Genomic DNA, 57,671 nt, shown 5'->3' on the forward strand with positions numbered 1-57,671 from the left:
CAAAAGTCAATGCAATCAAAAAAATAAAAAGTACATTGGCACACTATCGAGTTCTCAAACAACAACCGCACACCCAAACACACCACAAAACACAGTGGCGCATTCAAAGCGACGAAGATTGACACTAACAAAACATTCTCAACAACGCAAACACGCGCCGCATCACAGAACCTATTTCATTATGTCGGCCAGCGGTAGTTTTCCTAACCGCCATCTCACCAACCAACTCTTTACCGAGTCTGTCTGGCGGGGCGTTGTCGGTCTCGCTGACTCACATAAAGTTACACACACACCAACAACAACACAAATTGGCTGGTAGAAGTAGTTTATTGAGAAGGCGCTAACGGATCAGATTGCGTTCCCCTAACGCCTTCTCAAGGAGTTAGAAAAGGACAAAGATCAGAAGCGTGATTAGGAATGCCGCCACGGATTCTATGGTCTGCTGCAGCGTCCAAGTTTTCAGTGTGGTCTTGACGTCCATCCCAAAAAGACGGCCCACAAGCCAGAAGCCGGAGTCGTTCACTAGAGAGCAGCAAACCGAACCGGCCGCACACGCCAATGTAATTGCGACGATCTGAATTTCCGAGTAGCCGCCAGCCAGTACTGCTGGAGCCATCAATCCGGCCGTGGTTGTCAGCGCTACAGTTGCAGATCCCTGCGCAACGCGCATGATCACCGCTACCAAGTACACAGCGAGGATGACTGGAATTCCTAGTCCTTGCATGAGATCCGCGATGGCATCGCCGATACCAGACGCACGAAGAACTCCGCCGTACATGCCACCGGCACCAGTAATGAACACAACGGATGCAATTGGCCCTAACGCCGAATCGACGAGTTTTTCCAGCGCCGAACCCTTCACCCCACGTGAGGTCCCGAGCACTGGAAGCGCGACGAGAACCGAAATCAACAGCGCAATACCGGACTTTCCAAGGAACGTGAACGCCTGCGCCCAGGTTTCGTCACCTGTAATTGCGCCAGATTTCGTCGCAAAGTCGACACCCGTGTTCAGGAATATCAACAGCATCGGGAGCAGCAGAATCGTAATGACAGTGCCTGTTTTCGGCAATGACTTAATATCGCTGTCGTCCGAGTTGAAAACGGCGTTTGCTACTGACGTAAACGGGAACTTCTTTGCGCAATACTTACCCCACAAAAGGCCCGAAACATAAAACGTTGGAACTGCAACAATCAAGCCAAAAACGATCAGCAGACCAAGGTTTGTGTCGAAGAATGTCGAAGCAGCGACTGGTCCTGGATGCGGAGGCACGAAGACGTGCATGACAGAGAATGCAGCAACCGTCGGAATTGCGTAGAGCAAGATTGGTCCACCGATACGAGCGGCAACTGCGAAAATGATCGGCAGCATGACAACGAGGCCGGCGTCGAAAAACATTGGGAAGCCAAGCAAGAGCGAGGCCACACCAAGCGCCATCGGCGCTCGCCGCTCGCCGAACCTATCGATCATCGTGTTGGCGAGGACTCTAGCGCCACCGGAGTACTCAATAAGTTTGCCAAGCATCGCGCCCAAACCGACAAGAATACCGACGTCGCCAAGTGTGGAACGGAAGCCGCCCATCACAACGTCATACAGTTCTCCTGTTGGAATGCCTGCCACGATAGCGGTCAAGACAGACACAAGAATCAGCGTGACGAACGCATGGACCTTGAACTGAATAATGAGCAAAAGAATGAGGGCAATGCCGACCGCAGCGATCCCCATTAAGGGGCCGGCCGACAACGTCTGTTCCCAAGTTTCCATGAGCTATCCTGTCTCTTCTCAAGCGAGGCTTCAAGGCCGTATCGACGCACCGATCTACGGGGCGTCAATACGGAAAACTGGCTATAGCGTTAGAATACACATACTTCAGTGGGCGATCGTGCACTGCATCAATGTCAGGGCGACGCTTTCTTTAGCTACCCCCACTCGTGAAGCATCAAGGAGGGAAGAACATGCATGAAGCAGAGAAGCTACCCCCGGCGCACCTCATCCTTATGGGAGTGTGCGGAAGTGGAAAGACCACCATCGCCGAGATTCTTGCGCAGAGATCCGGCTTTGAACTCGTCGAGGCTGATGAGTTTCATCCGGCGGAAAACGTCGAAAAGATGAGTCAGGGCCAACCTCTCACCGACGAGGACCGCTGGCCGTGGCTTGAGAAACTCTCGAACTGGCTTCAAAAGCAAGACAGTGCTGGAAAGCGAACCGTCGTTACATGTTCAGCGCTGAAACGCATTTATCGCGACAAGCTCCGACTAGCCGACGTACCCCTTATATTTGTGCACCTAGACGGGCCGCGTGAGCTACTGCTGAAACGACTGAGCCACCGTACGGATCACTTCATGCCTGCTTCAATGTTGGATTCCCAGCTAGATACGCTTGAATCGCTCCAACTGGACGAGCTGGGTTTCGCTGTGGATATCGATGACACTCCCGAGGGCATCGCAGCAACCATCATGGAAAGACTTAACGCGGTGGCATAGGCTTCTGCTCTACCACCGCGTTGCTTTCAGATGCTGTCACCTGCGCCTAGCTGCGCTTCACGCCTGCGAATGTCTTCTTACCACGACGCAGCACGAGCCAGGTTCCATGCAGAAAATCATCCACGGATGGAACCCAGTTCTCATCTACTACACGCTCGTTGTTGGCGTAAATGCCGCCTTCCTTCAGCGATCTACGGGCAGCACCCTTCGAGTCGGCCAAGCCGGAGCCGACCAGCATGTCCACGATGCTGACTTCAGCTCCAGCCGCGACCTCGAACACATTCGTCTCGGCAACAGCGCTGGCCAAGGTACACTCATCGAGATCAGTCAGATCTGCTTTACCGAATAGCGCCTGGGACGCTAACTCAACGGCCTCACGAGCTTCGCGGCCATGGACGAGATCTGTCATCTCTTGCGCCAACCGCTTCTGTGCCTCTCGCTTAAATGGTCGCTCTTCGACCTCGACGGCAAGAGCATCCAGCTCTTCCTTATCGAGAAACGTGAACCACCGCAGGTACCGGATCACATCGGCGTCCGCCGCATTAACAAAGTACTGGTACCAGGTGTACGGGCTGGTCATTTCTGGGTCAAGCCACAACGAACCACCGCCGGTGGACTTGCCAAACTTCTTGCCCTCGGAGTCCGTCACAAGCGGAACGGTTAACGCATGCACGCGCTCCGAATCCATGCGTCGGTTCAGATCAACACCAGCAACCAGGTTGCCCCACTGGTCGCCACCACCAACCTGCAGCACACAATTGTGCGTACGACGCAACTGTACAAAGTCATGTGCCTGCAACAGCATGTACGAAAACTCGGTAAAAGAAATCCCGTCGTTTTCCAGGCGACGCTTCACGGTATCACGACTCAGCATTGTGGAGAGCGAAAAATGCTTGCCGACGTCCCGAAGGAACTCGATGACCTTCCAGTCCTTAATCCAATCATTATTATTCAGCAGCAGCGCACCGTTCTCACCGTCAAAATCGACGAACTTTGACAGCTGGCTTCCAATTCGCTCGGCCCAATCTGCCACAGTGTCATCGGAATTCATCGTGCGCTCGCCCACGTCACGCGGGTCGCCTATCTTGCCGGTAGCACCACCTGCTAGCACAATTGGCCGGTGTCCAGCGAGTTGGAACCTGCGCAGCATCAGCAGCGGCACCAGGTGACCTGCATGTAGTGAAGGGCCTGTCGGGTCGAAGCCACAGTACAACGTGATAGGCTTCTGCGTTTCTTCACGCAACGCCTCCAGATCCGTGTGCTGATTGATCAGGCCACGCCACTCGAGTTCGTCGATAATGTTTGCGTTAGTCATGAAATTCCTTTCAGAGAGTCGTCTTCCCAGCGTCGTTACTTGTGGGTGTTTGTATAGGGAACTGCTTCGTCGATTAGCAGGACTGGGATACCATCGTCGATCCGATACGCGACACCAATGCGTTCATTCACCAGCAACTGTTCGTCTTCCTTATACTCAAGCGGCCCTTTGTCTTGCGGGCACACCAGTACGTCGAGAAGTTTGGGATCAAGACTCATGCAGTTGAGCTTACCTCACCCTTGTTAGTCACTTATCGACGCCACCACTACAAAAAGTGGAAACGCCCACCGAAAGGTGGGCGTCGCAAATGCGGTACCGATTTTAACCCCGCACAGGCTTCTCTGCCCACGCTCGATACTTCCTATTTGCCTCCGCTACGCGTACACGCTGTTCTTCTACCCGTGGGCCGGCGGTTCCACCGCGTGTATCGCGCGAGCTCACAGCACCCTCAATCGTGAGCACGTCACGGACACCTGCGTTAAGTCGAGGGTCTACGCTCGCGAGCTCCTCATCTGTCAAGTCAATAAGGTTGACGCCTCGGGACTCCGCGATGCGTACGCATGCTCCGGAAGCTTCGTGCGCCTCTCGGAATGGCACACCCTGGCGAACCATCCACTCTGCCAAATCGGTAGCAAGCGTGAATCCCGCAGGTGCAATCTCACGCATTCGATCACCATGGAACTTGAGAGTCGAGACCAACCCGGTAAACGCTGGCAGAAGAATGTTGAGCTGGTTTACGGAATCGATTACCGGCTCCTTGTCTTCTTGCAAATCGCGGTTATACGCGAGAGGCTGCGCCTTAAGAGTGGCCATCAATCCGGTAAGGTTGCCGATTAACCTACCTGACTTGCCTCGGGCAAGCTCCGCAACGTCTGGGTTCTTTTTTTGCGGCATGATCGAAGAACCAGTCGACCATGCGTCGTCCAACGTGACGTAACCGAACTCTGGCGTCGACCAGGCGATAATCTCTTCCGCAAAGCGGGACACATCCACTGCAATCTGGGCTAGAACGTAGGCCGCTTCGGCTGCGAAATCACGCGAAGCTGTGCCGTCCAGTGAGTTGTCGGTTGCTTCATAGAAGCCAAGTTCTTCCGCAATCGCCTCCGGGTCTAGGTGCAACGAAGAACCCGCCAAAGCGCCAGAGCCGTACGGCGACACAGCCAACCGCTTGTCCGCATCCTGAATCCGCTCCAAGTCACGCAACAGCGGGTGTGCGTGAGCGAGCAACGAGTGTGCGAGCAAAATAGGCTGCGCAGCCTGGAAGTGGGTCTTACCCGGCATGATGATATCGGGATGTGCAGCCGCCTGTGCAACGAGAGCATCGATGAGATCCGTAATGTGCAGAGCAACACCGCGCAGGGCATCACGAACCCACATCCGGAACATCGTTGCCACCTGGTCATTCCGCGAGCGCCCTGCACGCAGGCGCCCTCCTACCTCAGGACCTACTCGGTCGATCAGGCCGCGCTCCATTGCGCCGTGAACATCTTCGTCCGTCGGTTCGGGAACAAACGCACCACTTGCAACGTCTGCGCCGAGTTGCTCAAGCCCCTCGAGCATGGTCTTCAGGTCTTCGTCCGAAAGAAGTCCTGCACGGTGCAAGACTTTTGCGTGAGCTTTCGATGCCAATACATCATAAGGCGCAAGCACCCAATCGAAGTGCGTCGATACGCTCAGCGCGAACATCGCCTCAGAAGGGCCGCCAGAAAACCGACCGCCCCACAGCGCGCCTTCATTCGTCTTATGCTGCTGCATAACTTCCAAAGCTCCCTGCTATTTCGCTTCGCGATCGCGCTTGTTCGCGATCTGCGATGACAAACCATGCAAACGGACGAAGCCCTTAGCGTAGGTCTGGTCGAAAGTGTCGCCTGTGTCGTACGTCGCGAGGTTGAAGTCGTACAGGGAGTGGTTGGAGCGGCGGCCATTGACCACTGCCTTACCTGCATGCATTTCCATGCGGATGTCCCCAGTGACGTGCTCCTGTGTCGACTCGATGAACGCATCCAGGGAGCGCTTGAGCGGACCGAACCAAAGACCGTCGTACACTTCCTCCGACCAGCGCGCGTCGATAAGTCGCTTGTAGCGAGCCAACTCGCGCTCAATCGTAACGTCCTCGAGCGCCTTGTGCGCCGTAATCAGAGCGACCGCACCTGGCGCTTCGTAAATCTCACGGGACTTAATGCCAACCAAGCGGTCTTCGACCATATCCAGACGACCGATGCCCTGCGCACCAGCGCGACGGTTCATCTCTTCGATTGCTTCCAACATCGTTACCGGGCGGCCGTCGATTGCAACCGGCTTGCCTCCCTCGAACGAGATAATGACTTCGTCAGGCGCATTGCCCATCGAAGGGCTTTCCGTGTAAGCGTATAGATCCTTCGTCGGCGCGTTCCAGAGGTCCTCCAAAAAGCCTGTCTCTACCGCGCGCCCCCAAACGTTTTGGTCAATCGAGAATGGCGAAGCTGCCGACTGCTCAATTGGCAGGTCCTTTCCTTCTGCGTACGCAATCGCCTTATCGCGTGTCCACGCAAAATCGCGAGCAGGCGCAACAATTTCCAGATCTGGGTCCTGGTTCAGGAATCCAACCTCAAAACGAACCTGGTCATTGCCTTTACCGGTGCAACCGTGTGATACGTGAGTACCACCGTGCTCCTGTGCGGCCTTCACAAGGTGCTTTACGATCAACGGGCGGGAAATTGCTGACACCAACGGGTACTCACCCATGTACATACCGTTCGCCTTGATGGTTGGCAGGCAGTAGTCCTCAGCAAATTCATCTTTCGCATCGATAACGATGGATTCCACAGCACCGCAATCTAATGCGCGCTGACGTACGGACTCCATATCTTCGCCGCCCTGGCCAAGGTCGAGTGCTACTGCAATGACTTCGCCATTAAGCATTTCGCCGAGGTAGGAAATCGCAACAGAGGTATCGAGCCCGCCTGAGTATGCGAGTACAACACGGTTAGTCATGGATCAAAGCTCCTTGTGTTTCTAGATCATATTCTGCACTGCGGTACATAGTATACCTAGCGCGGGGTTTGTGCTTGCTTCGGCGTCACTTACGCCTTTGTATTGCGTCCAAATACCTGCTGGGCTAGGTCACTGCCCTTAAGCGGATCTCGGGCGAGAACAAAAATCGTATCGTCACCAGCGATACAGCCTACTACCTGCTCCAAACCGACTCTGTCTATATAGCTAGCCAGATATTGTGCAGCTCCAGGTGGAGTTCGCAGTACAGCCATATTCGCAGAATGGTCAACAGAGACGACGAGTTCCTCGATCATTCGACGAAGTTTCTCACGTGGGCCTGTATGCAAGGCATCAAAAGCCTCGGCATCGGAGTTCACCGTGTAATATGCACGGCCTCCGTCGCTTGGCCGCACTTTCTTTGCTCCCAGCTCATCAAGATCACGGGATAGGGTTGCCTGCGTAATCTCGATACCCTCGTCTTGCAAAAGCTCGGAAAGCTGGATCTGAGAAGACACTCGCGTGCTCACAAGTATCTCCAGAATCCGAGCTTGTCGCGCAGTTCTTGAGACAGTTTGGGTCATTATTGGTGCTCCAACAACCAGGTCAACAACGCCTTTTGGGCGTGAAGACGATTTTCAGCTTCATCGAAGACTCGCGACTGCGGCCCATCGATTACTTCTGCGGTCACTTCGTTTTCACGATACGCCGGTAGGCAGTGAAGAAATATCGCATTATTACCGGCCATTTGCATAATTCCACTATTTACTTGGTATGGCAAGAACGGAGTGCGTCGATCTTTTCCATCTCCCTCCATGCCCATTGACACCCAAGTATCCGTGATAACCACGTCTGCTCCAGCTACCGCAGCAACATCGCTGGTAACCGTGACTGTCGCACCTGTCTGGCTTGCACGATCACGCGCACGGTCCACAAACCGCTGCTCCGGATGAAACTCCGGAGGCGCGATGATCGCGATGTCTACCCCCGCAGTTGCGAACCCAATCATGTAGGAGTTGGCCATATTGTTAGCGCCATCTCCCAAATACACAGCTTTCAGGCCGTGGAGTCCCGCCGGCCCCTGCTCAGGACAAAAGGTTTCGACGATTGTTTGCAGATCCGCAAGAATTTGGCACGGGTGCAGGTCATCGGAAAGCGCGTTAACAATCGGAACCTGTGATGTCTCCGCCATCTGGAGCAAATTGTCGTGGGCATACGTCCTCCAAACGATTGCTTCGACGTATCGCGAAAGCACCGCCGCCGTATCTTGGTAGGACTCACCCTTGCCCATTTGTGCATTCTGAGTTTCGACAACAATCGCGTGCCCACCCAGCTGTGCAATCCCTGTATCGAAGGAGAACCGCGTGCGCGTGGAGGTCTTGTCGAAAAGTACCGCAACAGACTTCGGCCCTTCGAGAGGTCGGTGCGCATAAGGGTTCTTTTTCATCTCTGCGGCAAGCGTGAGCACTTGCGCTTGTTCCTCTGGCGTCAAGTCATCGTCTGCGAAAAAGTGCCGAACTGAGTTCACCATGCTGTTTACTTCCTATTTCTGCGTTATGATTGCTGCAAAATATGCGGACGTCTCCCCTATTGTATTTTCAAAGCCTCCTGGACGTTCGCTTTTCGACGCCCACTTTCCCCTTACATAGGCTCCAAAAACGTCCGCACTGTTGCTGTACCGACGCCACGAGTTCCTAGATCCAGCGTAATAGTCACGTGTTCGTCGTAGTCAAGCACCCGGCTTGTCAAGAGCGGAGTGATTCCCTGGCAGAGCTGTGTTCCATTGACGTTGATCTCCAGTGCCTCAGCATCTAGGCACACTTTTGTCTTCCCCGCAATCGCGAGTGCGCGTGGCCAGTCCGGAGCACCACTGAGTAGCGACTCTCGAAAACGTCCGTCACATGCCACGGCTTGTGCTGCGATGCGTGCCTCTTCATCATTTGCAGCGCCAGCCACGGCAAGCGTTAATTTCTTGGTCGCGCTTCCCTGGTTGACCAAAAGCTGCTCCACCAATGCCTCGCAAACCGCAAGCACTGCCTCATCCAACTGAGTTTGGTTGGGGGTGACCTGGCTCGCACCAGATGCGAGCAACAACACCGTATCGTTCGTTAGCGGGGCTGTAGATCGATCAAGCGTATTAAACGTAGTTTCCATAGCCCGTCGCAATGCCTTTTCGAGTGAAAAGGCCGGTACAAGCGCATCTGTGGTGAGGCACCCCAGTACTGTGTCTAGTGTTTCCTGTGAATTTCCAGCCCCCTGGGAAATGCCCCCGACACTCCAAGCTCCACAGCTCACGCCTGCTTGATTGATCGTTCCTTGGGTTGACGCTATTGCGGCCGCAGCCGATTCAGCGTGCGCAGGGGTATCTCCCAGATCCGTGGCGAGTTTGGCTAACCCAGTTTTCACACGCTCCATTGGCAAAGGCACTGCGAACTGTCCCTTCGCGCAGACTGCGACCCGGTCTTCTGGGACTCCAATCTCTTGGGATACGCGCTTCTGAATCTCACGAGTGTCCGCATCCCCCGTTGAACCGTTGAACGCATTAGCGTTGCCTGATGTTAAAACAACTGCGTTCACAGCATGCGAGCGCATAACTTCGCGCGTAGCTCGAACAGGCGAGGCGCAGACCCGACTATCTGGAAACACCGCTGCTGCGTTCCAAGCAGGTCCCTGATTAACAATGAGCGCCAGATCACGCCCCTCGCCTTCGCGTATTCCCGCGTGAAGACCTGCAGCCACAAATCCCTTAGGGGTGAGAACGGTCTGTTGTGGCATGGTTTTATGGCTCCTTTACGGGTGTAGACGCTTGTGGCTACGGAGTCCCATCCTGCCAGACAAATGGCAAGCTCGTGCCGATTCAAGATACATGCATTCCTAAAACCACAGCAGGCAGGACGCCGCTCACTGCGATGTCCTGCCTGTCAGCAGCAAAAGTAACCTACGCCCTCATCGTGGCATTAAATTCCTGTTTCGCTGCCTCAGCCGCAGCTAAACGCCCTTCCGACGCTTCGTCTTCAGTGAGCGTTCGGTCATCCGCACGGAACAAGAGTCCAAATGCGAGCGACTTCTTGCCTTCGCCGAGGGACTCAGAACGATAGACGTCAAACAGCGTTACATTTTCCAATAACGGCCCGGCGTGTTCTGCTACGGTCTTTCGCACGCTTTCGGCCGGTGTCGAGTCGTCCACGACCAATGCAAGGTCCTGGTGAACTGCCGGGTACGCAGACAGCTTCGGAGCGGGCAGGTGAGCACTCTGTGGCAATGCCGAAAGGTCCATCTCCATTGCGCAAACTCGTGCAGGTAAGCCACATTCTTCCAGAATCTGCGGGTGTAGTTCACCTGCGTGACCAACAACTTGGCCGTCGACCAGCAACTCTGCGCAGCGTCCCGGATGCCATGGTAGGTAGTCTGCTGCCCGGACCTCGAGCTCTATCCCGGCTGTCCGCGCCACTATCTGCGCAGATTCAACAGCATCAGCCCACGAGTACATTCGCGAATCGCCCCAAGGCCCCTCTACTTCGGCATCTCCGACGCCAAGAGTTGCAACATGCAGCGGCTGCTTCGGCAATGAGTTCACCACTGCTGCCAGGGTCTCTTCGTCCGGGCGGTGATCAACGCTTGGCATTGGTGTTTCAGCTTCCCCGCCGATAGCTACCTGTGCAACTGAGTAAATCGACACGTCATGCTGACCGCGGGCCGCATTTTTCGCTACTGCCTCGAGCATTGCGGGCAAGAGTGTCGTAGCGAGTACGGCGTAGTCGCTATCCAGAGGATTCTGAACAGACACGGTTGCGCGGCGGGCATCGTCCTTGCTCAGGCCCCAGGCGTCGAAAAGACCCGTGGCCATAAACGGTGTAGGAATAATCTCTGCGTAACCTGAGTACGCAAGAGCATGCGTCACTGCACGACGACGCTTTTGCGTTGCAGTCAGGCCACGTCCCCCCTTCGGCGTCGGAAGAATCGATGGAATAGCGTCAAGCCCTTCGAGCCGAACAATCTCTTCTACAAGCTCTACTGGGACCGTAAGGTCATTCCGCCAGGAAGGTGGCGTCACAATGAAATTGCCACCACTTTCTTCAACGCCGCACCCGACTTCATGTAGCCGCTGAGAAATGGTCTCTTCAGAGTACTTGACGCCGATCAATGCCGAAGGGAACGTTTTCGCCATAGAGATCTCAGTTCGCTGATGCACCTCACCCACCAACGTACGACCTGCTGCAACCTTGCCCCCGGCAAAGCTCGTCAGCAGCTCACAAGCTACATCCAACGCTACCTCCACCAGTGCCGGATCGACTCCACGCTCAAATCGACGGGAGGCTTCTGAGCTCAGTTTGTGGTGACGAGCAGTACGCGCAACCGTAAGTTCATCCCAAGTTGCTGCTTCGAAGTAAACATTCTTCGTGGTTTCCGAAATTTCTGAGGTCGTGCCACCCATGACACCAGCCAGAGACTGAATTCCAGAGTCATCAGAAATGACTACATCGGAAGCGCGAAGGGTTCGCATTGTATGATCCAGTGTTTCGAATTCAGTGCCCTCTTCCGCATTATGGATGCGAAGCGCGCCAGAGATTGTATCTGCGTCAAAGGCGTGCATCGGCTGACCGAGCAGCAACATTACGAAGTTCGTAACATCGGTTGCGCCGTTCACTGGACGGATGCCGCTGAGCATGAGCTCGCGCTGCATCCAAAACGGCGACGCCGCTTCGGGGTCGATGCCTTCCACCTTTCGCAGCCCGAAGCGCTTCGTAGCGGTGTCCGGCTCTACGGTGACGTCGAGAAGGGAACCTGCTGGCGCAGGAACTGCAGAAATATCGATGCCGACGATGTCAGGCTGCTGAGCTGGGTCGACAAAAGCGATGTCGAATGCCGACGCAAGCTCTCGCATTAGGCCACGCGCCGACAAAGCGTAACCACGATCCGGAGTGACGTTCACTTCGAAGATAGTGTCGTCGAGATCCAGAACTTCCCGCGCATCAGTGCCAGGGGCGCTGATTTCATCGCTAAGAGTGATGATGCCAGCACTCTTCGCGGTCAGACCGAGCTCCGCCGCTGACGCCATCATCCCGTTAGAGATATGCCCGTAAGTCTTTCTCGCAGAAATAGCGAAACTACCCGGAAGAACGCACCCCGGAAGCGCGACAACTACCGTGTCTCCAACAGTAAAGTTACGTGCACCGCAAATAATGCCCTGCGGCTCACCCGTGCCATTCGCCTGTCCCACGTCAACCTGGCAGTAACGAATCGGCTTCTTGAACTCGGTGAGCTCTTCAATTTCAAGGACCTTGCCGAGCACTAGGGGACCCTCGGTTTTTTCAATCGGGGCGTAGCCTTCAGTCTCAAAACCGACGCGAACGAAGCCTGCGTCCATCTCTTCGTCAGTGACAGACCAACCAGTATTGCCCGCCTGTTGCAGAAGGGTGGTGAGGAAATTTTTTGAAATCAGCATGTCATTAACTCCTTTAAGCCTGCACACCAAATGGGACGGTGAAACGGATATCGCCTTCGACCATGTCACGCATGTCTGACAAGCCGTTACGGAACTGGAGAGTACGTTCAAGGCCCATCCCGAACGCAAAGCCTGAGTACTCATCCGGATCAATGCCTACTGCGCGAAGCACGTTCGGGTTCACCATGCCGCAGCCACCCCACTCGATCCAGCCAGCACCACCCTTTTTATTTGGGAACCAAACGTCTACCTCAGCAGATGGCTCGGTGAAGGGGAAGTAATTGGTACGCATACGCGTCTTCGTCTCTGGCCCGAACAGCGTCTTCGCAAGGTGGTCGAGTGTGCCACGCAAATGAGCCATAGTCAGGCCTTTATCGACGGCAAGACCCTCAATCTGGTGGAAAACTGGGGTGTGCGTTGCGTCAAGTTCATCGGTGCGGAATACCCTGCCAGGGCAAGCAATGTACACAGGCACATCACGGTCAAGCATCGTTCGAACCTGGACAGGCGAAGTATGCGTGCGCATCACCTGGCGGGAACCAGGTTTACCAACGTAAAAGGTGTCCTGCAGCGTCCTCGCCGGGTGATCCGGAATGAAGTTCAGTGCATCAAAATTAAAGTATTCGGCTTCGATTTCTGGCCCTTCGGCGATCTCCCACCCCATGCCGATAAAGATATCTGCGATCTGCTCACTCAACGTTGTGATGGGGTGCATCGCGCCCAGCTGAGAACGACGTGTCGGTAGAGTTACGTCGACAGCCTCTGCTTTCAATTGAGCCTCGCGGTACTCGGCTTCACGCACCGCGTGAAGTTTGGCATACGCCTTCTCTACACGGCCTCGGGCCACATTCACTGCCCTACCAGCGTCTTTACGGTCTTGCTTTGGCAACGAACCGAGTGCACGCCGAGCCTGAGGGATGTAGGCTTGGTCGCCCAAGTGCTGCTTGTGAGCCTCTTCTAACGCCTGCAGGTCTGCAGCTGCTTCAAAATCCGAAATTGCAGCTTCTGCTGCCGCATTGAGTTTCTCTTCTGACAATTCGATTCCACTATTTTCCGACACACTCGGTCCTTCCGATTACGCTTTGTAGTAAAGGTTGTAAAGCCGTTAAAACGAAACTAAGCATACCTGTCGCTTCAGACACGACACATATAACTAAAGCTCTTGTTGCGCCATCTTTGCTTTGGCAGTTTCCCAAAGACACATTGCTGACGCTGTTGCAAGGTTCAGCGACTCTGCAGATCCCTGAATCGGGATTGATACCCGTACATCAGCACGATCTGCAATAGCTGTTGGCAATCCGTGTGCTTCGTTTCCGAACAGCCAAGCAATCGGGGCAGAAAGCAGATCACTTGTTTTCTCAAGGGATACCTCGCCGTCAATAGTCGTCGCTACTGTCTGAAGCCCTGCTGCTTTTAACTGGCCAAGGACGTCCTGGGTATTGCGCTCGCGTGCCACAGGTAAGTGAAACAACGAACCTGCTGAGGCCCGCACAGCCTTGCCCGACTCAGGATCGACGCAGTCGCCGGCAAATATGACAGCATCCGCCCCGCACACGTCAGCAATGCGAATCATCGTGCCTGCGTTACCCGGATCGTTAGTATCAATCCCGACCACAACAAAAGAAGGCTTACCGCGAAGAGCTGCCCCGACTGACCACAACACTGGCTTGCAAACAGCAAAAATACCAGTGGTGTTTACAGTGTCGCTCAAGTGCTTCGCTGCGATATCTGTAATGGCATGAACATATACATCCATATATTCTGCGGTAGTCACAACGTCAGCAAAGGCTTGTGACGCATGTTCTGTCACGAAGAGGTCAGTAGCCGCGCCCGTAGCTACGGCAGCCTCGACGCTGTTCACCCCTTCCACCAGAAAGCGGTTTGCTTTCTTGCGTCCTTTTGCGCGGAGCAGCTTCGCTGCATTCACGACTCGCGGGGTTCGTTCGGTGAAGGGCTGTGAAAAGTCAAGGGCCACGAAATTTCCTACTCCTGAATGTAAAAACCCGCCGCCAAGCGTTCACGCTTGCCGACGGGCTCCGTCCTAGTTCAACGTTCTAGGCAACTTATGCTGCATCAACTGGCGCATTTACGTCAGCTGGCAAGGCCTTCTTAGCGATCTCGCAGATAGCGGAGAAGGCTGCAAAGTCGTTCACTGCGAGCTCCGCGAGGATCTTGCGGTCAACCTCGACCTCTGCGAGCTTCAAGCCGTGAATGAGACGGTTGTAAGTGATGTCGTTCATACGGGCCGCGGCGTTGATACGCTGAATCCACAGCTTACGGAACTCACCCTTGCGCTTACGACGATCGCGGTAAGCGTAGGTCTGGGAGTGCAGCCACTGTTCTTTTGCCTTACGGTACAGGCGGGAGCGTTGGCCACGGTAGCCCTTTGCGGACTTCAGAATCGCGCGACGCTTCTTCTTGGCATTAACTGAACGCTTGACACGTGCCATGAGTCAATACTTCCTTTTCTTTCGTTCACCGGTTGTTTTAACTTGGGCAGTGCTTAGGACATGCCGAGGAGGCGCTTCATGCGCTTCACGTCGTTCTTAGCTACGTCGGTGGTACCCGAGAGCTTGCGACGACGCTTCGAAGACAGCTTCTCGTTCAGGTGGCGCTTACCAGCCTGCTCACGACGCAGCTTGCCCTTGCCGTTAACCTTGATGCGCTTTGCGGTGCCCTTGTGGGTCTTCTGCTTCATGTTGAAAGCCCTTCAGAGTTGAAAACTTGATCTACTTTTTGCCCTTGCGAGCAGGTCCGAATACCATCGTCATGTTTCGCCCGTCCTGCTTCGGACGGGACTCCACGACACCAACCTCTTGAATGTCGTCTGCAAGACGCTCGAGGAGGCGGTAGCCGAGTTCTGGGCGCGATTGCTCGCGGCCACGGAACATGATGGTGACTTTGACCTTGTTGCCCTTCTCTAGGAAGCGCTCCACATTGTTTTTCTTCGTCTGGTAGTCGTGCTCATCGATCTTAGGACGGAACTTCTGTTCCTTCACTACGGTCTGCTGCTGGTTCTTGCGAGCCTCGCGAGCCTTCTGATCCTGCTCATACTTGTATTTGCCGTAATCCATGATCTTCGCCACGGGCGGCTTCGCCTTTGGCGCAACTTCGACGAGGTCAAGATCGGCCTCGTAAGCCAGTTTCCGAGCATCGTCGGTACGGACGATCCCTACCTGCTCGCCGGACGGGCCGACCAAGCGGACTTCCGGGACGCGGATACGATCGTTAATCCGAGCTTCAGCGCTGATGAGAACTCCTAAAACATAGAAACCAATGTGTGATCGCTACCAGACCACCAGTGATTCTGCGCAAAAGCACAAAACCCGCGCTATTAGCAATAACGCGGGAGCTTTCCGTAGGCAACCAAAAAATGCTTTGGCTACCTTGACCCGTATCCTGATCACTATCGACCGGCATGGGGTGGGATTCACTCCACTTGTGGCCCAGGCACCTTTGTAAAGAATGCTCTGGGCGGTAGTGGTGAGAACTTTAATACATGAAGTTTATTCAAGCAAATCATGTATTCAAGCTGGATCTATTGCAATATCTCCTTCAAGAAAGCACCTGTATGAGACTTGCCATTACGTGCTACGTCTTCTGGCGTTCCCTGCGCGACCACCGTTCCACCGCCTGATCCCCCCTCAGGCCCCATGTCAATCACCCAGTCCGCCGACTTGATAACGTCCAGGTTGTGTTCGATCACCAACACAGTGTTGCCCTTTTCCACCAGGCCATTCAGCACAAGCATGAGCTTACGAATGTCTTCGAAGTGCAGCCCCGTAGTGGGCTCGTCGAGGATGTAAATTGTTCGGCCGTTAGTTCGCTTCTGCAATTCTGCCGCCAGCTTCACCCGCTGTGCCTCACCACCGGATAGCGTTGTCGCAGCCTGCCCAAGACGTACATAGCCCAGGCCGACGTCTACAAGCGTGTTGAGGTATCGATGGATTGACTGAATTGGCTCGAAGAACTCAGCTGCTTCAGAAATCGGCATATCGAGAACTTCGGCAATGTTCTTACCCTTATAGCGCACTTCGAGGGTTTCACGGTTGTATCGTGCTCCCTGGCACACCTCACACGGGACGTATACATCCGGTAGGAAGTTCATCTCAATCTTGATAGTGCCATCACCACGGCACGCTTCACAGCGCCCGCCTTTGACATTGAACGAGAATCGGCCAGCCTTGTAGCCGCGAACCTTTGACTCTTGTGTTTCCGCGAATAGGTTGCGGATCTTGTCAAACACCCCTGTATATGTCGCGGGGTTTGATCGTGGTGTACGTCCGATGGGACTCTGGTCGACTTGGACAAGTTTATCGAGATGGTCAAGGCCACTGACTTTCTTTACCCGTCCCGGGACTTGTCGAGCTCCATTGAGCTCATTCTGGAGAGTCTTAGCCAGAATCTGGTTTACCAGCGTAGACTTGCCAGACCCAGATACCCCAGTAACAGCTACCAACACTCCCAGTGGAATATCCACTGATACGTTCTTGAGGTTGTTCTCTCGCGCGCCCTCAACTCTCAGCTTGCGGTCTGCGTCTACCGGTCGACGCTGATCCGGGACCTCAATCTTTTTCCTGCCCGCAAGGTAGTCTCCGGTAATGGAGTTCTCTACTTCACGGATACCGTCGGGTTCTCCCTGGTAGACCACTTCCCCGCCGTATTCTCCGGCGAGCGGCCCGATGTCTACCAACCAATCAGCCTCACGGATCGTTTCCTCATCGTGTTCAACCACAACCAGCGTGTTCCCAAGGTCGCGAAGTTTCTTCAGAGTCTTAATCAGCCTCTGGTTATCCCGTTGATGCAAACCGATTGACGGCTCATCAAGCACGTACAGTACACCGGCAAGGCCAGACCCAATTTGCGTGGCCAGACGGATGCGCTGCGCTTCACCGCCCGACAGGGTGCCGGCTGACCGAGCGAGCGAGAGGTAACTCAGTCCTACGTCCAAGAGAAAGTGCAGCCGAGCTTGGATCTCTCGAAGTACCGCACCCGCGATCATTTCCTCACGGTAACCAAGTACCAAATTATCAAGGTATTCGGACGCATCCTCAATGCTCAGTTCCGTAAGCCCGGCGATGGAGCGTTCACCATGCGTTGTTGAGTCGAGGCGAACGGCGAGAATCTCGGGCTTCAACCTAGCGCCCTTGCACGAAGGACACGGTACCTCTCGCGTATAAGCAAGCAGTCGGTCTTTCTGGGTATCGCTTTCGGCCTGCTCGAGCTTACGCTCCAGGTACCCAATGACGCCTTCATAAGCTGCGCTGAATGACCGCTGCCTGCCGTAGCGGTTCTTGTACCGCACGCTGATCTTGGTTTTGGAACCATTTACCAAATGCTTCTGCTGCGTTTTCGTCAGCGAGCTGAACGGAGCGTGAGCATCAAAGCCCTCCTCTTTTGCTAACGCTTCAATCAACTTGACGAAGTATCGCTTGTTCGGGCTGGAGTTCCATGGCTGGAAAGCATCAATTGCTGGTGCGTCTGGATCTGGAATAACGAGTTCTTCGTCAATCTTCTTCTGCGTCCCGAGACCATCACACGTTGGACAGGCACCAAACGGTGAGTTAAACGAGAACGCGCGCGGCTCGTACTCCTCAACGTTAAGTTTGTGCCCGTTCGGGCACGCCATCTTTTCAGAGAAGATCTGGGTCCGATCAGGGTTGCCCTCATCGAAGTCAACGAATTCGAAGCCAACGAGGCCGTCGGCAAGTTTGAGTGCTGTCTCCACTGAGTCGGTGAGACGCTGCTTTTGGCTTTGCTTCACTTGAAGGCGGTCCACTACCACCGAAATCGTGTGTTTGACCTGCTTCTCAAGCTTCGGTGGATCGCTGAGCTGGTACAACTCGCCGTCCACGCTCACTCGAGAGTAACCCTGAGCGGCGAGATCCTTAAACAAGTCAACGAACTCGCCTTTACGCTTTCGTACTACCGGGGCAAGGACTTGGAACTTGAGGCGCTCCTCCATCCCCAGCACGCGGTCCACAATTTGTTGCGGCGTCTGCCGTTCAATCACAGCGTCGCACTCTGGACAATGAGGAGTGCCAGCCCGCGAATAGAGCAGGCGAAGGTAATCGTAGATTTCGGTGATGGTACCTACAGTCGAACGGGGGTTACGGTTCGTCGATTTTTGGTCGATTGATACCGCGGGCGATAGTCCGTCAATGTAATCGACATCGGGCTTATCCATCTGTCCTAAGAACATCCGAGCATACGACGAAAGGGACTCAACGTATCGACGCTGTCCCTCCGCAAAGATCGTATCGAATGCCAGCGAGGACTTACCCGATCCAGACAGGCCTGTAAATACGGCCATCTTGTCCCTCGGCAGAGACACATCGACGCCCTTCAGGTTGTGTTCTCTTGCTCCACGTACAACAAGACGGTCAGCCACCTAGATACCTCTTCCAGAAGATCGGTTCATTTTGTTCCGAACATACCAGCGTATACCACTTCGGTAATCACTGTTCTGGCGAAGAAAGAATTGACTAGGGTAGGCACCATGAATTCAGGATCAACTCCACTGCCCCAAATAACACTGCACCAAGTTTCCGTCGGCTCGATGGACAACAACTGCTATCTCCTCTGCGCAGATGGCCAGGGCCTGCTAATCGACGCCGCTGACGACGCGCCGGCTATCCTCGCCATGGCCGAACAGGCCGGAGTCAAGATCACGGATGTATTAACGACGCATCGCCACCACGACCACGTGCGCGCATTGGCTACAGTCCTGGAAGCAACGGGCGCTACACACTGGGCACCGTTCCTCGAGGTACCTGCCCTGCCTGCTCCTGTCGACCGCGAACTCCACGACGGCGACTCGATTTCGTTCGCAGGCCACGAGCTCCCAGTGGTAATTCTGCGTGGACATACCCCAGGTGGCGCAGCCGTGCGCGCCGACCTCAAGGGGGTGCCTAACCTCTTTGTCGGTGATTCCCTTTTCCCTGGTGGGCTTGGGAAAACCAATTCCGAAGGCGACTTCGTGCGACTCTTCCGCGATGTCAAAGAAAAACTCTTCGACGCATACCCGGATGAGACAATTGTGTGGCCGGGCCATGGTAAATCCACTACGCTTGGTGCAGAGCGTCCAGATTTAGATGTTTGGTGGAACCGTCGCTGGTAAAAGCGTAATCCGAATGTCGGACGTCACATAGAACGTATATACAGCGACCGGTACGTTGCGAAAAGAAAAGAGGAATGCATTTATGATTCGAAAACTCGCAAGGCCAATGCTCGCGTCCGTCTACATCGTTGACGGTGTTCAGACGCTGCGTGACCCAAATGCCAATAAAGAAAGCACGAAGGCGCTTTTAGATAAGGTCCGCGGTGCCGTTCCGAGCGAGTACCGTGGTCTGATCCCGAGCGACCCGAAGACGGCCGCTCAGGTCGTTGGTGGCATTAAAGCAGGTGCAGGCAGCCTCTTCGCCATTGGCAAGCTGCCACGCACTTCCGCTGCACTGCTCGCTGCGACTGCAATCCCCTCGATTATCGGCCGTAATGCCTTCTGGGAGGCTGACGAGGCGAATGAGAAGCAGCGTCGTCAGACTGGCGCGCTGACCGATGTCGCTCTCGCCGGTGGTGTGCTCCTCGCGACTGTGGACACTGCTGGCAAGCCAGGGCTGCAGTGGCGCGCCCAGCAGGCTGCCCGCACCGCGAAGAAGAACGTACAGCAGGCACTGCCTACCCAGTCTGAGACCGAAAAGGCTCTGGGTAAAGCAAGTAACTGGCTGTCCGATACTGCAGATCAAGTGGTCGACTACGTCGATAACAACAAGGATGACTGGAAGAAGCAGGCCTCTAAGTTTGCGGACCAGGCATCTGACGCAGCTGAGGGCTTCTGGCAGGATGCGCGCAAGCAAACCTCCTCGTTCCTCTCTGATGCGGGTGACTGGATGGAGGATGTTTCCGATAGCGCTCAAGACACCTACAAGGACTTGAAGCCAAGCAAACTCCAGCAGTTCAAGGCAAAGCGCAAGGTCAACAGCGTTGTTGGGGATCTCCAGGACAAGCTGGAGAGCCTCGAGCCAAGCAAGTTGGACCAGTTCAAGGCAAAGCGCAAGGTAAAGAAGAGCACCGCGAAGCTGCAGGACCGTGCCCAGAGCGCGGTTGACTCCCTGCAGGATGCCTTCGACAACTTGGATGTTGCGCCGTCAAAGTGCAAGCAGTGGAAGTGGAAGCGTAAGGCTAAGAAGGCCGAAAAGCGCGCGAACAAGCTGGTAAAGAAGGTTCAGAAGAAGCTCAGCTAATCTGACTTTCTGTAGTACACCCCGTGGCCGCATAGTTGTGGTTGCGGGGTGGCTTTTACTTTGAAGGAGATTATGTTCACCGTGTCAGAGCAAGAGGTTGCTCGCGAACAGCACTACGTCGACGGTCTATTTTCTCGTCTTGACGATGAAGTATCGAAAGCCCAAGCCAAACTGGAAGCGGTGCAACGAGATGTCGACCCTGACAACCCAGATTCTGATGCGCTCGTCCGGCGCGAAACCGAATATCATGGGCTGAATGCAAAACTCGATGCACTCAACCTGGCAGAAGTTGGCTTAGTTTTTGGCCGAATTGATGTGGAGGACGAGTCACCGGAGAATCTAGTCCCTAACAGCGACAATCTTGACCGACGCTATATAGGCCGGATGGGCATCGACGCCCCCGAAGACAAGTACCGGACGCTCCTCATCGATTGGCGTGCACCCATGGCACGGTCGTTTTACCTCGCAACGACGGCGCACCCTTCAGGCGTGCAAACCCGGCGAAACATCCGTATGAGGGGCCGCACGGTGGAAGCTATTGACGACGAGGTCCTCTCCGGCACAGGTACGGGCGTTGAAGCCTCGGGTGTCGGATCCGAGGCTGCGCTGCGACGCGCCATGAATCGGCCACGCACTGCGCACATGCAATCCATCGTTGAGACAATCCAGCGTGAACAGGATGCCGTCATTCGTGACGCTACGCGTGGAGTGATGGTTGTCGAGGGTGGTCCAGGTACTGGCAAGACTGCAGTCGCTCTTCATCGTGTTGCGTATCTGCTCTATACTTGGCGAGCGCAGCTGGCGAAGACCGGCGTCTTGGTTCTTGGCCCCAATACCGTCTTTTTGGACTACATCTCGCGAGTTCTTCCGGAGCTCGGCGAGACCGGCGTAGTGCTTTCCACCATCTCAGACTTAATCCCCGGTTTTACCCCGGAAGGTAGCGAGTCGCTTGCTGCACGGGAAGTCAAAGGCTCGATTGAGATGGTCACGATTCTCAAGCGGGCTGTGCAGTCATATGAGACGGTTCCGGAGCGCGCGGTAACCCTTTCAATTGAGAACGTTCCCGTCGCTGCGACGCCGGCCATGGTTAAGGCAGCCAGAACCAAAGCACGACGGTCACGTCGTCCTCATAATGAAGCACGAGCCGTGTTTGCGGAACATCTTTGCGAACTTCTTGCGCAAGCACTTGCCAACACCATTGGTGCGGACCCTCTAGGCGGTGAGAATCTGTTATCTGCTGCGGACGTCGATCAGCTCCACGATGACCTGGCTGAAGAATCCCAGGTCCGAGAGTTTATTGACGCCCACTTCCCTACTCTGTCGCCTGCAGAAGTACTACGCAATCTGCTTGAAGACCGCGACGCAATCGCGGCTGTCGCGTATGACTACGACGACTACACACAAGATGCCCTCTTTCGGGAGCCTGGTGCGGCAACGGCCCCGTCGGATGCTGCGTTACTCGACGAGCTGTCGATTCTTATTGGTAGTAGCCCAGCGGAGGGTATTCGTGACTCCGATGACGATGCGTGGCAACAGCAGGTGGCCGAGGCAGAGGACGCGTTGGACGTCTTGGCTTCATCCGAGTCCACTGACAACGATGACGACCAGTTCGAGGCTGAGATCCTTTCTGCATCAGACGTCATTGATGCGGAAACGCTCGCGCAGCGCCAGGCGAGCACCGATATCCGTTCGACCGCAGAGCGCGCACGCGCAGATCGCACATGGGCCTATGGGCATGTGATCGTGGATGAGGCACAAGAGCTCTCACCGATGGAATGGCGGATGGTGTTTCGGCGCTGCCCATCAAAGTGGATGACATTAGTTGGAGACACCGCGCAGACTTCTTCGCCTGCGGGTTCAGACGACTGGTCAGCAACGCTGGAACCGTTTGTTGGCTCGCGTTTCCGCACGCATACCTTGAGTGTGAACTACCGGACTCCGTCGGAGATTATGGAGTACGCCGCGAAAGTTCTTCACGCGATCGACTCAGAGGCAGCGGTCCCTGAGAGTATTCGAAGCACTGGGCAACCCGTCGAGTTTTGGCCTTCCGGCACCACCCCAGAAACTGTCGCAACATACGAGGATGGGCGCACGACAGCGATCATCGACAAGTCAAATGTCGATGCGATGAAGGGACTCGAATTTGACCATGTAGTACTAATAGAACCCCAAGAAATTATCGACGCCTCTCCGCAAGGTTGGCAAGACCTCTACGTGGCGATGACCCGAGCAACTCAAAGCCTCGCCGTCATCGGTGAGATGCCATAGAACAACCTCCGGCCATGCAGTTGGCCGGAGGTTGTTACATGAAGACGTTAGCTGACGGTATGTACGATCATGACGTCGCAGTCCGATTGGCGAGCAACGTCTGCTGGGACAGACCCCAGCAGGCGACCGGTCAGAGAGTTGATACCGCGGTTACCGACCACCAGCAGTTCCGCATTGTTGTCACGAACAATCGCCATCAGAGCCTCTACTGGAGTACCCGGACGGGTCGCAGTCTGCACGTCTTTTGCTCCGTGCTGTCGCGCATGTTCTGCTGCCGCTTCAAGATTTGCCAACGCGTCCTTGTCACCGAGGATGGTGACCGAATCTTGTCGCAGGCTCTTCGTCGCGTCCGCTTCCGTTTCGTAATACGCGGTACCGATCACTAGCGTGGCACCAAATGCACTCGCCATTTTTGCAGCACGCTCAACGGCGAGCAGTGAAGACTTGGACCCGTCGGACCCTACGACGATGGTCTTGTAGTAATTGGCCATAGCTGTATTCTTGAGACCTTTCCTGATTCAGCTGTCGCTCGCTGGATAACGGTGGCGCCAACAAGCACGGTCAAATTTATAGTACCTGGTTCTAGCGCGGATGAAGGCTAGTCGTGGCCTTCAGCTCGGGTGTCAACGAGCATGACATCAACCGGCGCCTTCTTTGCCACGCTACCTGGGATGTTGCCGAAGACTCGACCGGCGAGGGACCGCATTCCTTTGTTTCCAACCACGAGGAGATCTACGCTGTATTCCTTTACTGATTCCAGCAGTACATTCGCAGGCTGGCCGCCACTGGAGACCAAGTTAATCTCTGGTGCCTGTTCTTCGACTGCGATCGCCTTCGCACGCCTCAAGATATCCTCGGCGCCCGATTCCGTCACGATATCGATCTTGCTCAGCTCCGCGTTGGTTGCGTTCAGCATCGAGCCCGACGCTGTGTAGTGAGCACAGATGACTGTGAGCTTCGCGTCATACACGCGGGCCAGGCTCGCAGCAGCACGAACCGCAACAAGCGAAGTTGGTGAACCGTCAGTACCGACAGCAATCGACTTATAGGTATGCATAGATTCCTCGAACCTTTCTTAGTTTCCTGTATCTTTCATACCACGAAGTTCCTTTCGGAGATCAGCAATTTCATCACGCAGTCTGCCGGCGAGCTCAAACTTCAACTCGCGAGCTGCTGCACCCATTTGCTTCGTAAGGTCGTCGATCAATGCTTGTACCTGATCAGAGGCCATCTCGGACACGTCTGGCTTCGATACAACTGCGGTATCCGAGGCAACGCCATTTTCAGCTTCACCGTCAGTGTTCTCATATACCTGATCCAAAATGTCGGCAATCTTCTTGCGCAGCGGCTGCGGATCGATCCCATGTTCTTTGTTGTACGCCAACTGAATTTCGCGACGCCGCTCTGTCTCACTGATTGCTTCCTTCATCGACTCAGTGACCTGGTCGGCGTACATGATGACCTCTCCAGATACGTTACGAGCTGCGCGCCCGATAGTCTGAATCAGCGACTTGGTCGAACGCAGGAACCCTTCCTTGTCGGCGTCGAGAATTGCAACAAGTGAAACTTCCGGCAAGTCGAGACCCTCTCGCAGCAGGTTGATGCCAACGAGGACGTCAAACTCTCCAAGCCTCAGCTGGCGGAGCAGCTCAACGCGCTGCAACGTATCAATGTCAGAGTGCAGGTAGCGCACCTTTACCCCGTTATCCAGGAGATAATCAGTCAAGTCCTCAGCCATGCGCTTCGTCAAGGTAGTGACCAGCACGCGCTCGTTCTTCTCCACCCGGACGCGAATCTCGTCAATCAGGTCGTCGATTTGTCCCTTCGTCGGTTTCACCGTGACCTTTGGATCGACGAGGCCTGTTGGGCGAATAACCTGCTCAACAAACTCGCCGTGTGCTGCTTCGAGCTCGTAATCGCCCGGTGTCGCGGACATGTACACCGTCTGCCCCACGCGCGATTCAAACTCATCGAAGGTCAACGGACGGTTGTCGACGGCACTCGGCAGCCGGAATCCGAATTCCACGAGGTTGCGCTTCCTCGACATATCGCCTTCAAACATTCCTCCAATTTGCGGGACGGTCACGTGGGACTCGTCGATAATTGTGAGGAAGTCTTCCGGGAAGTAGTCGATGAGCGTCGCCGGCGCCGATCCTGCCTCGCGCCCGTCCATGTGACGAGAATAGTTCTCAATGCCTGAGCAGAAGCCAACCTGCTGAATCATCTCGAGGTCATACTCGGTGCGCATCCGAAGTCGCTGAGCCTCAAGTAGTTTTCCGCGGTTCTCAAGGTCCTCTAAACGGTCTGCAAGCTCTTCTTTGATGGATTCGATCGCCTTTTCCATTCGCTCTTCAGTGGCCACGTAGTGGGTAGCAGGAAAGATCCGAAGCTCATCTTCTTGGCTCAGCACGTCTCCCGTGAGCGGATGAATGTAATACAAGCTGTCAATCTCGTCTCCGAAGAACTCAACCCGAACCGCGACTTCCTCATACGCAGGAATGATATCGACGACGTCGCCCTTTACTCGGAACGTACCGCGTTTGAAGTCAATATCGTTGCGCTCGTACTGGATATCAACGAGTAATCGAAGGAAGCGGTCACGCTCAACCTCTTCCCCCACGCGCAGCACCACAGAGCGATCAAGGTAGGACTGCGGCGTACCAAGGCCGTAGATACAAGAGACTGACGACACCACCACTACGTCACGACGCGACAGCAATGCGGAGGTAGCTGAGTGACGCAGGCGTTCCACATCATCATTAATGGAGGAATCTTTTTCGATGTATGTATCCGTCTGAGCGATATATGCCTCTGGTTGGTAATAGTCGTAGTACGAGACGAAGTACTCAACCGCGTTATTTGGGAGGAGCTGCCGAAGCTCATTTGCTAGCTGCGCGGCGAGCGTCTTGTTCGGAGCCATCACGAGCGTTGGGCGCTGCTGCTTTTCAATCAGCCACGCTGCCGTCGCCGACTTGCCGGTGCCGGTGGCACCCATGAGGACGACGTCTTCTTCTCCCCGGTTGAGACGTTCATCTAGCTCTGCGATCGCTTTAGGCTGATCACCCGATGGCTCAAACTCCGAGACGACTTCAAAGGGCTTTTCTCGACGCTCGATCTCGCCTACTGGTCGAAACTCCGAATGTGCCAGGACCGGATGCTCTGCTGCAAATGCCATGCAGCTCAGTCTAATGACTCAACCAGATTCCTCAACGTTGATGCTGCAACAATTCTCGCTCGACATAGTCGACCAAAGCATCCACCTGCGGAGCGAGCTCAGACAACGGACCGTTATTGTCAATCACGTAGTCAGCGGCCGCGAGTCGATCGTCGTCATCAATCTGCCGTGCTATACGGGAACGGGCGTCTGCCTCCGATAGACCGCGCGATTGAACCAGTCGCCTCACTCGCTCTTCCTCATTCACGTCGACTACAACAGTGAAGTCCATCTGACGGTGCAGCCCAAGCTCTACAAGCAGTGGCATATCGTACACAGCAACCCGGGCTCCTTCAGCTTCAGCGGCGTCGAACTGCCGTGATGACTCCTTACGAATCGCAGGATGCGTAATCGAATTCAGCTTCTGCGTCTGTTCCTCCGAGGCAAACGCCCGCTGCGCCAGCAACTTGCGGTTCAAAGCGCCGGAAGCGTCCACCAGGTCATCGCCGAATGCAGCAGCCACCTCTTTTAGCGCATCGTTTCCTGGTTGCAGAACATCGCGCGCGATACGGTCAGCATCGACTACGACGAAGCCACGCTCGCGTAACAACGCGGCAACGGACGACTTTCCGCTTCCGATTCCTCCGGTAAGCCCAATTTTCAACATGCGTCACATAATAGGCGAAAACCCCTTCCTGAAATCCAGGAAGGGGTCGTCGATTAGCTAGTAAAGACTAGTTGCCAGCGAGCTTGTCGCGAAGTGCTGCGAGCTGCTCGTCAGATGCGAGCGACCCACCTGCGCTAGCGGTCTCATCCGCTGCCGGAGCTGCAGCGTTGGACTGCGAGGAGTAGTTCGCCTGGTCACCCGCCTGCTCTGCCGCCTCGGCAGCAGCAGCGCGATGACGCTCGATCTGTGCAGTGTGCGCCTGGAAGCGGCGCTCAGCCTCTGCGTAGCGAGCCTCCCACTGCTGACGAGCTTCGTCGAAGCCCTCCATCCACTCGTTGGTCTCCGGATCGAAGCCCTCTGGGAAGATGTAGTTGCCCTGCTCATCGTAGGAATCAGCCATGCCGTAGCGGGACGGATCGAACTCTTCGTTGTAGTCCTCGTCCGCCTGCTTCAGCGACAGCGAGATACGACGACGGTCGAGATCGATGTCGATGACCTTGACCATGACCTCTTCGCCAACGTTGACAACCTGGTCCGGTACCTCGACGTGGCGCTGTGCCAGCTCGGAGATGTGAACCAGACCCTCGATGCCCTCTTCGACGCGAACGAACGCACCGAATGGAACAAGCTTGGTGACCTTGCCCGGCACGATCTGGCCGACAGCGTGGGTGCGTGCGAACACGCGCCATGGGTCCTCCTGGGTCGCCTTCAGCGACAGGGAAACACGCTCACGGTCGAGGTCGACGTCGAGAACCTCAACGGTAACCTCATCGCCGACGGTGACAACCTCAGATGGGTGGTCGATGTGCTTCCAGGACAGCTCGGAAACGTGAACCAGACCGTCTACGCCGCCAAGGTCCACGAAAGCACCGAAGTTGACGATGGAAGAAACAACACCCTTGCGTACCTGACCCTTCTGCAGCTGGTGCAGGAAGTCGGAACGAACAGCGGACTGCGTCTCTTCGAGGTATGCACGGCGGGACAGAACCACGTTGTTGCGGTGCTTGTCCAGCTCGATAATCTTTGCCTCGAGCTCCTGGCCAATGTATGGATCCAGATCACGGACGCGACGCATCTCAACGAGCGACGCAGGCAAGAAGCCACGAAGACCGATGTCGAGGATGAGGCCACCCTTGACAACCTCGATGACCGTACCAGTAACTGGCTGGTCGTTCTTCTGCAGCTCCTCGATGGTGCCCCATGCACGCTCGTACTGAGCACGCTTCTTGGAGAGCAGGAGGCGACCTTCCTTGTCCTCCTTGGTCAGGACCAGGGCGTCGATCTCGTCGCCGACCTGGACAACTTCGTCCGGGTCAACGTCATGCTTGATCGACAGCTCACGGGTAGGGATAACACCCTCAGTCTTGTAGCCGATGTCAAGGAGAACCTCATCGTGGTCAACCTTAACTACGGTGCCGGAGACGATGTCACCATCATTGAAGTACTTGATGGTTGCGTCTACAGCGGCGAGAAATTCCTCAGGTCCGCCGATATCGTTGATTGCGACCTGTGGTGCGTTGGAAGTGCGCATAAGTTAAATGTGCTCCGAAATTGAAATAGGAGATCGTATTTGGACAGGGGCATATCATCTCTTACCAGTGCGGAAAGATCCCGCAATATGAGCCGGTGATGCCCTCCTATTACGACACCACGAGACCTATTGCCCAGATATGCTCGTGCAAGAATATCGCCTTTGCCCAGCTCGCGCAAATATCAACACTCGGATAAATCCCCATCAGGTCGACCGTTAAGGCAAACAACACGCCCTTCACCGAACTCGCCAACTGAGAACACCGTAAGTCCGCCGCACCGCCAATAAGACGCAAACTCGCAGATCAACGCAATACACTCGCCATCCTCCACCCCCTTAATTGGTCAATATTTTGTTTAATGTAGTCCATTTTTGGCCAATTCTCTTACGCTCCCCACAGACGTCTGTTAGTGTTTTCATTGCCACGATCAAGGCGCAGCAGCGATAGATAAGGCCGATCTAGAGCTGTGAAACCTCGCGAGGTGAACCGTGGCACCGCTTCTCGGGGGAACTCGGGGGAGGAAGCGGTTGATGGGGGAAGGCAGTCCCAGACGGATTGAGAAGGAGGCTCTGGGACCGTCTCGGGGCTATAGAGCGGAATAATGGGGGGCCGCTCTATAGCCCCACACTTCCCGCCCTAATGGCCAGCATCTTGCCAGTTCTCTCCGTATCCGGTAGAAACCTCGAGCGGCACGTTGAGCTCAATAGCGCGATCCATCTCCCGCTCAACAATCTCACGCACTTCATCGAGCTCACCCGGAGCGACTTCAACAACCAACTCGTCATGCACTTGCAACAGCACACGGGACTCGTAGTCAGCCAACGCTCGGTCAACGTGAATCATCGCTACTTTAATGATGTCTGCGGCAGTACCTTGGATAGGAGCATTCAGGGCCGCCCGCTCAGCATTTTCTCGGGCGACTCGGTTGTCACTGTTGAGCTCAGGCAGGTAGCGTCGGCGCCCAAACACAGTTGCGGTGTATCCATCCTTTCTGGCTTTCTCAACGACCGAGTCCAGATAGTGCTTCACCCCACCGAAACGGTGGAAGTAACTCTCCATGATTTCCTTGGCTTCACCTGGCGAGATCGAGAGCTGCGCGGCGAGGCCATACGCAGAGAGTCCATAGACCAAACCATATGACATTGCCTTGACCCGACGGCGTAGCTCGGGCGTCACGGCGTCGATAGCTACGTCAAATACCTGGGAACCGACGTAGTTGTGCAGGTCTTCGCCATCCTTGTACGCGGAGATGAGCCCCTTGTCCCCGGACAGGTGCGCCATCACTCGCATCTCAATCTGTGAGTAATCAGCGGTCAGAAGATACTCATACCCCTTACCAACGGTGAATGCTGCTCGAATCTTTTGACCTGTCTCTGTACGGACGGGAATATTCTGCAGGTTTGGATCAGTCGAACTCAGTCGGCCCGTTGAAGTCACGGTTTGGTTGAAGGTTGTGTGAATTCGGCCATCACTGTGTACCGCCTTGATAAGCCCCTCGATTGTGGACTTCATCTTCTGATATTCACGATGTGCCAACAGATGATCAAGGAACGGATGCGGATTCTTTTCTGCAAGCGCCTCGATCTCCTTGGCTGCCGTCGAATACCCAGTCTTTGTTTTCTTGGTTTTAGGCAAGTCAAGTTTGTCGAAAAGAACGACAGAAAGCTGCTTCGGACTCGAAAGGTTGAGAGCTGGCTCGTCGACAAGCGTGCGGGCCTCTCCTTCTACCTGGGCAACCTTGTCAGTAAACTCCTTGCGAAGATTTTCAAGAGCTTCGACGTCAACAGCCACACCGACGTCCTCCATCCTGGCAAGAATGGGTACAAGCGGCAGCTCAAGGTCGGCATACAGCGCGTAAGAGTCGATTTCACGAAGTTCTTGAGCAAGATGTTGCGCCAGTTCCAGCACAGCAACGGCGGCATCAACCTGTGAAGTTTGATCCAACAGACTGAGTTGCTCTTGCCCTACGTCCAACTGTCGCTGCAAGTGACGCTGGTATACATCAGCCAGCGCATAGGTGCGCTGCCCCGGGCGAAGCAGGTAGGCAGCAATCGCTGTGTCATGCGCAATCCCGCTGAGTGTGATACCTCTGCCCCGCAGCATGTGATACATAGCTTTACCGTTGTGGAGGTACTTGGGGTCATCTGACTCCAACCAGTCCTTCAGCGCAGCATCCTCTTCAGGGGTAAGCTCCGCTGTTTCGCGTTGGATGCCGTGCCGCTCCTTATCGACGATCCCAATCGCAGTAGCATCGCCGTTTGCCGGCACCGGACTACCGTCCACATACAGTGCTAATCCTTGCTCCCTATGGGAAGCGATCCATTCGTCCAACGGCCCTTCGTCGATCACAACTTCTGGAAGCTCCACAGGCAAATGCTCTTCGGCGTCCCCTTCCGTAGGAAGCGCGGATAGCACACGTTCGCGAAGATTCGTGCCGAACTCCAAAGAATCAAATCGCTTCGCAATAGCACCGATGTCTACGGCCTTTAGCTCCAAGTCATTTGGCGTAACAGGGAGCTCCACGTCGGTGACCATCTGCGTGAGTTCACGATTGAGCTGCACTTGCTCGATACGGTCTCGGAAGTTTTGACCTGCGACTCCCTTGATTTCATCCGCGTGGTTAACGAGTTCTGCAAGCGAACCGTATTGCGTGATCCACTTTGTCGCCGTCTTCTCCCCGACCTTCGGAACCGAGGGGAGGTTATCAGACGGGTCTCCCCGAAGCGCCGCAAAATCCGGATACTGTGCCGGAGTCAGCCCGCACTTCTCCTCGACCTTGTCCGGAGTGAAACGTGTCATCGTCGAAACCCCGCGCATCGGGTACAACAGCGTCGTTGAATCGTCTACCAGTTGTAGGTAGTCGCGGTCCCCTGAAACCAAGACAATTTCGAAATCCTGATCAACGCGAGCCTGGTGCACCAGCGTCGCCACGATATCGTCAGCTTCAAAATTCTCCTTCGACAAGCTGATGATTCCGAGGTCCTCAAGACACTCCTGAATCAGCGGAACCTGCCCCTTAAACTCTGGCGGAGTGGATTCGCGCTGAGCTTTGTACTCCGGAAAACGTTCCGTTCGAAACGTCTTGCGCCCCACATCGAACGCCACACCAATATGCGTCGGTGCTTCTTGCGCCACAACGTTGGCGAACATCGACAAGAAGCCATACACCGCATTCGTTGTTTGGCCACCGGTCGTCGAAAAGTTTTCAGCAGGCAGAGCGTAGAACGCTCGAAATGCCATGGAGTGTCCGTCAATGAGCAATAACCGTTTCTTCACGGCCCCTAGTGTAGACGTACGTCCCGACATGACGACTCAAACAAGAAAACCCGGCTCGTGGCCGGGTGTTGTGCCCCAGGTGAGACTCGAACTCACACTGGACGGGTTTTGAATCCGTTGCCTCTGCCAATTGGGCTACTGGGGCGACGTCGCAAAGTATATAGCAGGCAGGCGCTCCGGCGTGAATCGCAGCTCGAAATCAGCTAAATCGCCAGTTCACTACGGGTATCTAGAATTTGTCAGGTAGGGTGATGAGCGCCGTATAGTGAGTAGAGCGCAGGAGGGCACAGTGACACCAGTTCTGATCGGGATTTTCCTGGCCATTTTTGCCGGTGCAGCGCTCCAACGAATTTCAGGAATGGGGCTCGGACTAATTGCGGCCCCCGCACTCTCTGTCTTACTCGGTCCGGTATCCGGCGTGCTCATGGTCAACGTATTAGCCACCGCCAACGCGATTGCCAACACCTATTCCATGCGCGAGCGCGTTGATTGGAAACGCTTTGCCCCAATTGCTGGAACCCTTGTTTTGGGTGCGGTACCCGGCGCATTCCTCATACGGGCAGTTTCAGCTAGCTTGCTTCTAATCATCGTTGGCGTTCTATTGTTGATCGCGCTCGGCACAGTGACGTTGGGAAAACGCTACATACCGAATATTGAAGGCACCGTACCTTCTGTTATCGCAGGTTCACTTGGTGGTTTCATGAACACGTTGGCAGGCGTAGCTGGCCCATCAATCACCGTGTACGCACACGCAGCCCGCTGGCCCAAGGAGATCTACGCGGCAACACTCCAGCCAATCTTCCTGGTCAGCGGCGCACTCTCTTTCGCTATTAAGGAAATCACTGGTGCAGCAAACCTTTCAGCGGTAACGCCCGAAACGTGGGTGGTTGGCATTTTTGCGATGGTGCTGGGCATCGTCGTTGGCACCCGCATGGCACCACGGGTACCAGTGCAACTGGGATATCGAATAGCACTCGCCCTGGCGATCTTCGGCGGGTTCACCGCACTTGTGCGCGGTCTACTTGGTACCGGAGCATAATCCACTGACCAAGACTACTTTTAAACTGAGCCCCAAACCACAACAGCACCGGTTCCTTTCCAGTATCCGGTTGTAGAGCCATAAACACGCGCTTGGCGCGCGACACGGTATCTAATTAGCCTCAGATAATGGACAATTCATTCCAGAACGAATAGTATGTAAGCCATGGGTAGACCACGAGAGTTCGATGAAGACGAAGTCATCCGCAGGGCCATAAAGCTTTTCGGTGAACGCGGGTATACAGCACAGTCCGTTGACGCAACTCTTACCTACCTTGAGATAAATCGTTCGAGCTTCTATAAAATCTTCGGTTCCAAACATGGCCTGCTGAGAACGGCGCTGGAAGCAGTATGCCGAAGCGCTAAGACAGGTGAAGTGACACTAGAAGCCAAGAGTCTTGTTGCAGTCACTCTCGTGGAAGTCGCGCCCGTAAGCCAAGAGCTACGCCCCTTGATTCTCGAAGCAAATTCCCTTTGCTTTGCTGGAGGCCCAGCAGCACTAGGCAAGCACTTACTCGACCGCGCAAGCGGCACTTCCGAAGGAGAGGCACAATGAGCAACAACAATCTCAAATTCACCGAGGCTACTCTGGTTGTTGAGCCACTCGGCTTAGATAAGATTTGGTCGTTCAAAGGATCCATCGAGGTTCCCTGGGAACATGTACGCGGAGCTACACATGACCCGGGTATGAAGAACGAGCCGAAGGGTTTTCGCTGCCCAGGACTAAGGATGGGAGAAAAGCTTGCGGAAACGTTCCACTCAGATGGTGAAAAGCTGTTTTGGAACGTCAGCGGATTCGAGAATACGGTCGTAATCGAGTTAGCTGATGAGAACTTCGCCCGCCTCGTCCTCACAGTTGATGACCCAGTCACAACTGTTGAACGCATCAACGAGTTGGCATCAGCCTGATAGCTAAGTTTCGTACAAAAGGAGCCTGGTCGAGGGAATCCTCGACCAGGCTCCTTGTGCCCCAGGTGAGACTCGAACTCACACTGGACGGGTTTTGAATCCGTTGCCTCTGCCAATTGGGCTACTGGGGCGTGCCTGCTCAATATAGCGCACGGCGCGAGCAGAACAACAATCGGACGCCGTTAAGGTCAGCGCACAGTAGAGCCGGGTTGGTTTGGTAGCAGATCAAACTCATCGATTGCCTCGAACGAGGCCTGCGCGTCATCTTCCGAAATGACGTCCATTGCGAATCCATTCTGGATGAGCACCCACTGCCCCACCTCAACTTCTGGAAGATATGCGAAGCAGCATGGCCGCTCCTCACCCTTCATATCGATGGCCCCCATCGGCATGGGGCTGGACAGGTCGCCAGTGCTGAGCACTTTCGCTGGAACTCCAAGACACATCGCTACATCATTTCCTTTCAATGTTGATGTTCATGGCGCCTTCCGGTGCCGAGGTGCACGGCAGGCAAGGATCCGCGCTACGGATCGCATACTCCATCTCTGCAGGAGTCGATGCCTCTGTGAGCATCCGAGCAAGCCATCCCTCATTTTGCGCGGTAGGGCTCAAAATCTGGCAATCGATCAGATTGCCGTCTTCCACAGTGTAGCGGTGCACCAACAAGCCTCGAGGACCGTCAACGATTCCCGTTACGGTGCCATCGCGCAGTGAATTATCGACGACGACCGGCTCAGCCAACAGCTCAGGAACCTGCAAAAGCTTTTCGATATCGTCGAGTACCGAGCGCACAAGCGCAAACTGGGCGTCGCGCGCGCTCAGATGGGGGAATCGCGCAACTGGGCCTACCCGGTAGTCGCGCCAGTGGCCGTCGATAAGTACCTGGGGCCGCGGGGTGATAGCACCGGGGTGCTGCTCTCGAACGTGCTCATAGAAATCATGCGCTGGGAACAAATGCAGCTCACCTTCGAAACGCGCGGCGATGCGCTCTCCTAGTGGATCTGCTGCGCCGTCGGCATCACACGCGAAAAGGTCGGCAAGCTTTGGTGGATGCTGTTCCACAGGCTCAACCGGTTGGGAAGGCAAGAGACTACGGATCGTCGAGACGCCTTCAGCTGCGCGCTTGACTGCATCAGCATCCGCATGAGCGCGAACTCCCCCAGGAATCGCAACATCGGGGAAGTGACCCGGACAACCGGCGGCACGCAGCACCAGCTTCGCAAATTTGCGGATCTCTAATCCGTGGTCAGGCAGCAGGCGCGGTGCGAGCGTGTCAAGAACCGAACCTGCATGAAGAAGGCGGCGGAGCTGCACGGCCTGCTCGCTCATCGAATCGCTCGACCCAACAAGTTGGTCAAGTGCTCGCATCCCCGCCAAGTGGTGCGTTACCGGGCACAGCCCACAGAGTCGCGTCACGATAGTCGGAACTTCGCTCGCGCGCTTGCCCACTAACAGCTTGTCTACGCGCGGCACGCCGGCGATGTCGAAGCGTGCCGTGCGTTCATTTCCCTCACCTTCGACAATGACTGTCGCTGCAAGCGGATCGATGACGGCGTCAAGAAATAATTTCTCTGACATTTTCCATGCTCCTTACTCGCGTTGCCTACCCCAATTGAACATAATGGGGGTATGCATGAATTGAGTCTACTTCGCGGGGTAATCGATGCGGTCAATGAGTCAGTGCCCGGCCGAAACGTCCTGGCGGTCGGCATGAAAGTAGGCACGCGCTCCGGAGTTGATGTGTATGCGCTTCGCCAAGCATGGGACCTTGCACGCGTCGATACCACCTGTGCTCACGCCCGGCTCGACTTGGACATTATCCCCGCGGCAGTCTGGTGTCCTCAATGTGAAGATACCGTCGAGATTGACGAATACTTCGCGCTGCGATGCCCTAAATGTGACACCCCCACTGCAGATCTGCGTGGGGGTGACGAGTTCCAAGTTACTTGGGTTGATGTTGAGTAGCTTCGGCTGTCCACTCCTTTAGCAGCTGCCGGGCCCGCTGCACTGCTTCTGGAATTGCAGCACTGATCTCCTCACTCAGCGATGTACGGAATTCGACGTCGCGCGCCGTGATACCCACAACCGCCACGTTGTCGGGTTCTTGACCTGTGAGGCGCGCGGCGCTCAACAGGTCCAGCAGTCCCACCTGGTGAGGCGATAGCTGCTGTTGCAATAGGCGCGGAATTTGATCACCGACGAGCACAGCCACATCACCTGGCTGGCCCTGTTTGAGCCCATCGAGCACCAGCAGGTAGTCGGCGTCCTGCACCATGGGTAGGATCTCCATGCCAGACGTTCCTCCATAGATGAAGTTCACGCCCTGGATCGGGTCCGCCTCAAGCTCGCGGAGGATGGCCAGCCCAACTGCGTCATCCGCCATGATCTCGTTTCCAATGCCAATGACGTTGATAGTGACGCCATCAAGCGTCACCAGCTCAGGCGATGGCACCGGGACATCTGGCGCGGGACGAAGCTTCCTCGTGACCGTCATACTCTACTCAACCTCAGGGCCGTCAACCGGCTTCGTGCCCTTCGGCAACCAAACACCGCCGTTGATCATTGCAGACAGGCCACCGTGGCGCTCCGTCGCATCGGCACGGAACACAAGGTAGACGTGCAGAATGACGAAAGCCCAAATAATGAACATGATCAATGCATGCACCAAACGGAAGTATGGGATGCCGATCCATTCCACAGGTGCAGCCATGAGCCGCCAGAACCAGCTATCCTGCTTGGGCAAACCGAAAAGCGCAAGACCAGAGTAAATCTGCACCATACACATAGCGTAAATGCCCGTGTACGCCGTCTGCTGGAGACCATTGTGGCCAACACGTGGTGGCGGTTCGTTCGTAAGGAGCAGGTAGTACTTCGTCTGCTCCCACATCAACTTCAGATCATCTTGGCTTCGCACTGGCCACAGTGCCCGCCACTTCATCTGTCGTGTTTGAGCGAACACCATAATGGCTAGGCGCCAGATAGACAGTGCGATCCACGCGAAGGCTGCAATGAAGTGGATGAGACGGTTCCAGCCCATGAGCATTCCGGCATCGTGAGCATTCGAAGGACCGAAGAATGGATCCATGATGTAGTAACCAGTGATCGTCATCATGATGATCAAAATCATGTTGATCCAGTGCTGCCAACGCAGTGCAACCGGCCACATCTCGATGCGGGTGTAGCCGCCCTTGGATACAGGACGCGGACGGACATGGTCGCCGATGCCGAATGCAATATAGCCTTTGAGTACAAATTCACCGGTCTTGTCGCCATCTACAGGTGCAACGGCGACGCCCATGCATCGATTGCCGAACTTCGAAACTGTGTCGACGTTCTGCATCATCGTCTTCATCTCATGCTTATCCCATGCAGATGCTTGAACTACCGATGCAAGGTCTCCACGCATGACCGCTACGTCCCGGCGCTCGCCGAGCAACTTTGCGTTACGCACGACCGAAAGCGAGTACTTTCGGCTTGGCGTCGCGGGGCTGAAGCTCTCCACGGTGCCGTAGACGTAGTCGGGATCAACAGCACGCAGCAGCGCCTGATCAACAGGATCTGGCGAGTTTGCCGGCTGCGACGATGCCAGGCGCAACAGTGTTTCCGCACCGATATCGTCTATCGGCCGTGATTCTGTGACGCTCAACACCAGATTTTTATCTGGAGCGATCTTGCGAGTCTCAGGCACGCCACCCGAGCTCGAAGAAGCACGGTTTAGCTGGGTGCTCATTGCGTGATCACCTTCACAAGTTCATTGCCTTCCGTGTCCAGCAGGTGCACAGCACAGGACATGCATGGATCAAACGAGTGGATGGTGCGAAGTACCTCTAGCGGTTCCTCTGGGTTGGCCAGCGGGTGCTTGCCATTCGCCAGAGATTCCTCGTATGGGCCCATCTTGCCCTCAGGATCACGACCACCGGCCAGCCAGGTGGTCGGCACGACGGCCTGGTAGCGCTCCGTCTTACCATCCTTGATCTTGGTCCAGTGACTGAGAGAGCCACGGGCGACTTCCATCATGCAGAAGCCTTCTGATTCCTTCGGCCAGGAAGAAGGTTCCCACTTGCTGGAGTCGAAGACGTCGTAGTCACGCTTGCGCAATCCTTCGATGAACTCGGGCAGCAACACATTGGTCATGGCCTCAGAAGTCGTTACAGCTTCCAGAGCACGAGCCAGCGTACGGCCACCGGTCGAATTCAGCTGTTCGAGCTTAATGCCGAGCTTCTTCAGCGCATCATCAACGAGGCGCTTCGTGCTTGGCTCGTTCTGAGCATATGCAAGCAGGATACGGGCAACTGGGCCAACCTGAACGACGCGGCCGTCGTAACGCGGCGCCTTAGACCAGGTGTACTCCTCGTTATCGCCGAGCCATTTATACGGCAATTTAGGACCGGTGTAGTCGGCGATAGTGTCGCCCTCAAATGGGTGTTTGCCTTCGTTCTTGTCATCCTGTGCGAACCATGCCGAGGAAACGTATTCCTTGAACAGGTCCGGATTGAGCTCATGGACCTTGGAGTAGTCACCGTTGAGCAGTACACCCGGAGTGATGTCCGTATGCGTGTACCCCATGGTTCGCTCCATGTGATCACCACGAACTGTTGCGCCAGCCATACCAACCGCGAGGAAGTTCGGGGCAGCCGCACCAATATCAAAGTAATCCTTGTACACGCCCATAATCGCCATTGCGTCAGGCAGGTACACACCGTTGATGAACTCATGGATCTCTGCGACCCAGTTCTTGATTTGGTCAATCGAAACCTGGTTGACCGTCTCTGACTTATCCTGGTCGATCGTGCAGGCCATACCCCCGACGAGGAAGTTCGGGTGCGGATTCTTACCGCCAAACACCGTATTGATGCGGATAATCGAGCGCTGGAACTGCAACGCATCGAGGTAGTGCGAAACCGCCATCAAGTTTGCTTCTGGTGGCAGACGGTAGTCCTCGTGGTCCCAGTAACCACCGGTGAAGATAGAAAGCTGACCGGAATCAAGAACCGAGTTCAAGGTGTCTTTCACCTGCTGGAACTTGTCGACGGAGTTGAGCTTCCAGTTCGAACCTATCGATTTCGCAAACTCGACTGCCTTCTCTGGGTCAGCCTTTGCTGCGGAGACAACGTTCACCCAGTCAAGGGCGTGCAGGTGGTAGAAGTGCACAACATGGTCGTGGATTTCCTGGCTTGTCAGGACGAGGTCACGAATAAGCTGCGCTTGCTTTGGGATGTGGCTTCCAATTGCGTCTTCGACGGCAACAACACTTGCGAGGGAGTGAACACCAGTGCAAACGCCACAGATACGGCCAACAAACGCCCAGACGTCGCGAGGATCTCGACCTTCTACAATCTTCTCAATGCCGCGAAACATCGTGGTCTCGCTCCAAGCGTTGGTGATGGTGCCGTCTTCGACTTCCATCTCCATGCGGAGGTGACCCTCGATACGCGTCAACGGGTCTACAACAACTCTTTCAGCCATTTTTAGTTGCTTTTCCTTTCAATCGTCGTGAACGCCGCTTACGCGGATGGGTTGGGTCGGTGGTGTCCATCAGTATCGGTGGTGGTCGCGAACGCCTGATCACCCTCTGCCATAAGTGCCGAGATATCCTCGGGACCGTCTTCTTCGCCAAAGGCCGCAAGAGGCTGAACTTCGCCACTCTTGCGACGGATGCCAACCTCCTTGACTACGCTGAGTGCGCCATGGACTGCGGTACCAGCGGCGGCGACACCAATGAGGCCGAGGCCAATCTTGCCAGCGGAAGCTTCTTGACCGAATGCACGAACATTCGGCAGTTCCTCGTAGAACGGAGTAAACCGGTCAAAGAAGTCCTTTTCCGTACAACCGATGCACGGGTGACCAGCGCCGATCGGCCAGCCGGACTTGAGGTTCCATTGGATGATCGGGCATGGCGAGAAGGTCGATGGGCCCTTGCAACCAACTTCATAGAGGCACCAGCCATTACGAGCGCCTTCGTCATCAAACGTGCGCACGAACTGGCCCGCATCGAAGTGTGGACGCTTCGGACAGGAATCGTGAATGCGCTGATCGTACGCAAAGAGTGGACGACCCTCTGCATCCACCTTTGGTGGCTCACCGTGGGTCAGCAGGTAGGTGATTGTTGCGGTGATAACTTCACCGATAGGCGGGCAACCAGCCACGTTGATGACTGGCTTATCCTTGATAATTTCGTCAACACCCACTGCCCCGGTCGGGTTTGGACGAGCAGCCTGTACTGAGCCATACACTGCACATGCACCTACGGAAAGGATTACGGTTGCGTTCTCTGCGGCTTCGCGGAGAACTTGCTCGGCGCTCTTGCCGCCGATCTGGCAGTATGCGCCACCTGCACCAGTTGGAACAGAGCCGTTGACCACCAGAATGTGCGGTTCCTTGTTCATCTCTTCCAGTGCCTGCTCGGCTGCGTGCCCTGATGCAGCCATCACGAGCTCGTTGTAGTTCATCGACAGCTGGTTCAAGACGAGGTCCTCAACTGTGGAGGAACCGGAACGAAGCACCGACTCCATACAGCCGGTGCACTCCTGTAGCTGAAGCCAAGCAACCATTGGCTTCTTTACATCACCGAGCGCCTCGGCAATTACCTCAGTCTCTTCAGCGTTGGCGCGTGAGGCAAGCGGCGCACCCACTGCAAACACTGCAGCCATAGAGCTGCACATTTTAAGGAAGTCTCGACGCTTCACCCCCTTCTTCGACAGGTTTTCCCAAAGCGTTCCACTCTGCCAAGTGTCTTGTAGAAGCATCGATTTTCCCTCTCATGCGAGAGCCATGTGCCGGCACATACTCCGGCCCATACCCCTCAAATGAACGTGTACAGATTCCATCAGCGGTCAAGCTGCATGCTTAACGCATCTATAGGGCCAGGGTATCAAGACATGAAAGTAATTCCGGTGTCGTGAAGTCGGCAGGGCTAGAAATCTACCCCCGATTGGGACATAAGCCACTCATTCCACTCGTCTAATCCTTCCCCCGTTGTAGCTGAGGTAAGGATTACCTTCACTCCAGGATTCACCTTCTCAAGATTTTCCTTGAACAGATCGAGATCGAAATTCAGGTAAGGCAGCAGGTCAACCTTGTTTACGACGACCACTTCGACACTCCGGAACATGACCGGGTACTTCAGCGGCTTATCCTCTCCCTCGGTAACTGAGGCAACCATTACCTTATGATGCTCTCCAACTTCAAATTCAGCCGGACACACTAGGTTGCCAACATTTTCAATCAGCACCATATCGACATCATCGAGGTTGAGCCCCTTTAAAGCATGCGCAACCATCGGAGCATCGAGGTGGCACTCGCCCCCAAACCCGTTCCCGGTATTGAGCAGACTTACCTGTGCGCCGAGGTTTTCCAAGCGCTCTGCGTCTAACGCAGTTTCGATGTCACCTTCTACAATCCCGAAACGGATTTTGTCCGCGAGCGCTTCCAAGGTTTTACGCAGCAGCGTCGTCTTTCCTGCTCCCGGGGAGCTCATCACGTTGATGCAAACCACGCCGTGCTCTTCAAACGCGGAACGGTTTGCGGCCGCTTTTACATCGTTTTCCGTGAAAATATCCTCAAGCACCGCGATGCGTTCACGTCCAGTGTCATACCCAGTGTGGTCTCCGTGCTCAGAGTGCTCCGCATCTACTCCCACGTGGAGGTGATCGTGTTCGTGGTGGTGCGTGTGATCATGCGAATGATCGTGGCTGTGAACAGTCCCGTCGTCGTGGCGGTGGAAACGTCCCATGCTTCTTTTCTCCTTCTTAACGGTCAGATGTCACATCAATGTCTACGACAGCGAATTCCTCGCCCGTAATCACACTCGTGGGAGCGTTGCATTCCTGGCATCGGACGTCGAGATACTCATTGGGGTCGAGTATTCTTCGATGCCCGTTGCTGCACTCGATCTCGGCTGGAACCCAGTCGATCCGCAGCTCCGACTTTTCCATGGGGCTCCCCTTTGTGACGAACCCCCAGGCATACTCGAGTGATTCCGGCACGACTTGTCGCAGCGCACCGATTCGGAGGTGCACCGACAGCACCGTTCGTCCGCGCGCTGCGCGCTGAACTGCTGACGCTAACTGATGACTTAATGCAACTTCATGCACAGCACCTAGCCTAGGCGATTATTCAAGAAGTTTGTAGAGTATGCAGCATGGGAGCACAGAGCAGAGTCCGCGTCTTTCTCGAAGGCATTGTCCAGGGGGTGGGAATGCGTCCGCACGTCGCGCGAATCGCACAACGCTTCGGCCTTACTGGACTTGTCGGCAACAACGAGCGCGGAGTCTTTATCGAGTTTCAGGGCGACGCAACAGCACTCCACAATGCGCAGAAGACGCTTATCGACGAGCTCCCGCCTCTCGCCCACATTTTGGATAGCCAAACGTCTCCACTCCCACTCGTATACGGCGAAACGGGGTTTCGGATTGTCGAGTCAGAACATGTCGAGGGAGAAAAGACACTCATCTCCCCTGACATGACAACGTGTGAAGCCTGCCTAGCCGATATTGATGACCAAGACAACCGGCGCTACCACTACCCATTCACCACTTGCACACACTGCGGGCCACGTCTCTCCATCATTATTTCGCTCCCCTACGACCGCGCGACTACCACCATGCGTGAATTCCCTATGTGCACACAATGCGAGGAAGAATACACGAACCCAGACGACCGGCGGTTTCACGCGCAACCAATAAGCTGCCCACATTGCGGCCCTACTTTGTGGTGTACGGATGCCAACGGTGCCGTCCTCGCCGAAACGCGAACGGATGCGCTTGCATTGGACCCCGGCAAATTCGACGAGCTCGTGCTCAAGGTTCAAAACGCCTGGGAATCTGGTGCGGTCGTCGCGGTCAAAGGGATTGGTGGCTTTCACCTGATGTGCGCGGCGGAAAACGAAGAGGCCGTCGAAAAGCTGAGGGAGCGCAAGCGCCGACCCGACAAGCCTCTCGCGGTGATGGTGCCAAATCTCGACGCCGCCAAATCCATTGCAACACTCAGTAAAGAAGCGGAGGATCTTTTGGCATCGCCGTCACATCCGATCGTGTCTGTTCCGCTTCACGAAGGAGCACTCTGCGAAGGTATTGCGCCTGGTTTGAGGGAAGTAGGCCTCATGCTTCCATATTCGCCACTGCACCATCTGTTGGTTGACCGACCTGTGGTAGCTACCTCGGGCAATCTCAGCGACGAGCCTTTATGCGTCACTAATGAAGAGGCACTTCGGAAACTTACGCACCTCGCGGACATGTTTGTGCTCCACGATCGTGAGATTTATGTGCCCGTGGAAGACTCGGTCTACGTCGATACGACGCTTGTTCGGAGGTCTCGCGGACTGGCGCCGATTCCAATGCTGCTCGACACTGAGCGAAAGCCCACTGTCCTAGCGGTAGGGGGCGAACTCAAGAACACGGCGACTCTAGCCGTTGGGCGGTACGCACACGTCTCCTCGCATGTAGGCGATATGGGGTCATGGGATGCTCAGCGGCACTTCGAGAAAATGGTAAAACAGCTCTGCTCAATACAAGGCGCACAACCCGACGTTGTTGTGTGCGACATGCACCCTGGTTACCAAACTTCGATGTGGGCGCAGCGTTACGCTGACCAGCGTGACGTCGAGCTCATTGAGGTCCAGCATCACCACGCACATGCACTGTCACTGTTGGCTGAGCATCAGCGACTATCGACGCCCGCCGTCGTCGCAGCTCTCGACGGCACCGGCTACGGAACGGACGGCACCATTTGGGGTGGCGAAATACTTCATGTAACCGACGATGGCAACGCCGAGAGGCTCTGGCACCTACCACCATTTTCCCTCGTCGGTGGCGACAAAGCGGTGCGAAATCCGTGGCGGATTGCGCGCGGTCTCGCATATAGCTGGCAGCTCGAAGGCCTCAGCGTGCCTCCTGAAGTTGATCTAGACGAGTTGCGATTAGTCGACTCTCAGCTCAGCAGCGGGTTCGGCACCACTGCAACAACTTCGATGGGACGGCTCTTCGACGCGTTCGCATCGATACTTCAGGTCCAACAATCGGTGAGCTACGAAGCGCAAGCAGCGATGGAGCTTGAGGCTCTCGCAGGCAAGTCTCGCCTTTCGTCGGCAGAAGCGCTTGACGCAATCGAAGATATTCGATCGTTCCCGCATCTTGCACAATGGGTGATCAGCGCGACTCAAGATGGGACACGCCTCTTCGAAGACATTGCCCGGATTGCACACGCAGGCATAGCGACACTCGTTGCTCGCTCGCTTATTGACGCCGCCCAAGAAGAAGCTACCGAGGTCATTGGCATCACGGGGGGCTGCGCCGTCAACCGCATTTTGATGACCGACATCTTGCAAGTATTCCGGCACCAACGCCCATCATCGACGGTGTTAACGCATAAAAAAGTGCCCGCCACTGATGGCGGGCTCAGCCTCGGCCAGGCGGCCGCAGGAAGGCTCTGGTCGCGGTAGCGAACCCATGCAGCCTCAGGAACTTAACAGATTCGTGGCAACGGATCGCCAACCAGTTTGTCGACCATACGGGTACCACCAAAGCCGGTGACCAACACCACCGCTGCAGCTGGTTCCTCGACGATCTTTCCAACCACCGCCGCCCCTTCAGCGCCTGCTGCATGCAGCGCCGCGAGTGCTTGGTCGGTCTGGTCTTCCGGCACCACCGCCGTAAACGTTCCTTCGTTCGCGACGTAGAGCGGATCAATGCCCAGCATGTCGCAAGCGGCGCGCGTCATCGGCTGCACAGGGATCTTCTCGTCGTGCAGTGCAACGCCGTAGCCAGTTGATTCTGCAAGTTCGTTCATGACTGTCGCTAGACCACCACGTGTGGCGTCACGCATCCAACGAGTCTCGGGGGCATCGGCGAGCATCGCCCGCACCAAACTTGCGACCTCGCGCGAGTCGGACTCGATCGGTGCTTCGATTGCGAGGTCTCCGCGGGCCATCATGACCGCCATACCGTGGTCTGCGATCGGGCCAGAAACGATAATCCGGTCACCAGGCTTGACCTTTGCAAAACCGAGTTCCCGTCCAGCAGGTACTACGCCGATGCCTGCTGTATTGATATAAATCTTGTCCCCAGCACCCTTCGGAACTACTTTTGTGTCGCCTGTCGCAATCTGTACTCCGGCGCGTTCCGCTGCGGTGCGGAGATTCTGCGCGATCCGGCGAAGCGTCTCTACTTCAAGCCCTTCTTCCAGAATGAAGCCCACCGAAATATACTTCGGCTCCGCACCACCCACGGCAAGATCGTTGACGGTACCGTTTACCGCGAGATCCGCGATGGATCCACCCGGGAACTCTATCGGGTTGACCACATAGCTGTCGGTTGTAAACGCCAGCGTCCCGCCGTTCAAATCGAGGTCCAACAGCGTCGAGTCTTCCCCCTGTGAGAGCAGGTCGTTGCCGTATTCGTCGAAAAATACTTGCTCTAGCAGTGTCGCGCTCGCCTTTCCGCCCGCCCCGTGTGCGAGCGTGACATATTCATCCTTCAAGCGTCCGCCGCGACGACGCACTCGAGCAATGTTGTCATTGACCTTGGACTCATCAACATTGAGGCGGTTTTTAGGCTGCACAGCACTTTCCTTTTCTCATTTTCGCAACTAGCCACCGTGTGGAATTGCTACGAATAGTTCCGTGTGTGAATTCTACCGCCGGTACCGCGTTTTGGGTTTTCGGGGCTTGAAGGTTGTGGGTGACGCGCATAGTTGGCTTGCTGGGTACTTTTAGAAATGCACAAATCATGGGCAATAATGTAAAACGGAATAAGCACGAAAAAGTGTGAAAATAATGCAATCGATGGAAGGCTCTGCTTTATGTGTCTGGGAGTACCAGCGCAGGTTGTCGAAATTAAGGATCCCACCCGCGCAACAGTCAGCATCTCGGGAGTAACCCGTGCAATCTCCACTGATCTTCTTGTTGAAGAAGGACTCGAGGTCGGCGAATGGGTGCTGGTACACGTAGGATTTGCGCTGTCAAAAATTGACGAGGATGAAGCCGCGACAACCCTGCAACAGATTCAACAACTCGGCGCAAATACGTTTGAGGACGAGCTCGATTCGTTTACAACCTCAAGAATCGACTAAGCCACCGTCCCCTACGTTCCTAAGAAAGGACCCCACATGAAATTCGTCGATGAGTTTCGTGACCCAGCCGCAGCTCGCCAACTGATTGCAACCATTGAGGAACAGGCGAAGCAACTCGACCGCCCGATTAAGCTCATGGAAATCTGCGGTGGGCATACCCATACGATCTACCGCTACGGCCTGGAAAATCTTCTCCCCGACTCCATCGACCTCGTTCACGGACCTGGTTGCCCAGTCTGCGTCATTCCAATGGGCAGGGTCGATGACGCACTCTGGCTTGCAAACCAGCCTGACGTTATCTTGACCACGTTCGGCGACATGATGCGTGTTCCAGGCTCCGAGGAGTCACTGTTGCAGGCTCGTGCACGTGGTTGCGACGTTCGCTTTGTCTACTCTCCACTGGACTCTCTCAAGATCGCGGAGGAGAACCCGGATAAGCACGTTATCTTCTTCGCAATTGGCTTTGAGACGACGACGCCATCCACCGCTGTGACGCTAACCGCCGCCAAGCAACGCGATATCCCAAACTTCTCAGTCTTTTCTAACCATGTGACCATCGAGCCACCACTGCGTGCAATCGCCAACGGGGGTGTCACGGAGGTTGACGGCTTTATCGGGCCCGGCCACGTAGCAACTGTGGTCGGCACAAAGGCTTTCGATTTCCTGGCTGAAGAATTTAACCGGCCAGTCTCCGTTTGCGGCTTCGAACCTTTGGATATTCTTCAGGGCGTTGCCCAGTTGCTGGAGCAGTTTACGTCGGGCGACATTGCCGCGGGCAAGGCACGCGTCCAAAACCAGTACGCCCGCGTCGTGCGCCCAGAGGGCAACCCTTCAGCGCAAGCACTCTTGGATAGGGTCTTCGATATACGGGACGAGTTCGAGTGGCGTGGCCTTGGAACCCTTCCCCACTCCGGAATGGCCATCTCTGAAGAGTTCGCCAAGTGGGATGCGGAGCGCATTTTCGATGTGCCCGGCAACCGAGTTGAAGACCCCGCAGCGTGTGAGTGCGGGTCTGTCCTGACCGGCCACATCAAGCCGTGGCAGTGCAAAGTCTTCGGTACTGCTTGTACGCCGGACACCCCAATTGGTACCTGCATGGTTTCCCCAGAAGGAGCCTGTGCCGCATATTACAACTTCGGAAGAATAGATAAAATCACCACTTCTTCCCTCTCTTAGATTAGTAAACCCCCAGGTCAGAACTGCCTGGGGGTAAAATCTTTCGATTTGTTAGCGCAAAACTGTCCGAGTGGGTATTATTCACTCATGCGCAAACGTATCACGGCCGCGGTCACCGCGGCTTCTCTCATTGCAACGGCTTCGGTGGTCAGCCCTTCCGCACTTGCGGAAATCCCAGCCCCCGAAGCACCTGCTACAAGTTCGATAGACTCTGATAAAGACGCCGGTGAAGCTTCTAGCGCGTCGGAGGGCGAAAAGAAGAGCTCCCTGGATCAAGACCCAGAGAACGACCCTCTCTACATTCCGCCCGAGAAGAACCCAGTGCAGAAAATCTCCAGCTCTGATCTATTCCTCAAGTGGACTGATGACATGCCAGAAGGCGAGGGCAAGGACTTTGTTCAGGGATGGGCGAAGGGGTCGTCGATACCAAGCACCGCAAACCCGCTCGAATGGACTAAAGCTGAGGTACAGGGATCTTCGAATATGGTCCGTGGATTGTTCACTGGTAATTTTGCTCAAAGTTCTCAGGGCTCAAGCCAAGCGACAGCACCAGTGCTTCTCGCAATGTTGAGTGTGTTTCTGGTTGGACAAACGGTAGAGCTCATCATGCGTGGGCTGCGATCGCTTCCAACCCCACGCTAGAAACAATCCCAAACAAGGTCGAAAACAATGAACCAAAACAAACGCTTTGGCAAGGCGACGAGGGTCCTCAGCGCGTTCACGTTGATGATGGGCGTTGGTCTTCTCAGTGGCTGCGTAACCAACGTGGAAGGTGGCAACCCAGATGGCTGGGAGCCTATTGAGCCTGCTACCGTTCCTGAGATTGCGGCGATGGTGCCCGAGAATGTCTCGAGAGACGGCAAATTCTCAATTGGCGCCAACCCACCATTCGCCCCCTTCGAGTTCAAAGACTCACAAGGTAATTTGATCGGGCTGGAGCTTGACCTCGGGCGCGCGCTTGCCTCAATCATGGGTCTCGAATTCGATCCACAGGAGATGGATTTTTCTATGATCCTACCTGCGGTTCAGGCAGGCAGCCTTGACGCTGGCATGTCTGGATTTACTGATAACGAAGAGCGCCGCAAAAGCTTTGAGTTCGTTAATTTCCTCTTCGCAGGAATCCAGTGGGCTCAACTCACCGGTACGCACGTGAACCCAGAGGATGCTTGTGGTCTCACAGTTGCGGTTCAGCGCACAACCGTTTCCGAGACCGATGACGTGCGTCCGAAGAATGATGCTTGTATTGAAGCAGGAAAACCACCCATCACCATCCTGTCGTTCGACACCTCTGACAACGCGGCGCTCGCGGCACTGGTTGGCCGTGCAGATGCCTTTAGTGCTGACTCCCCTGTCACGTCTTGGGCGGTCGAACGCTCCGACGGGAAGCTCGAGCTCGTGGGTGACATGTTCGACGCAGCACCATACGGAATCGCGGTGCCAAAAGACTCAGGTCTGAGCATTGCGCTTGCCCACGCAATGCAGCACCTCATCGACACTGGCGATTACGAGCGCATTTTGGCGCAGTGGAACGTACGAACTGGCCTGCTCGATACCGCGCTTATTAACGAACAGCCCCTTACAGAATGGAAGTAACAGACCATGACCACACCATCTACTAGCCAAAGCCGGCCTGCCAGAATTGAAGCGAAACCGTTACGGCACCCAGGACGGTGGGCGCTCGCGGTCCTGCTCGGCGTCCTCGTTGTCTGGTTTATTATTGGCGCAGCCAAGAATGAAGCGTATGGGTGGGACACATACGCGCAGTACCTCTTCGATACTCGAATCGCGGTAGCTGCTCTACACACCATTGCGATTACGGTCCTCGCGATGCTTATTGGCGTGGTCGGCGGTGTGCTCCTTGCCGTGATGCGAATGAGTCCCAACCCGGTGTTTCGCACCGTAAGCTGGGTTTTCCTCTGGATTTTCCGCGGTACCCCCGTGTACGTTCAGTTGATGTTCTGGGGCCTGATCGGTGCGATCTACGACTCCATCAATCTCGGGTTTACGCAAATCTCCCTCGAGCCGTTCACCTCTTCCGCATTTGCTCTCGCCGTCGTTGGTCTTGGCCTCAATGAGGCCGCCTACATGGCGGAAATTGTCCGCTCGGGTGTCTCCGCTGTTCCAGAAGGACAGATTGAAGCCTCGAAGTCGCTAGGCATGAGCTGGTCCCAGACCATGACTAGGACAGTTCTTCCCCAAGCGATGCGCATTATCATTCCGCCGACAGGAAATGAATTTATCTCCTTGCTGAAGACGTCTTCGTTGGTTGTTGCGGTTCCTTACTCCCTGGAGCTGTACGGCCGCTCGATGGATATCGCTGCAGCGCTGTTCCAACCGGTTCCGTTGCTGCTTGTGGCAGCAACGTGGTACTTGGTAATTACCTCCTTGCTGATGGTCGCGCAGCACTACCTGGAGCGCTACTTCGACCGGGGCGCAACCCGCCAGCTCACTGCCCGGCAGCTCGCTAGCTTGGCCGACGCCGAAGGCACAATTCCAAACAACGTCGAGATCATTGAAGCTCCAGAAAGGAACCAACGGTAACCATGGCTTCTCCTACATCTTCTTCCCCCGCCCAAACGCCAATGATCCAAGCGGTTGACGTATGGAAGTCCTTCGGCAGCTTGGAAGTACTCAAGGGCATCAACCTCGAAGTAGCTCCGGGTTCTGTTACCTGTTTGATCGGTCCTTCCGGCTCCGGCAAGTCCACATTCCTTCGCTGCGTTAACCATCTTGAGAAGGTCACTGCTGGTCGCCTGTACGTTGATGGTGATCTGATCGGGTACCGCGAAAAGAACGGCACGCTCTATGAGATGAGCGAGAAGGATGCCGCAGTCCAGCGCCGGGACATCGGGATGGTCTTTCAGAGCTTTAACTTGTTCGGGCACCGCACCGTGCTCGACAACATCATTGAAGCTCCAGTCCATGTCAAGGGCGAGTCGCCGGAGAAGGCAAAGGTCCGTGCGATGGAGCTTCTGCGCATGGTCGGACTCGAGTCGAAGGCGGACGCCTACCCGATCCAGCTTTCAGGTGGTCAGCAGCAGCGAGTTGCTATTGCTCGTTCGGTCGCGATGGATCCAAAGCTCATGCTTTTCGACGAGCCCACGTCCGCACTTGACCCGGAGCTTGTTGGTGAAGTGTTGCGGGTGATGAAGCAACTTGCGCAGGACGGCATGACGATGTTGGTGGTCACGCACGAGATGGCATTCGCGCGCGAGGTCGCAGATCACGTTGCATTCATGTCCGACGGTCAGATCGTCGAGTACGGCACCCCTGAACAGGTGCTCGACAACCCTCAAAAGGAACGCACGAAGGCCTTCCTTTCTACAATTTTCTAGCTTGAGCGCCCAATCGGAGCCCGGTAGATCTGCTTGGCTGATCTTCCGGGTTTTTACTTTGCTTCGCGCAGGCGTTCGTTCATCGCCTGCATGACCGCCGGAGGTACCAGTCCCCCGATATCGCCTCCGAAGCGGGCGACTTCCTTGCATAGCGAGGACGAAATGTAGCCGTACTTCTCGTCAGTGAGCAAGAAGAACGTCTCAACACCGGTGAGTCGGCGGTTCATCTGCGCCATTGGCAGCTCATACTCATAGTCAAGTGACGATCGCAAGCCTTTCACCAGGGCAGTAATGCCGTGTGCGCTGGTGTAGTCGACCAACAACCCACCCCAGCTGTCTACTTTCACTTCCGGCATGTCGGCGACGGCGGACTGGATCAAGGCGACTCGTTCCGCCACTGTAAACATTCCAGTTTTCTTGGTTGGGTTCCCAGTTACCAGAACGACTACTTCGTCGAAGTGGCGTCGAGCACGGTCTACGATATCCAGGTGCCCGTTCGTGAAGGGGTCGAACGACCCGGGGCACACCGCAACGTTACGAGCCGAAGCTAACGATTGGGCCATAACTCACTCCTCCTGAGCGTCTGAGGGGGCTGTATACACTGCCATATCGAACCTTGCAATCCCGTACAAGCGCTTCTTGAGTTTCTGTCCCGTAGGGGTGAACGCGGGCGGCCATGCGGTCTCGGGGCTTTCGCGGTGGCGTTCGATGACGACCACAGCGCCGTCGACAAGTAGCTCCTGCAACGCAGTGACCATTTCAGCGACGGCTTCATCGGCAAGGTCGTAGGGTGGATCAGCGAGCACCATTGAAAAGTGCTGCTTGGGAGCACGCGCCACATACGTGGAGACTTTCACGGGCTCGACACGGGTGTTCGGGTGCCCGACAACGCCCGCATTGTGCTCAATCACCGCGACCGCTTTCGGGTCGTCTTCCACAAGCACCACTTCCTCAGCGCCACGCGAGGCTGCCTCCAGCCCTAGTGCGCCGGATCCGGCAAAGAGGTCAAGGACGTGCTGCCCAGGGAACCCAAAGCGGACCTGCAGAGAGGAAAAGAGGCCCTCTCGCGCGCGGTCCGACGTTGGCCGTGTCCCCTCCGGCGGAACTTTAATCTTGCGCCCACGGGCTTCACCAGAAATGATGCGATTCATGGTACTCACTCTAGCTTTAGCTCTTTTCTAGGTACACAAAGTCCTCATCTTGGAGGTGTGCACTGAGCGCCCGTGCCTTCTCAAGGTCTTCTTCGACAAAGCGGGCCGCATCGCGGTACGCACTGGTAACGATCTCGTAGTCCTCAATCAAGTCGATCAATTTAAACGTGCGACGGATACCTGACTGCTCTGTTCCGAGCACGTCACCCTCACGGCGGTGGCGCAAGTCTAGATCGGCGAGAGCAAAGCCATCGCGCGTCTGAGCAACCTCCCAGACCCGCTGAAAGGCATCACTGCCTTCTTCTGCCTGTGTATGGAAAAGACACAGAGATTGATTGCCGCCTCGCCCGACTCGGCCTCGCAGCTGGTGTAGCTGTGAAACGCCAAAGCTTTCTGATTCCCGTACCATCATGACAGTCGCGTTCGGCACGTCTACGCCAACTTCGATGACGGTCGTAGCTACCAAGATGTCAATGCCACCCGCTGCAAAATCGGACATCACAGCGTCTTTTTCCTCAGCACGCATCTTGCCGTGCAGTACGGCTACTTGCAGGTTTGGGAACTCGGTAGCGCGCAACCACTCGGCGGTCTCAAGGACACCACCCTCACCGTCAATGCGCGGGCACACAATGTAAACCTGGTGGCCAGCCGCGACATCTTCCCGCATCTTCTCCCAAGCACGTGCAATCCACGTCGGCTTGAACTCCGGAACAACTGAGGATTGAATAGGCTTCCTTCCGCCTGGCAGCTCGTTGAGCACCGAGACCTCGAGATCACCAAAGACGGTCATTGCGATTGTGCGCGGGATCGGCGTCGCTGTCATGACGAGTAAGTGCGGAGTCTGCGCCCTTGACTTTGCGCGAAGTCGGTCGCGCTGCTCCACGCCAAAACGATGCTGCTCGTCGACAATGACGAAGCCAAGGTTAAAGAACTCCACGCTGTCTTGAATCAGCGCGTGGGTGCCCACGACTATGTCCGCCTCACCCGAGACAATCTTGAGGAGGGCATCTTGCTTCAGTGCCGTCGGCATGGAGCCTGTGAGTGGCACCACGGTCGTGTGCAGCCCGGCGCGTATGAGCGTCTCTGTAAGCGATCGTGCGTGTTGCTGCGCGAGCACCTCGGTAGGTGCGAGCAGGGCTGCTTGAGCGCCGTTATCAACCGCTTGGAGCATGCTGATCAGTGCGACGATAGTTTTGCCGGAGCCGACCTCTCCTTGGAGGAGGCGGCTCATTGGGTGGGCGTGAGTCAGGTCGGTGGAGATTTCCTGGATGACGCGTTGTTGCCCGCCAGTGAGTGGGAATGGGAGTTGTGTAATGAGTCGGGATTGTTCGCCGTTTGGTTGTTTGGGAAGGGCTGGAGCGTTGTGGTTGTTTGCGTCGGTGCGTCGCACGCTCATGGCGAGTGCGACGGTCATGGCTTCGTCGTATTTGAGGCGTCGGCGGGCGGGTTCGGGTCCTTCGGTGTCAGGTTGGTGAATGGTGCGGATGGCGCTGTCGCGGGCGATGTATCCGTCAGGGCTTGCGCCGAGTGGTTCGGGGACTGTGGGGAGGCTTTGCAGGATGGTGTGGACGGCTCCCATGATGGTCCAGGTGCTGACCTGTTTTGTTGCCGGGTAGATTGGGAGCCATTCGCGTCCGGAGAGGATTGCTTCGAGGTCGCCGAAGTGTTGGAGTTGTCGTAGTGCTCCGGTGGCTTGGGTGGGGCCGTCGAGTAGTACGAAGTCTGGGTGTTGGAACTGGATTTCGTTGCGGTACGTGCTGATTTTGCCGGTCATCATGACGCGGGTGTGTTCTTTGAGCACTCGCATGGCGTAGTTGGAGCCGAAGAATGTTGCGGTGAAGGTGTTGGTGCCGTCGTAGACGTGGGTTCGGTAGATGGGTCGGTTGGGGTGTTTTCTGTTGGGGATGCGTTGGGTAGCGGTGATTTCGCCGACGATGCTGAGTGTATCGCCTTCATTGATGGTGGCAAGGTCGGTCGCGGTGCCGTAGTGGAGGTATCGGCGTGGGTAGTGCTCGAGGAGCTCGCCGCAGGTGCTGTATCCAAGGTGTTTGGTGATTGCCTTGGCTTGTTTCAGGGGGATGACGAGGTTGAGCGGCCTGGGGTCGATGTTTCCTAGCACTTCCTATTCGACTCCGATCTCGGCGACGGCACCGAGCCCGTCTGCGGGGAAAACGATGACGTCGACGTCGAGTTTGTCGTCGAGTGCCGCGAGGTCTTCGGCGCGCAGTGATGCGGTATCGAAGAGTACGGTGACTTGTTCCCCACCGGGCTCGAGGAGGCGCTTGCAGGTCTTTTCGACGGCGGCTATCGCGTCGTCAGCGATCAGGAGTGTTTCGCCGTGTGCCATGGCGATGATGTCGCCCTTCGAGACTGCCCCTCCTTGCACGAGCCCGGCTTTAGGGGCGCGCTGGAGGACAGCGGTTCGCATTTCTCCGGCGGCCTCCGACATGGTGAAAGCTGCCGTCGCGAGTGGTTGGGCTGGGTCATGAACGGCGAGCGCCGCGATACCGGAAACAAGCCGCACGGTAGGAAGCAGGGTGATGCTTTGTTCGAAGGCGTGGGTTGCTTTCTCCACTGCGGCGAGGCTTCGCTGATCAAGCAGTCCGTTCGGCAGCAAAATAACTTCGCGAGCTTCGGTTTTGTGGACGGCGGCGAGGATGTCCGCGACAATATTCTCGCCCGGCGCGACTGTTACCGCACCTGCCTGCGCGTAGAGATCAGTAAGTGATCCGGGAGGCGTCACTGCGACAACCAGTCTTGTGGGAGTTTGCGTGACAGGTTCGTCCGGGAGCACTTCGAGATGCAGTTGTGTCACGGTACCGCGGGCGAACGCGCGCTCAATCACTGCGCCGGCCTCGGTGGAGTGAATGTGGACTTTGCCGCTGTGCTCGTTATTGCGAGCGATCACAAGACAGTCGCCCATGGTGCTCAGTTCGCCCTCAAGGACATCCATGTCGCCTTCGAAGAAGAACATGACTTCCAGGTTTGCCTTGCCACTTGCGTGTGAGATCACGTGAGAGGTTCCGTGTGTGGCAGGCTGCGCTACCTCGTAGGGTTGGCCGTCGAGTTCGTATACAAGTGATTCCAGGAGGATAACGAGGCCGGTGCCTCCTGCGTCGACGACGCCCGCTTCCCGTAACGCTTCCAGCTGTGACGGGGTACGTGCAAGTGCAGTTTCCGCAGCGTCGGCGGCAGCCTGTGCGATGCTCAACGCGGGTGCTTCTCCCCCTGTTTCCTGCAGCGCTTGCGATGCCGCAGTCGACGCCGCCCGCAGCACCGTGATCACGGTGCCCTCTACCGGCTCGGCAATTGCGCGGTCAACAAACTGCACTGCTTGGGCAAGCGCGTTCGCGATGAACTGCCCGCTTCGAGTATCTTCATCGGCGGTTTGCGCGACGCCTCGGATGACCTGGGACAGCACAACACCCGAGTTGCCACGCGCGCCGCGAATGGCGCCAACGGCAAGCGCTTCGGCTACTTCCTGCATCGACTGAGCATCAGATCTTTTCGACGCCTCTTCGACAGCCGCCGCCATCGTCTGCGCCATGTTGGAACCAGTGTCCGCGTCCGGGACGGGAAACACATTGAGCTGGTTGATCTCGTGTCGGCGACGTTCGAGTTCTGCCGCAGCCCGACGAGCCCAGGACAGGAGCCGTGGTCCATCGAGTGCAGTTGCTGTTTCCATGGTCAGACAGTCTACAGTGCCCAGTCGACAGGTGAGGCACCCTGTGCAATGAGCGCCTGATTTGCCCGACTGAATGGCCGCGACCCGAAAAATCCCCGGCGCGCCGACAGCGGCGACGGATGTGGGGACTCAATCGTTGGCGTACTCCCGAGGAACTGTTTCGCCGTTTGTGCGTCTCTGCCCCACAGGATCGCAACCAACGGAGTATTACGCTGAGCGAGCTTTGCGATTGCGTGTGCGGTCACTGCTTCCCAGCCCTTCCCGCGGTGTGACGCCGGCGCGCCGGGCCGGACTGTGAGTACTCTGTTGAGCAGCATGACTCCGTTTCGCTGCCAGGAGGTCAAGTCCCCGTCGGCTCGTGGGGGGATACCGAGGTCATCGTTGAGCTCCTGGTAGATGTTTACCAACGATCGGGGCGGTTTCACGCCTGGCTGCGTCGAGAATGAGAGACCCATGGGGTGGCCGGGCGTCGGGTACGGATCTTGACCCAAGATGAGCACACGGACATCTTCAAATGGGGTCGAAAACGCACGGAGAATGTCTTTTCCGGCAGGCAGGTACGCGGGTTCACCGCGGAGAAAGTCTCCCATCGCGTGGATGGCAGGTTCTACTTCCGCCAGCGGTTCCTGCCAGGAAGGGTGGACGGGTAAGTTCATGAAAAAGGCTCCCATTCATGGCGCGCGGTGTGTGCGACGCCGTCGATTTCCACGCCGACTTTGCGTGTGACCGTACCGATCGAACGATACCCCACGGGTGCGTCCCCATCGATCGTGCCCAGCAATGTGTGGTCTTCTCCCCCGTTGAGTACCCAGTCCCATGGGTCGACGCCTAGGAACTCACCGGCTTCTCGCAGCTGATCACTTGGGGCTACAGCGGCGCGCGAGATGTTAATCCCCACGTTCGAGGCCCGGGCTATCACGCCCAGATCGTGCAGTAGCCCGTCGGAGTTGTCTGTCATGGCTGTAGCCCCTGCTGCTCGTGCAACAACCCCGCGCCCAGGAGTCAGTTGCGGGCAACGGTGCGCATGTACGATATCCGCAAGCCGTTCCGGGATTTCCCGTCCGGACTCCAGTAGTGCAAAGCCAGCAGCAGAATAGCCGATTTTCCCGTGCGCTATCACTCGCTGTCCTGGACGCGCTTGGCTCAAGCGCAGTGGCGGCAAACTACCTCCTAACGAACCAATCGCGGTAATCGCGATCGTCAGTTGGTTCCCACTCGTAATGTCCCCGCCGACGAGCTCGCTCGAGTATCGCTCCAATTCGAGATGGATCCCTCGTGCAAGCTCACTCACGACGGCAAGCGGGGTGTCCGGAGGCGCCGAGAGCGCGAGTAGCGCGGCAACGGGGCGAGCACCCATCGCCTCGATGTCGGCGAAGTTTTGCACGATGGCTTTGCGCCCCAACAAAGCAGGGGTGGTCGTCGAAAAGCGAAAGTGCTGTCCCTCGACGAGCATGTCCGTTGTTACGACCGCGCGGCTATTCGGCGTGTGCGATTCGAGCACTGCTGCGTCATCACCGTTGAGCGGCGATGGCGATGCACCAACGATGGCGTCAATCGTTGCTTGTTCTCCCACCTCCCGGAGCGTCGGGCCGTGCGTGGGAAAGCCGACGTTACTCACCAAAGTGCGCCTTTCAGTAGACTTGTACGCCATGAAAGATTCCACTGGCGCGTTGCATGATTCACAGATTAACCGTACAGCGGTCTACATCAGTTTGGGCCTCGCAGTGGCGCTTGTTCTGGGCGTCATTGTGGGTGCTCGGTATTTTTTCCAGCAGGTGGCACTGCAGCCTGTGGCGATGACTGAGCTGCCTTCCCCCGAGGCTGATTCACCCGAGTGCGCTGCGCTCGTGGACAGCCTTCCTGAAAAGGTGCTTGGGCACAAGCGTGCGGAGCTCGCCGCCCCGGCTCCGGCAGGTGCTGCCGCGTGGCAGTCCTCTTCAACTCGACGCGTCACGCTGCGCTGCGGCGTGGAAATGCCCCTGCAGTACACCGAGTACACCCCGGTGTCCTCCCACAATGGTGCAGAGTGGATCAGAATTGACGACGCCACCCCAGGCTCAAGCATGGTCACGTGGTTTAGCGCGGACCGTTGGCCGGTAGTCGCCGTGACTACCGACGCGGAGGGACTCGGCAGGGCAGATACGCCAGTGGACGAGATTAACGTGAGTGCGCTGCCGCAGCGCGATCTTCCCCGCAACCCGGCGCCGCTCTCTGAGCTGCAGCCAGCGACGCATTTAACGGACGGGAGTGGAGCAAACGCATGCGGCGGATTGCTTGCTGCGCTTCCTGAAACGCTCGTCGAAGGCTATAAACGGCTTCCTGAGAACAACGTGGCTTCGCCGCAAACTGCAGTCTGGACGCAGCTTGGCCACGAACCGATTGTGCTGCGTTGTGGTGTGAACGACCCGGAGCACTACGAGGCCGGAGCGACCTTGCAACAGATCAACGGGATCCCTTGGTTTGAGGACACCATCACTGCAACTGGTACCACCTCGTCGACGTGGTACGCGCTCGGGCGAGAGGTCAACGTTGCGGCCTTTGTGCCCTCAGGTGAGGGCAATGAGGTCATCACCACGCTGACCGAGCTCGTCGAGAAGCACGTCCCCGAACGCAAGTCTTAGTCCGTTGCGCCGTCGGCTACCTGCAGCGCAGTGCGGACCAGAGTGTCGAGCAGTTTCGGGTAGTCGATGCCGCTTGCGTTCCACACCTGTGGGTACATCGAAATTGCGGTGAACCCCGGCATGGTGTTGATCTCGTTGAGCACAGGACCCTTGTCGGTGACGAAGAAGTCCACGCGTGCCAATCCCTTACAGTTCAGTGCATTGAATGCACGGACTGCTTGGTCCTGCAGGGTAGCTATCAAAGAGGCGTCGTAAGGCGCGGGGATTGTTGCTGTAACTCCCTCTTCCATGTACTTCGTTTCGAAGCCGTAGAAGCCTTCTGCGGAGGCATCAGTTCC

At 56.0% G+C, this 57,671-nt stretch carries 54 protein-coding genes and 2 tRNA genes (1 of these 56 running past the window's edge); 17 read left to right on the plus strand and 39 right to left on the minus strand.

All coding sequences use genetic code 11. From position 1 onward, the window contains the following. Nucleotides 1-319: hypothetical protein (locus KBX13_RS09765; RefSeq protein ID WP_256021995.1), on the plus strand; the 319-nt coding region annotated here is incomplete at its 5' end. Between the two features lie 63 nt (nt 320-382). Here the strand turns inward: KBX13_RS09765 and KBX13_RS09770 are convergent. Further along, nucleotides 383-1,762, minus strand: a complete 1,380-nt coding sequence (locus KBX13_RS09770) for a GntP family permease (protein ID WP_256021997.1) — start codon at nt 1,760-1,762, stop codon at nt 383-385. Between the two features lie 191 nt (nt 1,763-1,953). On the opposite strand from KBX13_RS09770, the gene KBX13_RS09775 reads away from it, so the two are divergent. Beyond that, nucleotides 1,954-2,481: a gluconokinase gene (locus KBX13_RS09775; protein ID WP_256006570.1), complete on the plus strand. Its 528-nt coding sequence runs from the start codon at nt 1,954-1,956 to the stop codon at nt 2,479-2,481. Nucleotides 2,482-2,527: 46 nt separating this feature from the next. Here the strand turns inward: KBX13_RS09775 and tyrS are convergent, their stop codons facing one another. From tyrS to uvrA, 14 genes are all read right to left on the minus strand, one after another. Beyond that, complete coding sequence (gene tyrS, locus KBX13_RS09780; protein ID WP_256021998.1) at nt 2,528-3,796, minus strand: tyrosine--tRNA ligase; 1,269 nt, start codon at nt 3,794-3,796, stop codon at nt 2,528-2,530. 35 nt (nt 3,797-3,831) lie between these two features. Continuing rightward, entirely contained in the window at nt 3,832-4,014 is a 183-nt protein-coding gene (locus KBX13_RS09785; protein ID WP_070362515.1) for a Trm112 family protein, read from the minus strand. A 103-nt stretch (nt 4,015-4,117) separates the two neighbouring features. Further along, nucleotides 4,118-5,551 (minus strand): argininosuccinate lyase, encoded by a 1,434-nt coding sequence (gene argH, locus KBX13_RS09790; RefSeq protein WP_070479102.1) that lies wholly within the window; start codon nt 5,549-5,551, stop codon nt 4,118-4,120. Nucleotides 5,552-5,569: 18 nt separating this feature from the next. Beyond that, a complete protein-coding gene (locus KBX13_RS09795) occupies nt 5,570-6,769 on the minus strand; it encodes an argininosuccinate synthase (protein ID WP_070479104.1) in 1,200 nt (399 codons plus the stop codon). A gap of 89 nt (nt 6,770-6,858) precedes the next feature. Further along, nucleotides 6,859-7,350: an arginine repressor gene (locus KBX13_RS09800; RefSeq protein WP_256022000.1), complete on the minus strand. Its 492-nt coding sequence runs from the start codon at nt 7,348-7,350 to the stop codon at nt 6,859-6,861. Beyond that, on the minus strand, nt 7,350-8,297 hold the full coding sequence (gene argF / locus KBX13_RS09805; RefSeq protein WP_070362519.1) for an ornithine carbamoyltransferase: 948 nt from the start codon (nt 8,295-8,297) through the stop codon (nt 7,350-7,352). Before argF ends, KBX13_RS09800 begins: the two co-directional genes overlap by 1 nt. A gap of 110 nt (nt 8,298-8,407) precedes the next feature. Next, the gene (locus KBX13_RS09810) at nt 8,408-9,541 is read right to left on the minus strand and encodes a bifunctional ornithine acetyltransferase/N-acetylglutamate synthase (RefSeq protein WP_070479106.1); all 1,134 of its coding nucleotides are present in this window, start codon (nt 9,539-9,541) and stop codon (nt 8,408-8,410) included. Nucleotides 9,542-9,704: 163 nt separating this feature from the next. Beyond that, on the minus strand, nt 9,705-12,212 hold the full coding sequence (gene pheT / locus KBX13_RS09815; RefSeq protein ID WP_256022003.1) for a phenylalanine--tRNA ligase subunit beta: 2,508 nt from the start codon (nt 12,210-12,212) through the stop codon (nt 9,705-9,707). Nucleotides 12,213-12,225: 13 nt separating this feature from the next. Then, nucleotides 12,226-13,254, minus strand: a complete 1,029-nt coding sequence (gene pheS / locus KBX13_RS09820) for a phenylalanine--tRNA ligase subunit alpha (RefSeq protein WP_369822297.1) — start codon at nt 13,252-13,254, stop codon at nt 12,226-12,228. Nucleotides 13,255-13,365: 111 nt separating this feature from the next. Next, nucleotides 13,366-14,187, minus strand: a complete 822-nt coding sequence (locus tag KBX13_RS09825) for an RNA methyltransferase (RefSeq protein WP_070362523.1) — start codon at nt 14,185-14,187, stop codon at nt 13,366-13,368. Between the two features lie 88 nt (nt 14,188-14,275). After that, a complete protein-coding gene (gene rplT, locus KBX13_RS09830) occupies nt 14,276-14,662 on the minus strand; it encodes a 50S ribosomal protein L20 (RefSeq protein WP_070362524.1) in 387 nt (128 codons plus the stop codon). A 53-nt stretch (nt 14,663-14,715) separates the two neighbouring features. Further along, nucleotides 14,716-14,910: a 50S ribosomal protein L35 gene (gene rpmI, locus KBX13_RS09835; RefSeq protein WP_070362525.1), complete on the minus strand. Its 195-nt coding sequence runs from the start codon at nt 14,908-14,910 to the stop codon at nt 14,716-14,718. A gap of 31 nt (nt 14,911-14,941) precedes the next feature. After that, entirely contained in the window at nt 14,942-15,490 is a 549-nt protein-coding gene (infC, locus tag KBX13_RS09840; protein ID WP_083290943.1) for a translation initiation factor IF-3, read from the minus strand. A gap of 260 nt (nt 15,491-15,750) precedes the next feature. Next, nucleotides 15,751-18,603: an excinuclease ABC subunit UvrA gene (gene uvrA / locus KBX13_RS09845; protein WP_256022005.1), complete on the minus strand. Its 2,853-nt coding sequence runs from the start codon at nt 18,601-18,603 to the stop codon at nt 15,751-15,753. 108 nt (nt 18,604-18,711) lie between these two features. On the opposite strand from uvrA, the gene KBX13_RS09850 reads away from it, so the two are divergent. The 3 genes from KBX13_RS09850 (at nt 18,712) to KBX13_RS09860 (ending at nt 22,723) form a co-directional block, all read left to right on the plus strand. Next, on the plus strand, nt 18,712-19,332 hold the full coding sequence (locus KBX13_RS09850) for an MBL fold metallo-hydrolase (protein WP_256022007.1): 621 nt from the start codon (nt 18,712-18,714) through the stop codon (nt 19,330-19,332). Between the two features lie 82 nt (nt 19,333-19,414). Further along, the gene (locus tag KBX13_RS09855; protein WP_071573918.1) at nt 19,415-20,455 is read left to right on the plus strand and encodes a DoxX family protein; all 1,041 of its coding nucleotides are present in this window, start codon (nt 19,415-19,417) and stop codon (nt 20,453-20,455) included. Nucleotides 20,456-20,527: 72 nt separating this feature from the next. Next, complete coding sequence (locus KBX13_RS09860) at nt 20,528-22,723, plus strand: UvrD-helicase domain-containing protein (protein ID WP_256022009.1); 2,196 nt, start codon at nt 20,528-20,530, stop codon at nt 22,721-22,723. A 47-nt stretch (nt 22,724-22,770) separates the two neighbouring features. Here KBX13_RS09860 and KBX13_RS09865 read toward each other — a convergent pair whose 3' ends face one another. The 7 genes from KBX13_RS09865 to KBX13_RS09895 all read right to left on the minus strand — a co-directional run bounded on the left by KBX13_RS09865 (nt 22,771) and on the right by KBX13_RS09895 (nt 31,497). Further along, nucleotides 22,771-23,214 (minus strand): universal stress protein, encoded by a 444-nt coding sequence (locus KBX13_RS09865; protein WP_070362531.1) that lies wholly within the window; start codon nt 23,212-23,214, stop codon nt 22,771-22,773. A gap of 107 nt (nt 23,215-23,321) precedes the next feature. Beyond that, nucleotides 23,322-23,780, minus strand: a complete 459-nt coding sequence (locus KBX13_RS09870; protein WP_070362532.1) for a universal stress protein — start codon at nt 23,778-23,780, stop codon at nt 23,322-23,324. A gap of 18 nt (nt 23,781-23,798) precedes the next feature. After that, nucleotides 23,799-25,898: an excinuclease ABC subunit UvrB gene (uvrB, locus tag KBX13_RS09875; protein ID WP_256022010.1), complete on the minus strand. Its 2,100-nt coding sequence runs from the start codon at nt 25,896-25,898 to the stop codon at nt 23,799-23,801. A gap of 31 nt (nt 25,899-25,929) precedes the next feature. Next, nucleotides 25,930-26,544, minus strand: a complete 615-nt coding sequence (gene coaE / locus KBX13_RS09880; protein ID WP_256022012.1) for a dephospho-CoA kinase — start codon at nt 26,542-26,544, stop codon at nt 25,930-25,932. Nucleotides 26,545-26,611: 67 nt separating this feature from the next. After that, on the minus strand, nt 26,612-28,075 hold the full coding sequence (gene rpsA / locus KBX13_RS09885) for a 30S ribosomal protein S1 (RefSeq protein WP_070362535.1): 1,464 nt from the start codon (nt 28,073-28,075) through the stop codon (nt 26,612-26,614). Between the two features lie 637 nt (nt 28,076-28,712). Further along, complete coding sequence (gene polA, locus KBX13_RS09890) at nt 28,713-31,382, minus strand: DNA polymerase I (protein WP_256022014.1); 2,670 nt, start codon at nt 31,380-31,382, stop codon at nt 28,713-28,715. 41 nt (nt 31,383-31,423) lie between these two features. Beyond that, nucleotides 31,424-31,497, minus strand: a tRNA-Leu gene (locus tag KBX13_RS09895). Nucleotides 31,498-31,641: 144 nt separating this feature from the next. Here KBX13_RS09895 and KBX13_RS09900 point away from each other — a divergent pair. The 3 genes from KBX13_RS09900 (at nt 31,642) to KBX13_RS09910 (ending at nt 33,299) form a co-directional block, all read left to right on the plus strand. Further along, nucleotides 31,642-32,391 carry a TSUP family transporter gene (locus KBX13_RS09900; protein ID WP_256022016.1) on the plus strand — a complete coding sequence of 250 codons (750 nt, stop codon included), beginning with the start codon at nt 31,642-31,644 and terminating at the stop codon, nt 32,389-32,391. A 165-nt stretch (nt 32,392-32,556) separates the two neighbouring features. Beyond that, on the plus strand, nt 32,557-32,946 hold the full coding sequence (locus KBX13_RS09905; RefSeq protein ID WP_256022019.1) for a TetR/AcrR family transcriptional regulator: 390 nt from the start codon (nt 32,557-32,559) through the stop codon (nt 32,944-32,946). Continuing rightward, complete coding sequence (locus KBX13_RS09910; protein WP_256022021.1) at nt 32,943-33,299, plus strand: hypothetical protein; 357 nt, start codon at nt 32,943-32,945, stop codon at nt 33,297-33,299. The genes KBX13_RS09905 and KBX13_RS09910 overlap by 4 nt, the downstream gene beginning before the upstream one ends. Nucleotides 33,300-33,356: 57 nt before the next feature. Here KBX13_RS09910 and KBX13_RS09915 read toward each other — a convergent pair. From KBX13_RS09915 to KBX13_RS09925, 3 genes are all read right to left on the minus strand, one after another. Continuing rightward, nucleotides 33,357-33,430: transfer RNA gene (locus tag KBX13_RS09915), tRNA-Leu, on the minus strand. Nucleotides 33,431-33,487: 57 nt separating this feature from the next. Next, nucleotides 33,488-33,745, minus strand: a complete 258-nt coding sequence (locus tag KBX13_RS09920) for a HypC/HybG/HupF family hydrogenase formation chaperone (protein ID WP_070362538.1) — start codon at nt 33,743-33,745, stop codon at nt 33,488-33,490. A 7-nt stretch (nt 33,746-33,752) separates the two neighbouring features. Further along, on the minus strand, nt 33,753-34,877 hold the full coding sequence (locus tag KBX13_RS09925) for a reducing hydrogenase subunit alpha (protein WP_256022022.1): 1,125 nt from the start codon (nt 34,875-34,877) through the stop codon (nt 33,753-33,755). A gap of 51 nt (nt 34,878-34,928) precedes the next feature. Here KBX13_RS09925 and KBX13_RS09930 point away from each other — a divergent pair, with 51 nt between their 5' ends. Continuing rightward, nucleotides 34,929-35,264, plus strand: coding sequence for a hydrogenase maturation nickel metallochaperone HypA (locus KBX13_RS09930; protein WP_256001086.1), 336 nt, complete (start codon nt 34,929-34,931; stop codon nt 35,262-35,264). Here KBX13_RS09930 and KBX13_RS09935 read toward each other — a convergent pair. The 6 genes from KBX13_RS09935 to KBX13_RS09960 all read right to left on the minus strand — a co-directional run bounded on the left by KBX13_RS09935 (nt 35,242) and on the right by KBX13_RS09960 (nt 41,392). Continuing rightward, nucleotides 35,242-35,793: a hydrogenase maturation protease gene (locus KBX13_RS09935; protein WP_083290945.1), complete on the minus strand. Its 552-nt coding sequence runs from the start codon at nt 35,791-35,793 to the stop codon at nt 35,242-35,244. The genes KBX13_RS09930 and KBX13_RS09935 overlap by 23 nt on opposite strands. 3 nt (nt 35,794-35,796) lie before the next feature. Further along, a complete protein-coding gene (gene cybH / locus KBX13_RS09940; protein WP_256022024.1) occupies nt 35,797-37,029 on the minus strand; it encodes a Ni/Fe-hydrogenase, b-type cytochrome subunit in 1,233 nt (410 codons plus the stop codon). After that, entirely contained in the window at nt 37,026-38,765 is a 1,740-nt protein-coding gene (locus KBX13_RS09945; protein ID WP_256022027.1) for a nickel-dependent hydrogenase large subunit, read from the minus strand. The genes cybH and KBX13_RS09945 overlap by 4 nt, the downstream gene beginning before the upstream one ends. Nucleotides 38,766-38,803: 38 nt before the next feature. Next, nucleotides 38,804-40,045 carry a hydrogenase small subunit gene (locus tag KBX13_RS09950; protein ID WP_083329509.1) on the minus strand — a complete coding sequence of 414 codons (1,242 nt, stop codon included), beginning with the start codon at nt 40,043-40,045 and terminating at the stop codon, nt 38,804-38,806. A 167-nt stretch (nt 40,046-40,212) separates the two neighbouring features. Then, nucleotides 40,213-41,031 carry a hydrogenase nickel incorporation protein HypB gene (gene hypB / locus KBX13_RS09955; protein ID WP_070362542.1) on the minus strand — a complete coding sequence of 273 codons (819 nt, stop codon included), beginning with the start codon at nt 41,029-41,031 and terminating at the stop codon, nt 40,213-40,215. 16 nt (nt 41,032-41,047) lie between these two features. Continuing rightward, nucleotides 41,048-41,392: a hydrogenase maturation nickel metallochaperone HypA gene (locus KBX13_RS09960; protein ID WP_070362543.1), complete on the minus strand. Its 345-nt coding sequence runs from the start codon at nt 41,390-41,392 to the stop codon at nt 41,048-41,050. A 47-nt stretch (nt 41,393-41,439) separates the two neighbouring features. On the opposite strand from KBX13_RS09960, the gene hypF reads away from it, so the two are divergent. Next, nucleotides 41,440-43,737, plus strand: coding sequence for a carbamoyltransferase HypF (gene hypF / locus KBX13_RS09965; RefSeq protein ID WP_256022028.1), 2,298 nt, complete (start codon nt 41,440-41,442; stop codon nt 43,735-43,737). A 23-nt stretch (nt 43,738-43,760) separates the two neighbouring features. Here the strand turns inward: hypF and hypE are convergent, their stop codons facing one another. Then, nucleotides 43,761-44,855: a hydrogenase expression/formation protein HypE gene (hypE, locus tag KBX13_RS09970; RefSeq protein WP_070479136.1), complete on the minus strand. Its 1,095-nt coding sequence runs from the start codon at nt 44,853-44,855 to the stop codon at nt 43,761-43,763. Between the two features lie 240 nt (nt 44,856-45,095). On the opposite strand from hypE, the gene KBX13_RS09975 reads away from it, so the two are divergent. The 6 genes from KBX13_RS09975 to KBX13_RS10000 all read left to right on the plus strand — a co-directional run bounded on the left by KBX13_RS09975 (nt 45,096) and on the right by KBX13_RS10000 (nt 49,876). After that, a complete protein-coding gene (locus tag KBX13_RS09975) occupies nt 45,096-45,365 on the plus strand; it encodes a HypC/HybG/HupF family hydrogenase formation chaperone (protein ID WP_070362546.1) in 270 nt (89 codons plus the stop codon). Between the two features lie 36 nt (nt 45,366-45,401). Further along, the gene (gene hypD, locus KBX13_RS09980) at nt 45,402-46,541 is read left to right on the plus strand and encodes a hydrogenase formation protein HypD (protein ID WP_070362547.1); all 1,140 of its coding nucleotides are present in this window, start codon (nt 45,402-45,404) and stop codon (nt 46,539-46,541) included. A gap of 87 nt (nt 46,542-46,628) precedes the next feature. Next, a complete protein-coding gene (locus tag KBX13_RS09985) occupies nt 46,629-47,183 on the plus strand; it encodes a hypothetical protein (RefSeq protein ID WP_070976407.1) in 555 nt (184 codons plus the stop codon). An 84-nt stretch (nt 47,184-47,267) separates the two neighbouring features. Beyond that, nucleotides 47,268-48,134, plus strand: a complete 867-nt coding sequence (locus KBX13_RS09990) for an ABC transporter substrate-binding protein (protein ID WP_070363531.1) — start codon at nt 47,268-47,270, stop codon at nt 48,132-48,134. 6 nt (nt 48,135-48,140) lie between these two features. Continuing rightward, nucleotides 48,141-49,082, plus strand: coding sequence for an amino acid ABC transporter permease (locus KBX13_RS09995; protein ID WP_256022030.1), 942 nt, complete (start codon nt 48,141-48,143; stop codon nt 49,080-49,082). A 2-nt stretch (nt 49,083-49,084) separates the two neighbouring features. Then, nucleotides 49,085-49,876, plus strand: a complete 792-nt coding sequence (locus KBX13_RS10000) for an amino acid ABC transporter ATP-binding protein (protein WP_070362550.1) — start codon at nt 49,085-49,087, stop codon at nt 49,874-49,876. 53 nt (nt 49,877-49,929) lie between these two features. Here KBX13_RS10000 and coaD read toward each other — a convergent pair whose 3' ends face one another. From coaD to KBX13_RS10030, 6 genes are read right to left on the minus strand one after another with little or no spacing between them, the layout of a single operon-like run. Further along, the gene (coaD, locus tag KBX13_RS10005; protein ID WP_070479138.1) at nt 49,930-50,439 is read right to left on the minus strand and encodes a pantetheine-phosphate adenylyltransferase; all 510 of its coding nucleotides are present in this window, start codon (nt 50,437-50,439) and stop codon (nt 49,930-49,932) included. 3 nt (nt 50,440-50,442) lie between these two features. Next, a complete protein-coding gene (locus KBX13_RS10010) occupies nt 50,443-51,027 on the minus strand; it encodes an RsmD family RNA methyltransferase (RefSeq protein WP_305086111.1) in 585 nt (194 codons plus the stop codon). Between the two features lie 16 nt (nt 51,028-51,043). Next, entirely contained in the window at nt 51,044-53,146 is a 2,103-nt protein-coding gene (locus tag KBX13_RS10015) for an ATP-dependent DNA helicase RecG (protein WP_256022036.1), read from the minus strand. A 3-nt stretch (nt 53,147-53,149) separates the two neighbouring features. Continuing rightward, entirely contained in the window at nt 53,150-54,712 is a 1,563-nt protein-coding gene (locus tag KBX13_RS10020) for a DAK2 domain-containing protein (protein ID WP_256022037.1), read from the minus strand. Between the two features lie 11 nt (nt 54,713-54,723). Next, entirely contained in the window at nt 54,724-55,368 is a 645-nt protein-coding gene (locus KBX13_RS10025) for a uracil-DNA glycosylase (protein ID WP_070362555.1), read from the minus strand. Beyond that, a complete protein-coding gene (locus KBX13_RS10030; RefSeq protein ID WP_252931524.1) occupies nt 55,365-56,330 on the minus strand; it encodes a thiamine-phosphate kinase in 966 nt (321 codons plus the stop codon). The genes KBX13_RS10025 and KBX13_RS10030 overlap by 4 nt, the downstream gene beginning before the upstream one ends. A gap of 31 nt (nt 56,331-56,361) precedes the next feature. Here KBX13_RS10030 and KBX13_RS10035 point away from each other — a divergent pair, with 31 nt between their 5' ends. Then, the gene (locus KBX13_RS10035) at nt 56,362-57,333 is read left to right on the plus strand and encodes a DUF3515 domain-containing protein (RefSeq protein WP_256022039.1); all 972 of its coding nucleotides are present in this window, start codon (nt 56,362-56,364) and stop codon (nt 57,331-57,333) included. On the opposite strand, the gene KBX13_RS10040 is transcribed toward KBX13_RS10035, so the two are convergent. Continuing rightward, nucleotides 57,330-57,671, minus strand: partial view of a D-alanine--D-alanine ligase family protein gene (locus tag KBX13_RS10040; RefSeq protein ID WP_070976399.1) — the end only. It continues 732 nt past the right edge of the window; the window shows 342 of its 1,074 coding nt (coding positions 733-1,074); its start codon lies beyond the right edge, outside the window; the stop codon is at nt 57,330-57,332. The two genes, KBX13_RS10035 and KBX13_RS10040, sit on opposite strands and share 4 nt — an antisense overlap.

It is taken from the genome of Corynebacterium sp. CCUG 51687 (genome assembly GCF_024453995.1).
GTDB lineage: Bacteria > Actinomycetota > Actinomycetes > Mycobacteriales > Mycobacteriaceae > Corynebacterium > Corynebacterium pseudogenitalium.

Bases quoted from the DNA above. Each gene is read 5' to 3' on its own strand.
- KBX13_RS09795 (WP_070479104.1), bottom strand. From the start codon at position 6,769: ATGACTAACCGTGTTGTACTCGCATACTCAGGCGGGCTCGATACCTCT.
- KBX13_RS09810 (WP_070479106.1), bottom strand. From the start codon at position 9,541: ATGCCACAACAGACCGTTCTCACCCCTAAGGGATTTGTGGCTGCAGGT.
- KBX13_RS09995 (WP_256022030.1), top strand. From the start codon at position 48,141: ATGACCACACCATCTACTAGCCAAAGCCGGCCTGCCAGAATTGAAGCG.
- argH (WP_070479102.1), bottom strand. From the start codon at position 5,551: ATGCAGCAGCATAAGACGAATGAAGGCGCGCTGTGGGGCGGTCGGTTT.
- KBX13_RS10020 (WP_256022037.1), bottom strand. From the start codon at position 54,712: ATGGAAACAGCAACTGCACTCGATGGACCACGGCTCCTGTCCTGGGCT.
- KBX13_RS09775 (WP_256006570.1), top strand. From the start codon at position 1,954: ATGCATGAAGCAGAGAAGCTACCCCCGGCGCACCTCATCCTTATGGGA.
- rplT (WP_070362524.1), bottom strand. From the start codon at position 14,662: ATGGCACGTGTCAAGCGTTCAGTTAATGCCAAGAAGAAGCGTCGCGCG.
- cybH (WP_256022024.1), bottom strand. From the start codon at position 37,029: ATGAGCACCCAGCTAAACCGTGCTTCTTCGAGCTCGGGTGGCGTGCCT.
- KBX13_RS09855 (WP_071573918.1), top strand. From the start codon at position 19,415: ATGATTCGAAAACTCGCAAGGCCAATGCTCGCGTCCGTCTACATCGTT.
- KBX13_RS09910 (WP_256022021.1), top strand. From the start codon at position 32,943: ATGAGCAACAACAATCTCAAATTCACCGAGGCTACTCTGGTTGTTGAG.
- KBX13_RS09920 (WP_070362538.1), bottom strand. From the start codon at position 33,745: ATGTGTCTTGGAGTTCCAGCGAAAGTGCTCAGCACTGGCGACCTGTCC.
- KBX13_RS09770 (WP_256021997.1), bottom strand. From the start codon at position 1,762: ATGGAAACTTGGGAACAGACGTTGTCGGCCGGCCCCTTAATGGGGATC.
- KBX13_RS10025 (WP_070362555.1), bottom strand. From the start codon at position 55,368: ATGAACTTACCCGTCCACCCTTCCTGGCAGGAACCGCTGGCGGAAGTA.
- KBX13_RS09860 (WP_256022009.1), top strand. From the start codon at position 20,528: ATGTTCACCGTGTCAGAGCAAGAGGTTGCTCGCGAACAGCACTACGTC.
- coaE (WP_256022012.1), bottom strand. From the start codon at position 26,544: ATGTTGAAAATTGGGCTTACCGGAGGAATCGGAAGCGGAAAGTCGTCC.
- argF (WP_070362519.1), bottom strand. From the start codon at position 8,297: ATGGTGAACTCAGTTCGGCACTTTTTCGCAGACGATGACTTGACGCCA.
- KBX13_RS09785 (WP_070362515.1), bottom strand. From the start codon at position 4,014: ATGAGTCTTGATCCCAAACTTCTCGACGTACTGGTGTGCCCGCAAGAC.
- KBX13_RS09800 (WP_256022000.1), bottom strand. From the start codon at position 7,350: ATGACCCAAACTGTCTCAAGAACTGCGCGACAAGCTCGGATTCTGGAG.
- hypB (WP_070362542.1), bottom strand. From the start codon at position 41,031: ATGGGACGTTTCCACCGCCACGACGACGGGACTGTTCACAGCCACGAT.
- rpmI (WP_070362525.1), bottom strand. From the start codon at position 14,910: ATGAAGCAGAAGACCCACAAGGGCACCGCAAAGCGCATCAAGGTTAAC.
- tyrS (WP_256021998.1), bottom strand. From the start codon at position 3,796: ATGACTAACGCAAACATTATCGACGAACTCGAGTGGCGTGGCCTGATC.
- KBX13_RS09930 (WP_256001086.1), top strand. From the start codon at position 34,929: ATGCATGAATTGAGTCTACTTCGCGGGGTAATCGATGCGGTCAATGAG.
- uvrB (WP_256022010.1), bottom strand. From the start codon at position 25,898: ATGGCATTTGCAGCAGAGCATCCGGTCCTGGCACATTCGGAGTTTCGA.
- KBX13_RS09935 (WP_083290945.1), bottom strand. From the start codon at position 35,793: ATGACGGTCACGAGGAAGCTTCGTCCCGCGCCAGATGTCCCGGTGCCA.
- pheT (WP_256022003.1), bottom strand. From the start codon at position 12,212: ATGCTGATTTCAAAAAATTTCCTCACCACCCTTCTGCAACAGGCGGGC.
- KBX13_RS09865 (WP_070362531.1), bottom strand. From the start codon at position 23,214: ATGGCCAATTACTACAAGACCATCGTCGTAGGGTCCGACGGGTCCAAG.
- KBX13_RS09950 (WP_083329509.1), bottom strand. From the start codon at position 40,045: ATGCTTCTACAAGACACTTGGCAGAGTGGAACGCTTTGGGAAAACCTG.
- KBX13_RS09870 (WP_070362532.1), bottom strand. From the start codon at position 23,780: ATGCATACCTATAAGTCGATTGCTGTCGGTACTGACGGTTCACCAACT.
- KBX13_RS10035 (WP_256022039.1), top strand. From the start codon at position 56,362: ATGAAAGATTCCACTGGCGCGTTGCATGATTCACAGATTAACCGTACA.
- KBX13_RS09850 (WP_256022007.1), top strand. From the start codon at position 18,712: ATGAATTCAGGATCAACTCCACTGCCCCAAATAACACTGCACCAAGTT.
- polA (WP_256022014.1), bottom strand. From the start codon at position 31,382: ATGTCGGGACGTACGTCTACACTAGGGGCCGTGAAGAAACGGTTATTG.
- KBX13_RS09985 (WP_070976407.1), top strand. From the start codon at position 46,629: ATGCGCAAACGTATCACGGCCGCGGTCACCGCGGCTTCTCTCATTGCA.
- KBX13_RS09945 (WP_256022027.1), bottom strand. From the start codon at position 38,765: ATGGCTGAAAGAGTTGTTGTAGACCCGTTGACGCGTATCGAGGGTCAC.
- rpsA (WP_070362535.1), bottom strand. From the start codon at position 28,075: ATGCGCACTTCCAACGCACCACAGGTCGCAATCAACGATATCGGCGGA.
- coaD (WP_070479138.1), bottom strand. From the start codon at position 50,439: ATGGCCCAATCGTTAGCTTCGGCTCGTAACGTTGCGGTGTGCCCCGGG.
- KBX13_RS10000 (WP_070362550.1), top strand. From the start codon at position 49,085: ATGGCTTCTCCTACATCTTCTTCCCCCGCCCAAACGCCAATGATCCAA.
- KBX13_RS09925 (WP_256022022.1), bottom strand. From the start codon at position 34,877: ATGTCAGAGAAATTATTTCTTGACGCCGTCATCGATCCGCTTGCAGCG.
- hypD (WP_070362547.1), top strand. From the start codon at position 45,402: ATGAAATTCGTCGATGAGTTTCGTGACCCAGCCGCAGCTCGCCAACTG.
- hypF (WP_256022028.1), top strand. From the start codon at position 41,440: ATGGGAGCACAGAGCAGAGTCCGCGTCTTTCTCGAAGGCATTGTCCAG.
- KBX13_RS10010 (WP_305086111.1), bottom strand. From the start codon at position 51,027: ATGAATCGCATCATTTCTGGTGAAGCCCGTGGGCGCAAGATTAAAGTT.
- KBX13_RS09990 (WP_070363531.1), top strand. From the start codon at position 47,268: ATGATGGGCGTTGGTCTTCTCAGTGGCTGCGTAACCAACGTGGAAGGT.
- KBX13_RS09905 (WP_256022019.1), top strand. From the start codon at position 32,557: ATGGGTAGACCACGAGAGTTCGATGAAGACGAAGTCATCCGCAGGGCC.
- KBX13_RS09975 (WP_070362546.1), top strand. From the start codon at position 45,096: ATGTGTCTGGGAGTACCAGCGCAGGTTGTCGAAATTAAGGATCCCACC.